We start from the raw sequence: 48,630 nt of genomic DNA, 5'->3' as shown, positions 1-48,630 counted from the left end.
CAGGGCGCACTTTCAGGCACACGCCGCGGCAAGCAGCTGTGTCAGGCCGCTGCGTCAGGAGCCGCGGCCGCGGTGCTTGGGCAGGCCGGAGGAGCGCCAGCCGCCAGGGCCGTGCGAGTAGAAGGGGCGTACCTGCCGGTAGGGGCTGTTCCACTCCGTACGCCGCCGCTTGGCCGGTTCGGCGTCGGACCCGGCGGCCGCCAGGACGGCGACCAGGGCCGCGATCTCCTCCGGCGTGGTGTCGGGGGTGATGACGCGCAGCGTGGGGACGTCCGGCTCGACGGTCACAGCGGGATGTTCCCGTGCTTCTTGGCCGGCAGCACCTCACGCTTGGAGCGGAGCAGCCGCAGCGCCTTGACGATCTCCAGTCGGGTCTCGTGCGGGGAGATCACCGCGTCGACGTACCCGCGCTCGGCGGCGATGTAGGGGTTGGCCAGCGTGTCCTCGTATTCCTGGATCAGCTCGGCACGCTTGGCCTCCACGTCACCACCCTCGCCCTCGACGGCAGCGAGTGTCTTGCGGTGCAGGATGTTCGCCGCGCCCTGGGCGCCCATCACCGCGATCTGGGCGGTGGGCCAGGCGACGTTCATGTCGGCACCGAGGTGCTTGGAACCCATCACGTCGTACGCGCCGCCGTAGGCCTTGCGGGTGATCACCGTGACCAGCGGGACGGTCGCCTCGGCGTAGGCGTAGATCAGCTTCGCGCCCCGGCGGATGATCCCGTCCCACTCCTGGTCGGTGCCCGGCAGGAAGCCGGGTACGTCGACGAACGTGACGACCGGGATGTTGAAGGCGTCGCAGAACCGCACGAACCGGGCCGCCTTCTCCGACGCGTCGATGTCGAGGGTGCCGGCGAATTGCAGCGGCTGGTTGGCGACCACGCCGACCGAGTGCCCCTCGACCCGCCCGAACCCGACCACGATGTTCGGGGCGAACATCGACTGCACCTCGAGGAACTCCTCGTCGTCGAGCACGGCCGTGATCGCGTCGTGCATGTCGTAGGGCTGGTTGGGCGAGTCGGGGATCAGGGTGTCGAGAGTGCGGTCGAGCTCCGTGAACTCGGGCTCCACCGTTTCGTCGTACGTCGGGCCCTCGTCGAGGTTGTTCTGCGGTAGGAACGACAACAGCGCCTTGACGTACTCGATGGCGTCCTCCTCGTCGGAGCCCATGTAGTGGGCGTTGCCCGACTTGGTGTTGTGGGTGCGCGCGCCACCGAGATCCTCCATCGTGACGTCCTCACCGGTCACGGTCTTGATCACGTCGGGACCGGTGATGAACATCGCGGAGGTCTGGTCGACCATGACCGTGAAGTCGGTGACGGCGGGGGAGTAGACGTGACCGCCGGCGCAGTTGCCCATGATCAGGCTGATCTGGGGGATCACGCCGGAGGCGTGGACGTTGCGGCGGAAGATCTCGCCGTAGAGACCCAGCGAGACGACCCCCTCCTGGATCCGGGCGCCGGCGCCCTCGTTGATGCCGATGATCGGGCAGCCGGTCTTGATGGCGAGGTCCATCACCTTGGTTATCTTCTCGCCGTGGACCTCACCCAGGGAGCCGCCGAAGACCGTGAAGTCCTGGGAGAACACGCAGGTCTGGCGGCCGTCGATGGTGCCGTAGCCGGTCACCACGCCGTCGCCGTACGGGCGGTTCGTCTCCAGTCCGAAGGCCGTCGACCGGTGTCGTGCCAGCTCGTCGAGCTCCACGAACGAGCCCTCGTCGAAGAGCAGCTCGATCCGCTCCCGCGCGGTCTTGCGTCCCTTCGCGTGCTGCTTCTCGACCGCCTTGGCCGACCCGGCGTGGATCGCCTCGTCGAGCCGCCGCTCGAGATCCTCCAGCTTCCCCGCGGTGGTATGGATGTCGATGTCGGTCGGGACGTCGGTGCCTTCACCGGGATGTGCGCTCACCCGTGTCAATGTAGTGCCCATGGTGGCTCCCGCGCGCCCGCCCCTCGACTCGACCCGGCTCGCCGAGCACGGGATCGGGGTGCTGCCGGCGACCGGCTCGACCAACGCCGTGGTGGCCGACCTGGCGCGGGACGGCGCGCCCGGCTGGACGGTCGTCGTGACCGAGCACCAGACCGCCGGCCGTGGCCGGCTCGACCGGACCTGGGACACCCCGGACCGGGCGGCACTGACGTTCTCGACGCTGCTCCGCCCGAGTGTCGCTGGTGGTGAGTGGCCGTGGTTGCCCCTGCTCGCGGGCGTCGCCGTCGCCGGCGCGCTCCGGGAGGCCGGGGTGCCGGCCACGCTCAAGTGGCCCAACGACGTGCTGATCGGGGGTCGCAAGACCGCGGGCATCCTCGCCGAGCGGCTCGAGACCCCGACCGGTCCGGCCGCGGTGGTGGGGATCGGCCTCAACGTCCACCAGCGGGTGGACGAGCTGCCGGTGCCGACCGCGACCTCCGTCGAGCACGCGACCGGGGCCGCACCCGACCGCACTGACCTGCTGCTCGACATCCTGTCGCGGCTCCGACGCCAGTACGACGCCTGGTCGGTCGGTGGCGGCGCTGCCGTGCGCCCGGCGTACGTGGCTGCGTGCGAGACGATCGGCCAGGACGTGCGGGTTGCCCTGCCGGGCGACGAGGACCTGACCGGACCGGCCACGGACGTCGACCAGGTGGGGCGGCTCGTGGTCGCGGGACGGCCGATCGCGGCCGGCGACGTGGTGCACGTGCGGCCGACCGAGTGACATGATCGGCTCGTGGCCATCAACCCCAAGCTTCTCAACGAGGGCGAGAACGTCGTCGTGTCCACGCGGACGCACCCGAAGGTGCTGCTTCGGCCGCTGCTCGTGCTGGTGGTGATCCTCGCGGTCGCGGTGGTCCTCAACGGGCTCGGATCCGGTGACGCGGCCGACATCATGCGCCTCGTCGTGTGGATCATCGCGGCGCTGGCGATCCTGTGGTTCGTGGTGCGGCCGGTGGTCACGTGGGCCACCACGACCTACACCTTCACGAACCGGCGTTTCATGAAGCGCTCGGGGTTCATCGCCAAGGAGGGCCGCACGATCCCGCTCAACCGGATCAGCGGCGTCGACTTCGAGATCGGCGTGGTCGACCGGCTCTTCGGGTGCGGCACCCTGGTCGTGACCGACGCCAGTGAGCACGGCCACGTGCTGCTGCACGACATCCCGCGGGTGGAGCAGGTTCAGAAGACGGTCGCCGCCGAGCTCGACCGCTCGGCGGGCCGCGGCCCGGCGCCGCACCGCGCGGACGATGGCACCTGAGGAGGATCCAGAGACCCGCCCCGACCGGGACTCCCTGTCGCGGGCCGTCCTCGGCGAGGAGCCGATCCACAACGCCCTGGAGGTCGCTGACGAGACCGGCGTGACCATCGAGGAGCTGCGCCGGCTGTGGCGGGCGCTGGGGTTCCCGGAGGCCGGGACCGAGGTCGCGTTCACGCGGGCCGACGCGGAGGCGGTCTCGACGCTGACCGACATCGTCGAGACCGGCGCCATCGACTTCGACATGGCGGTGATGCTGACCCGCGCGGTGGGTCAGACCATGGCCCGGCTGGCCGACTGGGAGGTCGCCACGCTGGTCACCCGGGTCGAGGAGCTCGAACGCGGAGACGAGGCCACCGGTTCGCGGACCGGCTCCGCGCTGCGACTTCTCGAGGAGGTCAACACGCCCTTCGAGGAGCTGATGATCTACGCCTGGCGTCGCCACCTGGCGGCGGCCGTGGCGCGGATCCAGGCCCTCGGCGCGAGCGAGTCCGACCTCCACACCACGCAGGTCACGGTGGGCTTCGCCGACATCGTCGGCTTCACCGCCCTTTCCAACGAGGTCTCGCGGTCGCGCCTCGGGGAGATCGTGGAGACATTCGAGTCCCGGTGCGCCGACGTCGTCGCGAGCCGCCGGGGCCGGGTGATCAAGAGCATCGGCGACTCAGTGCTGTTCGTGAACGACGATCCCATCGCGGCGTACGACACGGCCGAGGGGATCATCAACGTGGTCGGCCGCGACCACCGACTACCGGAGGTCAGGGTCGGGCTCGCCAGCGGAGCGGTCGAGATGCGGCTCGGTGACGTGTTCGGCCCGCCGGTCAACATGGCCGCCCGGCTCACCGGGGTGGCGCGGCGCAACCGCATCATCATCGACCAGGAGACCGCCGACCTGCTGCCCGACGACCAGTTCGAGACCCGGCGGCTGCCGGCCCGGCCGGTCCGGGGGTTCGGCCTGGTCGAGCCGCTGACGGTCCGGCGACACTGAGCTCGAGCTCCCGACCTGCAGCGTGTTCATCAACAAAATCCGCGTTTCCGCACGCGCGAGCCCGCGGATTCCTACCGTGTTGACGTGCTGACCGTGCAGAACGTGCGACTGGACCCTGCCGCGCGCCGGGTCTGGGTGGGTCCCCAGGAGGTCGTCTTCTCCCGCAAGGAGTTCGACCTTCTGCACGCCCTCATGTCCCGAGCCGGTCAGCTGGTCACGCGTGACGAGCTGATGCGCGACGTCTGGGACACCACGTTCTGGACCTCCTCGAAGACCATCGACGTCCATCTGGGATGGGTACGCCGCAAGCTCGGTGACGACAGCCGTCGGCCCCGGCTGATCACGACCGTCCGCGGCCAGGGGCTGCGGTTCGAGGCCGAGGACCTCACCGCTCCGGCCCGGCGCAAGGGCATGCCCTAGCCTCTGCTGGGTGTCGCACCCAGGTCAAGCTCCGCTGCTCGCGATCGTCGGCGGCGGCCAGCTCGCCCGGATGCTGGCGGAGCCGGCGGCTGCGCTCGGCCTGCCGTTGCGGCTGCTCGCCGAGGCCGAGGGGATGTCGGCGGCCCAGGTGATCCCCGACCACGTCGTTGGTGACTACCGCGACCTCTCCACCCTCCGGTCGGTGACCGAGGGCTGCCAGGTCGTCACGTTCGACCACGAGCATGTCCCGACCGAGCACCTGCGGGCGCTGGCTGCCGACGGGCTCGCCGTCCGCCCGGGCCCGGACGCGCTGGTGCACGCCCAGGACAAGGCCGTGATGCGGGCGAAGCTGGGCGAGCTCGGGATCCCGTGCCCCCGGAACACGGTCGTCGCGTCCGTCGCCGACGTGGAGGCGTTCGGGTTCCCGTGCGTGCTCAAGACCACCCGCGGCGGGTACGACGGCAAGGGCGTGTGGTTCGTGAGCTCGGCCGAGCAGTGCGCCGAGCCGTTCGACTCCGCCGCGGCGTCCGGGGTCGCACTGCTCGCGGAGGAGCGGGTCGACTTCCGACGTGAGCTCTCGGCGCTGGCGGTCCGTTCGCCGAGCGGCCAGGCGGCGGCGTACCCCGTCGTGAGCTCGACCCAGCGGGACGGGATCTGCCACGAGGTGATCGCCCCGGCCCCGGACCTCGACCCCGACCTCGCCGGCGAGGCGCAACGGATCGCGCTCACGGTCGCCCGCGAGCTCGGCGTCACCGGCGTGCTGGCGGTCGAGCTCTTCGAGACCACCGACGGCCGCGTGCTCGTCAACGAGCTCGCGATGCGTCCGCACAACACCGGTCACTGGACGCAAGACGGCGCGGTCACCTCCCAGTTCGAGAACCACCTCCGCGCGGTCCTCGACCTGCCGCTGGGAGCGCCCCACCCGCGCGCGCGGTGGACGGTGATGGTCAACATCCTCGGCGGCCCCGATGGCGTCGGGCGGTTGTACGACGGCTACCCCCACGCGCTGGCGCGCGACCCGCGGCTGCGGGTGCACCTCTACGGCAAGGAGCTCCGGCCGGGCCGCAAGGTCGGGCACGTGAACGCCTACGGCAATGATCTCGACGACTGCTTGGAGCGGGCGCGGCACGCGGCCGCCTGGTTCCGCGGGGACCTCGGCAACGACAGCGAGTAGCCGGTCGAGTTGCCAGGTTCTGGGACGCTGGTGCCATGGCGCAAACCCTCGCCCGGACCGTGGCCGCACCGCGGCAGCGCGGCGAGCGACTGGTCGGCCTGGACGTCGCCCGCTGCCTCGCGCTGCTGGGCATGGTGTCGACCCACGTGCTGGCCCCGGTCGACGAGCAGGGCGAGATCACATGGACCCAGGACCTCGCCGGCGGCCGCGCGTCCGCGCTGTTCGCGTTGCTCGCCGGGGTGTCGCTCGCGCTGCTCTCGGGACGGCGTACGCCGCCCACCGGCCGGGCTCGCTGGGTAGCGGTCCGAGCGCTCGCCGTTCGCGCCCTGCTGATCGCAGCGATCGGTCTCACGTTGGGGATGCTCGACAGCGGCCTGGCGGTGATCCTCACCTACTACGGCGTGATGTTCCTGCTGGCGCTGCCGTTCATCGGCCTGCGGGCTCGCTCCCTGGCGCTGCTGGCGGCGGCCTGGGTCGTGGTGGTGCCGGTGCTGTCACACCTGGTGCGGCCCTCGTTGCCCGCCCCCCGTGGCGACAACGCCGCGTGGGGACAGCTGAGCGACCCGGTGCCGATGCTGTGGGAGCTGCTGCTCACCGGCTACTACCCGGCGTTGCCCTGGCTGGCCTACCTGTTCGCCGGCATGGCGCTGGGCCGCAGCGACCTGGCGCGGCGCTCGGTCCAAGTGGGGCTGCTGGTGGGCGGCGTCGCTCTTGCGGTGGGCACGACCTGGCTGTCGGACCGGCTGACCGCGGACCGCTTCACTTCGCAGGAGCTCTCGGAGGCTGGGTTCGGCATGTACGGCACGACGCCGGCCGGCGGCAGTGCGGACTACCTGCTGCTGGTGGCACCGCACAGCGCGACGCCGTTCGACCTCGCGCAGACGATCGGCAGCTCGCTGGCGGTGATCGGCGGATGTCTGGTGCTGCTGTCGCTGCTGCCGCCCACGGGCGCGCGGTTCATGGCGGTGCTGTTCGGTGCCGGCACCATGACCCTCAGCCTCTACTCGCTGCACGTCTGGATGAGGACTGACGGCGTGTGGCCGCCGGAGGAGGAGTGGTCGATGTTCTGGTACGTCCTGATCCTCGGCGTGATCGGTGCGGTGTTCGCCGTGGCGCGCGTGCGCGGGCCGCTGGAAGCCGTGGTCGCCCGGATCGCCCGCTAGGTTGATCGGCATGACCGCACGCGTGGGCATCGTGATGGGCTCCGACTCCGACTGGCCGGTGATGCAGGCAGCGGGGGAGGCGCTCTCGGAGTTCGGGATCGAGTTCGAGGCGGACGTCGTCTCTGCCCACCGGATGCCCGAGGAGATGCTCGACTGGGGCAAGGCGGCCGCCGGCCGGGGGATCCAGGTCATCATCGCCGGGGCCGGCGGGGCTGCCCACCTGCCCGGGATGCTCGCGTCCGTGACGCCGCTACCGGTGATCGGCGTTCCGGTGCCGCTGAAGCACCTCGACGGCCTGGACTCGCTGCTGTCGATCGTGCAGATGCCGGCCGGGGTGCCGGTCGCCACCGTCGCGGTCGGCGGTGCCCGCAACGCCGGCCTGCTCGCCGTACGCATCCTCGCGGCGAGCGACCCCGACCTGCAGCAGCAGATGACCGACTTCCAGCAGCAGCTGAAGTCCTCGGCGCAGGCCAAGGGTGCCGTGGTCCGTGGCGAGCGTCGGGTCGGTTTCTAGCGGCGGCGTGCCGAAGGTTTCCCCGCCCAAGCGGGGGAACCAGCGGGCACGGGCGGACGTCGAACCGGCATGATCGGACGCCTCGCAGGCATCGCCCTCCTCCTCATCGTCGTGGCGGCCTGCGGCGACGAGCCGGGAGCCGTTCCGGACGAGAACGCGACGCCGACTCCCGAGCTGCCCGCCGGGGACTACATCGCGACACAGCTGCCCGAGCCGTTCTCGGCCGGAGACCAGCTGCTGTTCTCGTTCACCCAGGACGGCGTCAGCTTCTCGGCCACCTGCAACCGGATGACGGGCAACGCGGAGGTCGTGGACGGCGTCCTGCACGTCTCATCGGTGGGAGGGACGGAGATGGGCTGCCCCGGGGCGGGGCACGAGCAGGACGAGTGGCTGGTCGACTTCTTCACGGGGTCGCCGCAGCTCGAGCACGAGGACGTCGGCTTCACGTTGACGACGGACGACGTCATGCTGCGGTTCCTGGACCCCGACGCGGTCTCCGACGACGTCGAGCTGGAGGGGACTGCCTGGACCCTGGCGGGCATCGAGGAGACCGACGGTGACGCGATCGGGCTGTCGGTGATACCGCCGCCCGTCGACGCCGGCGTCCGCATCGAGGGCGGGAAGCTGTTCGTGCGCACGGGCTGCAACCGCGGCAGCGCGTCGGTCACCGTCGGGGAGCATCGCCTCGAGCTCGGTCCGCTGGCCCTCACCAAGATGGCGTGCGCCGGGGCCGCGGGCGACGCCGAGCGCGGTGTGCTCCAGGTGCTGGATCGCCGCGAGGTGGAGTGGGGCATCACCGGCACCCAGCTGCGCCTGACGTATGGCGACCGCGCCCTCATCTTCGACGCGGAGTGAGCCCGCAGGCGGTCAGTCGGCGGAGCCCCTGACCCGGCCGCGGAGCGCCTTGGTCTCGCCGCGGCGACGCTTTGCCTCCACCCGGCGTCGCCGCGACGCCTTCGACGGCTTGGTCGGCACCCGTGGAGCAGGGGGCGGGGTCAGCGCCTCCCGGATGGTCGCCGCTAGCCGCTGCCGCGCGGCGGCGCGGTTGCGGTGCTGGGAGCGGTGCTCCGACGCGACGATCCGCACCGTGCCCACGCGGGCAGCCTGGGCAGGGGTCAGCACGGTCGACGCGGCCCCGTCGAAGACCAGCTCCACCCGGCTGTCGGTGGTGTTCACCGACTGCCCGCCCGGCCCCGAGGACCGGCTGAAGCGCTCCTCCAGCTCGGCGGCCGGGATCACCAGCCCGTGAGGGAGCCCCGGCCCCGCCGGCACGCGCAGGTCGACCGGCATGTCAGCGTTGTCGGTCCCACTCGATCGCCGGGCAGGTGTCCATCACCATCGGCACCCCCGCGTCCGCCGTACGACGGAACGCGGCGTGGTCGACGACGCCGAGCTGGAACCACACACCGCGCGCGCCGATCTTCACCGCCTGGTCGGCGAACGCTCCCGCGAACTCCGAGCGGCGGAACACGTCGACGACGTCGATCGGGAAGGGCACATCGGCCAGCGTCGCGTACCCCTGCTCACCGTGCACGACCGGTGCGTTCGGGTGGATCGGCACGATCCGCTTGCCCTTCCGCTGCAGCAGCGCGGCGATCCGGAAGGCCGTGCGCGAGGGATTGCCCGAGAGCCCGACCACCGCCCAGGTCTCGGTGTCGTCGAGCAGGAAGCGGATGGTCTCGGGGTCCAACCAGTCGGCCACATCGCCAGTGTGACCCACGTCGTGGGGCGGCGGGAACCCGCGTCCTACACTCCGCTTCATGACCGGCTCGACGAACGACTTCCCGCTCTTCGCGCTCTCCGAGGAGCACCAGGCGATCCGTGAGGCGGTGCGCGCCGTCTGCGACGCGAAGGTGGCGCCGTACGCCGCCGAGGTCGACGAGGAGGCCCGCTACCCGCACGAGGCGGCGGAGGCGTTGCTGGCGGCCGACTTCCACGCGCCGCACGTCCCGGAGGAGTACGGCGGGGCCGGCGCCGACGCGCTGGCGACCTGCCTGGTGATCGAGGAGGTGGCGCGCGCCTGCGTGAGCTCGAGCCTGATCCCCGCGGTCAACAAGCTGGGGTCGCTGCCGCTGCAGCTCGCCGGCTCCGAGGAGCTGAAGAAGACCTACCTGACCAAGCTCGCCGCGGGGGAGGGCGGGTTCTCCTACTGCCTCTCCGAGCCCGACGCCGGCTCCGACGCCGGCGGCATGACGTGCCGCGCGGAGCGCGACGGCGACGGCTGGGTCCTCAACGGCGTGAAGCGGTGGATCACCAACGCCGAGGAGTCGGAGTACTACACGGTGATGGCCGTGACCGACCCCGAGAAGCGCACCCGCGGGGGTATCAGCGCGTTCGTCGTCGAGAAGTCCGACGAGGGCGTCTCCTTCGGGGCGCCGGAGAAGAAGCTCGGCATCAAGGGCAGCCCCACCAAGGAGGTCTACCTCGACAACGTGCGGATCCCTGGTGACCGGCTGATCGGGTCCGAGGGTGAGGGCTTCTCGATCGCGATGCGCACCCTCGACCACACCCGCGTCACGATCGCGGCCCAGGCGGTCGGCGTCGCGCAGGGCGCGCTCGACTACGCACTCGACTACGCCCAGGAGCGGCAGCAGTTCGGGAAGTCGATCGCCGAGTTCCAGGGACTCCAGTTCATGCTCGCCGACATGGGCATGAAGGTGGAGGCCGCGCGACAGCTCACGTACGCCGCGGCCGGTCGGTCCGAGCGCGGTGACCGGGACCTCACGTTCATCGGCGCGGCCGCCAAGTGCTTCGCCTCCGACACCGCGATGGAGGTCACCACCAACGCGGTGCAGATCCTCGGCGGTTACGGCTACACCCGCGACTACCCGGTCGAGCGGATGATGCGCGACGCCAAGATCACCCAGATCTACGAGGGCACCAACCAGGTGCAGCGGATCGTGATGGCACGGCAGCTGCTCGCCGGGATCCAGTCGCAGCTCTGATCCCTGTCAGCTCCGGATCGCGTGGGTGCGCTCGACCTCCTCCACCAGGTCGCTGGCGACGACGCGCACCTTGCGGTTGGCCTCGCTGGCCTGGCGGACGAGATAGGTGAACGCCTCGGCCTGTGTCATGCCGAAGCGTTCCATCGTGATCCCGATCGCGGTGCCGATCAGGGTCCGGGAGCCGATCGCCGTGTGCAGCTGCTCCGCCTTCTGCATGTGGCCGAGGGCGAGGCCGGCATGCACCGCGAAGTGCTCGGCGACACCGATCGAGCCGGCGTCGATCTCCTCGTGGGTGGTGGAGTGCAGGTTGAGGCAGACGAACCCATTCGTGTCGCTGTGAAGGCGAACGCCGAGCTGGGACAGCAGGCCGCGCGTGGCTGCCTTGCCGATGTACCGGGGCCAGCGCTGCTCGTGCGGGGCGTGTCGAACCGCCACGACCTCGTCCTCCTTCGACGCGGTGACACAGGGCCCCTCGCGCGCCTCGGACTGGATCGCGTCGAACTCACGAGCGAGGTCGGTGGTCGCCGCGAGCGTCTCCAGCGTCTGAGATCGGCTGACACGTGAGACGCTGACGTGCTCGAACTCTGGCAGGCACCGCCGCGCCTGCCGGACGATCTCCTCCAAGGCGGCTGTAGCGTCCTCCTGCGTCCCGATGGCGACGGCAGCCTCGGTCACCGCTTCCAGCGCATCCGGCTCACTCACCCGTTCCCCTCCCCTTCGCCTCCGATCCTCACCCTTGAGGGTGAGACAAGGGTTCCAAACCAGGGAAGGGGGTGTCTACACCTAGTTGGGTGGGTACGCCCCAAGAGAGGTCCTCGACCACTCCGGAGTGTTCGGCGACCAGGTCCGGGCGTTCAAGACCAGTGGGCGTCCGGACCGCCTTGCCCGTGAGGGACTCCTGAGCACCTGACCAGTTGGCCACGTCGTATGGACCGATCGGGCCATTTCCGGCGATTCCGACCTGCGGTGGCCCTGCCCTGGCCCAGAGTGGACCCCGAGCACTCGATCGGGGGATCGGGTGAGCGCGCCGAGGGGGCGAGATGGAGACTGGTACCACGGAGCCGACGTGGGACGTGCTGGTCAGGTTGGTCGGCCGTCGCGTCGTCGTCGCGTCCGCCGACGGCCGCGGGGAGGTTCCGCTCACGGTCGCGGACGTCACCGACGCCGTGACCTGCGACGGCTGGACGACGTTCACCGCGACCCTGGTCGGCACCTCTGACGGTCGGCTGGTCGCCCCCGGTCGGTACGACGTCACCGTCGACGACTCACGCTTCGGCATGACCCTCACCTGGATCAGGCGCGGCCGCACCCACCAGCACTACCAGGCCACGTTCATCCAGCCGGTGCCGGAGGCAAACCCCCCAGGTCGCTGCGCCGGTGGGACGACCCGAGCGGTCAGCTGACGCTCGCCCCCCTCGTCCCACCGGGCGCGGCGGACCACCTGCTCAGCCATGGGTCCGTCTCCGGGGAGAGGTCCGATGTCACGGCGTGAAGAGCGCCTTCACCATGCCGTCGGACTTGTCGCGGAACGTCGCGTACGCCTTGGGTGCGTCCTCGAGCGGCAACCGGTGGGTCGCGAAGGACTCCACGCCCAGGACGTCCTCGTCCTGCTCGAGCACGGCGAGGATGTCGCTGCTCCAGCGACGCACGTTCGCCTGCCCCATGCGGAGCTGGATCTGCTTGTCGAACAGCTGCAGCATCGGCATCGGGCTGGCTGCTCCGCCGTAGACCCCCACCACGGAGATGGTTCCGCCGCGCCGGACGCACTCGATCGCGAGGTGCAGGGCGGCCAGGCGGTCGACGCCGGCGGTGGTCATGACGGTTCCCTGCCACTGCTTCGGGAGGAGCCGCAGGGCCTTCTGACCCATCTCGGCCACCGGCGACCCGTGAGCCTCCATACCGACCGCGTCGATCACCGAGTCCGGCCCGCGCCCGTCAGTCAGGGCGCGGACCCGGTCGGGGACCTCGTCGCCGGACTGCAGGATCTCGGCACCGCGACCGGCCACCCGGGCCAGTCGTTCCTGGATCGGGTCGACGGCGATCACCCGGATCCCGCGCGAGAGCGCGATCCGGCACGCCATGTCGCCGATCGGTCCCACCCCGACGACGAGCAGTGTTCCGCCGTCGGGCACGGCGGCGTACTCGACGGCCTGCCACGCCGTGGGCAGTACGTCGGACAGGTAGACGAAGCGCTCGTCCGGCGGCCCCTCCGGTACGACGATCGGCAGGGTGTCGGCGAACGGGACCCGCATCGCCTCCGCCTGACCGCCGGGGACCTGGCCGTACAGGACGCTGTAACCGAACAGGGAGGCACCGGTGCCGTGCTCGCGGTTCTGCGTGGTCTCGCACTGGCTGTGCAGGCCCTGGCTGCACATCCAGCAGGTGCCGCAGCTGACGTTGAACGGGACGACGACCCGGTCGCCGGCCGCGAGGTCACGCACACCCGGTCCGACCTCCTCGACGACGCCCATCGGCTCGTGTCCGACGATGTCGCCGGGGGTCATGAACGGAGTCAGCGGGTCGTAGAGGTGCAGGTCCGAGCCGCAGAGCCCGGTCGTCGTGATCCGGACGATCGCGTCCGTGGGCTCCTCGATCACGGGATCGGGCACGTCCTCGACGCGCATGTCCTTGCGCCCCTGCCAGGTGACTGCTCGCACGATTTCCTGCTTCCCGCGGGCGTCCCGCATGTGAAGGTCGTCGACGCGACAGCGGTACCCAGGTGCCAGGACGCCATGCACACACAGGGCACACAGCGGTGCACCCGGTTCACGCGTCGGCGGCTGCCTCCGACAGCTGCTGGAGCGCGACGTTCAGCATCACGTCGTACTCGTGGCCCAGGTACGCGTCCGCACGGCCCTCCCAGAGCCGGACCGCCTCCCCCAGGACGGCGCGCTGAGGCGCGCTGAGGTAGCCGTTCGAGGGGGCGACGGATGCCTCGACGTGCTGGAGGAAGGCGGCCCGAGCCCGGACCCAGGCCGCGGCGACGTCCGCATCGTCGCCGTCGGCCTCGGCGCCCTCGATTGCTTCCACGATCGGTCGGAGACCGCCCGGGGGGTCGGCGGTCACTGGTCCGACCAGGACGTGCTCGAGGGCTTCGTGAACGGCGAGCCGTCGACGGACGAGCAGGCTGACGTCGAGCCGCGCCGAGCCGGTGAGCGCTGAGATCCGCAGCAGCTCCTCACCCAGCTCGGCGTGCTGTCGACGCACCACGTCCACCACGTCGTCCCACGTGGACGCGCCGTCAGCCAGCTCCTGCTCACGCCACGACTCAGTCATCACGCCGGCTTGTACCCGCTGGGGCAGGCGCGCATGCGCGCGGGCTAGACCGGTTTGTCGGACCCGGCTCAGCCGGTCAGGGCGGCGTCCTCGGGGAACTCGTCGAGGTAGCCGTTGCGGACACCCCACAGGACGGCTTGGGAGCGCGTCGTGACCCCCATCTTGCGGTACGCCGTACGGATGTAGGTCTTGACCGAGTTGATGCTCAGGCAGGACTCCCGCGCAATGCTGAAGTTGTCGAAGCCCTGGGTGATCAACGAGACGACCTCTGCCTCGCGGGGCGTGAGCAGGGTGGACGGAGCGGGACGCCGGCCCCGGTTCGTCCGGGTTCCGCAGTCGACCACGATCCGGCCCCGGTGGATGGCTTCCAGCGCCACCACCAGGTCGCGCGCCGGCAGGCTCTTGGCGAGGCATCCGCCGGCGCCGTCGGCCAGTGCCAGCTGCACGAGGTCCGGCCGGGGGTTCCAGGTGTAGGTGACCACTCGCGCCCCGTCTCCGGAGTGGCGCGCCGCGTCGTGTCGCCGCGCCGTGGTCACCGACGGGGCGAGCGAGTCGAACAGAACGAGGTCCACCTCGGCCGCGGGCCGGCCGTCGGGTCCCGGCGGGATCACGGTGACGCGATGGGCGAAGGGAGCGAGCATGTCGGCGAATCCTCGCGTGACGAGCTCGCACTCATGGACCAGCGCGACACGGACCGGGGTGTGGTGGGACGGTGACTCGTTCATGGCGGCCCTGTACCCCTAGGGGTGGGATCCATGCCTGATCCCGAGCGGCGCCCCGCCCGAGCGGGGGGCCGAGCCGGCTAGCTGGCGGCCATGTGCGGGGGGTCCTCGAGGGCCGTCCGGAGCTCGCCGAGGATGCGGGACAGGATCCGCGAGACCTGCATCTGGGTCACCCCGATGTCCTCGCCGATCTCGCGCTGGGTGCGGTCCTCGAAGAACCGCAGCCGCAGGATGCGACGGTCGCGCTCACCGAGCTGCTGGACGACCGGCGCGAGGACGATCCTCGCCTCCGCCGGGGCATGCCCCTCGTCGGCCCCGGCGAGCAGGTCGCCGAGCGACGTGGCGCGGTCCTCGCCGACGGGACGGTCCAGTGAGGTGGGCACGAAGCACCCCTCGGCACCCAGCGCCTCCTCGACGTCGGCGCGGGACTCGTTCAGCTCCTCCGCCAGCTCGCCGGCGGTGGGCGATCGACCCAGTCGGCTGGTCAGATCCATCTGGACCTCGGCCACCCGTCCCTGCAGCTCTTGGATCCGACGCGGCGGCCGGACCGTCCAGCCGCGGTCGCGGAAGTGCCGGCGGAGCTCGCCGCGCACTGTCGGTACGGCGAACGCGAGGAAGTCGTGACCGCTGTCGGGGTCGAAGCGGTCGACCGCCTTCACCAGGGCGAGGTAGGCCACCTGCTCCAGGTCCTCCAGGTCGAGCCCTCGGTCGCGGTAGCGGTGGGCCAGCGAGCGGGCCACGCACAAGTTGAGCTCCACGATCTCGCCGCGGAGGCGGTGACGTTCGTCGTCGTCGGGGGTATCCCTCAGACGGGCGAAGAGCTGATCGGTGCGCGCGGCTCGATCGGGGGTTTCCGGTGGTGGGGTGAATGAAGCGGTGGCAGTCATGGTGACCTCGTGGTCTGAGCCCGACCCGCAGGTCGGAAGCTGAACTGCCGTCGTCTCCAGCAGCGCATCACTCGAGGGAGCGCCGGTGGCTTCAGCCCGGCCCTCGAAGGCCGGTGCGACGGGACTGCCGTCGTTGGGCTGACCATAACCCCGTTTGTCGCGCTGTGCCAAGTGCATCGGCACGGAATGGGGCTGGTGGGGCTATGCGGGCGCGATCACGTGGTCGAGATGGGCGAGCAGGTCTGCGGGGTCGGCGAACACCCAGGCGGCACCCGCCTCGCGGAGCAGCTGCTCGGGAACGCCCCCGCTCAGGACGCAGATCGTGAGCATCCCGGCGCGGCGGCCGGCCTCGACGTCCCAGACGGAGTCGCCGACGAGGATGCTCGACGATCCGTGCACCCGGTCGATCGCGGCCTCCAGCAGCTCGGGATCCGGCTTGGACTCCTCCGCGTCCTCGGCGGTGGTCGCCGCGTCGACGCTGCGATCCGCGTCGAGCAGCCGGAACGCCCGCTCGGCGTGCCGAGGGATGGCCGAGCTCGCCAGCACCACCCGGAGTCCGCGTTGCCGAAGCGCCTCGATCAGCTCGCGCGACCCGGGCAGCAGGCCCGGTTCGTCCAGCATCTCGTCGTACGCCTTCTCCCAGGCGGAGCGGATCTCGTCACCATGTCGCTGCTCGGCGTCGTCCCCTGCGGCAGCCGCGACCAGCCGGTCGCCGCCCATCCCGATCTGCCGGTGGATCCGGGCGCAGGGCACGTCGTACCCGTTGTGCTTGAAGGCGCGCTGCCAGGCGACGGTGTGGTGGTACGTCGAGTCCAGGAGGGTGCCGTCGATGTCGAGGACGACAGTGTCGACGGTCGCTGGTCGTGCAGTCATGGGCTCCTCCGGTGGGGGTCGAGGGTCGTACCCGGCGGGCCGAAGAGGCATGCGTGAGACGGAGGTGATCGGGTACGCCGGACAACGAGCACGACCCGGACGAGCTCGGAGGTGATAGACGTGCCGCAGCAGGCGTGGAACGAGAAGCGCGAACGGCAGTACGAACACATCAAGGAAGGTCTCGAGGACCGCGGTCGCGGCGAGGACGAAGCTGAGGAGATCGCCGCCCGCACGGTGAACAAGGAGCGGGCGCGCAGTGGGGAGTCGAAGCAGCGCAGCAAGACCTCCACACAGGACATCTCCTCGTCCCGGCGCGGCGGCCTGCGATCCCACCGCGGCAGTGGCGGCCGGACCAAGGCGCAGCTGTACGAGGAGGCCAAGCAGCAGAACATCAAGGGTCGCTCCTCGATGTCCAAGGCCGAGCTGGAGCGCGCGGTCGGCCGCTGACCGCACCGCCGCGATCCGGCATGATCGCGGGCATGACTCCCGAGGAGCTCGCGCGGCGGAGTGCCGACGCGATGTGGGCGGAGGACCGCGCCAGCCAGGCGCTCGGTATGGAGCTGGCCGCGGTCGGTCCGGGCCGGGCGGTGCTGACGATGACCGTGCGCGAGGACATGGTCAACGGTCACGCGATCGGCCACGGCGGCCTGACGTTCGCGCTGGCGGACAGCGCGTTCGCCTTCGCCTGCAACTCCTACAACCGGCGTACCGTCGCGGCGGGCGCGGAGATCCGGTTCCGCCGCCCCACCCGGCTCGGCGACGAGCTGGTCGCCACCGCGACCGAGCGCGCGGTCGACGGCCGTGACGGCGTGTACGACGTGACGGTGACCGTCGGCGACGACGTCGTCGCGGAGTTCGTCGGCCGCTCGCGAGAGATCGGAGGGGCCGTGTGGGAGGACTCGTCGTGAGCGGCGAGGTGCCGCGGCTCGACCGCGGCGAGCTGGAGGCGCTGCAGCTCGAGCGACTCCGGGAGTCCCTCCAGCGGGCGGTGCGGGTGCCTCACTACGCCGCTGCGTTTCGCGAGGCCGGCCTCGATCCTGGAGACGTCACCAGCCTGGCCGACCTGGCGCGGTTCCCCTTCACCACCAAGGCCGACCTGCGCGACAACTACCCGTACGGCATGTTCGCGGTGCCGCGTGAGGAGGTGGCGCGCGTCCACGCCTCCAGCGGCACGACCGGCAAGCCGACCGTCGTCGGCTACACCCGGGAGGACCTCGACACCTGGGCGGAGGTGATGGCCAGGTCGATCCGCGTCGCGGGCGGTCGGCCGGGCGACGTCGTGCACGTCGCCTACGGCTACGGGTTGTTCACCGGCGGCCTCGGCGCCCACTACGGCGCGGAGCGGCTGGGCTGCACGGTGGTGCCGGTCAGCGGGGGCATGACCGAACGACAGGTGCAGCTGATCGTGGACTTCCGGCCGCGCGTGATCATGGTGACGCCGTCGTACTTCCTCGCGATCCTGGACGAGATGGAGGCGCAGGGCGTGGACCCGCGCGACACCGGTCTCGAGATCGGGATCTTCGGTGCGGAGCCCTGGACCGACGAGATGCGGCGGGCGGTCGAGGACCGGTCGGGCATCCGGGCCGTGGACATCTACGGGTTGTCGGAGGTGATGGGCCCCGGGGTCAGTCAGGAGGCGGGCGAGACGCAGGACGGGCTGCACATCTGGGAGGACCACTTCCTGCCGGAGATCGTCGACCCGGTCACGCTCGAGCCGTTGCCGGACGGCGAGGAGGGCGAGCTGGTCTTCACCAGCCTCAGCAAGCAGGCCATGCCCGTGGTGCGCTATCGGACCCGCGACCTCACCACCCTGTTGCCCGGCACCGCCTACCCGGCCTTCCGCCGGATGGCGAAGGTCACCGGCCGCACCGACGACTTGATGATCGTGCGCGGCGTGAACGTGTACCCGAGCCAGGTCGAGGAGCAGATCCTCACGATCGAGGGACTGTCTCCCCACTACCTGTGCGTGCTGACCCGACCCGGGAACCTCGACGAGCTGACGGTGCGCGTGGAGTCCGCCGACCACCTCACGGCCGAGGCCGGCGACGCCCTGGGCGCTCGGCTCGCCGACCGCGTGAAGAACCGGATCGGCGTCTCCGCGCGGGTCGAGGTGGTGCCACCGGGCGCCCTGGAGCGGTCGCTCGGCAAGGCGAAGCGGATCAGCGACCAACGCTGAGCGTCTGGCCCCAGCATGGCCCGCGCAGCCCCGACGACCTGACCCGAACTCAGCGGCGGGGGAACCCGGTCGGCGTGCAGAGCTTCTTGGGGATGCTCGCGGTGTCGTCCTCGCGGATGTAGCTGAACATCTGCTCGGAGCGCTCGGGGTCCCAGTTGACGGCGAAGTCGGCGACGGGGACGCCGCAGGTGAGTCCGCTGTCGCCGTCGACGCGGGTCATCGCCAGTGCCCACTGAGCGAGCGCGAACGGCGAGGTCTCGTCGCTGACCCGGACGGCGCGGGCGCCGGCCATGTTGAGCCGGTAGTAGCGGACCGGGTTGATGATCGACCAGGGCGAGGTGGCCTCGCTGCCGATCGCGGAGACGACCTCACGCTGCCGCGCGGCACGGCCGAGGTCGCCGAACTCGGTGTCTGTCTTGCGGGAGCGCGCGTAGCCGAGAGCGGTCGGTCCGTCGACCTCCTGGCATCCCTTCTTCAGGTTGATGTTGGCTTGCGGGTCCTTCATGGCGAACGGCGGGCAGACCTCGACCCCTCCCACGGCGTCCACGAGGTCGACGAAGCCGCCGAACCCGATCTCGACGAAGTGGTCGATCTTGATCCCGGTCTCGTTCTCGACCGTCTTCACCAGCAGCCGCGGCCCCTCGAACGCGTACGCCGCGTTGATCTTGTTGGGCCCGTAGCCGGGGATGTCGACGATGGAGTCGCGCGGGATCGACATCAGCAGGTTCGGGCCGTCCCCGGTGTGCAGGAGCATGATGGTGTCGGTCCGCTGGCCCGAGGCGTTGCCGGTCCCGAGGTCCTTGCGCTCCTCCTCGGTCAGGTCACCACGGCTGTCCGAACCCACCATCAGGTACGTCGTACCGGGCTGGTCATCCGGGCGACCGGACTGCGGGAACGCGTTGACCTTGTCGACCTTCGACCACGCCCACAGCGGGACGCCGATGAGGAACACCAGCCAGAGCACCAGGACCAGCCACAGCCAGCGCAGCCTCGGGCGGGCTCGCGACCCCCGGTTCGCCGAGGGACCCGAGACCGGCTGCCTCGGCGGCGGCGGGGAGGTCGGAGGCGCCGGCCGCTGGCCGCGGGCGTCGCGGCTCGCGGCGGGCATCACCCGGGTCGCATCCGCCGGGTCTTCCGGCCGCGGCTGTTGCGGCATCGCGCGGGTCTCGTCACCAGAGGGCTGCTGTCCCTGCGACCCATAGAGCCAGTTGTACTCCGGGGAGCCCTTCTCCGGGCCCTGCCCTCCGTCAGCCATGGCGGAGAAACTACCGTGCCCCCATGAGCGAGCAGCGGGCGTCCCTGCCGGCCAGCCACTCCCGGGTCTCGCTGGCGAGCATGATGCACAGCACCGAGGCCAACCTGCTGGGCAACGTCCACGGTGGCGAGATCATGAAGCTCGTGGACTCGACCGCCGGCGCAGTCGCGCACCGGCACAGTGGTGGCCCGGCCGTCACGGCGTTCATGGACGAGATGGCCTTCCTGCACCCGGTGCACGTCGGAGACATCGTGCGCACCCTGGCCCAGGTCAACTGGGTGGGCACGTCGTCGATGGAGATCGGGGTCAGGGTCGAGGCACAGCCGTGGGGGAGTGCGGCTGACGGGCCCCTGCACGTGGCGTCGGCGTACGTCGTGTTCGTCGCGATCGACGAGGACGGCCGACCCCGCCCGGTGCCGGCCCTGGTCCCCGAGAACCGCGACGAGGAGCGGCGGCTGCGCGAGGCCGAGATCCGCCGGCACCACCGGCTCGCCCGCAAGGCCGAGATCGAGTCGGGCCGCTCGGGCGACTGACCGAGGGATTTAGACCGACCGGCCGCGCGTCGTACCGCCTGTGACGCATGTGACTGGTGATACTGAGCGTCACGTTGCTTCCTTCCCCGAGCATCGAGAGGCACCACCCGTATGTCTGGCCACCCGTCTGGCAGCAGGTCCGGCACCGGACATCCGCCGACCCCTCCTGCTGGAGACGCCGTCTTCCGGCGCCGCGCCGCCGACGAGCGCGCCGCCCGGGTCCGGTTCCGCCGGGCCATCGCCCTGATGGTGATGACGCTGCTGATCCCGGGGTCCGCGCAGCTGGTGGCCGGCAACCGCAACGTCGGGCGGATCGCGATGCGGGTCTGGTTCGCGGTCCTGCTCGGTGGCGCGCTGGCGTTCGGGATCGCCCTGGTGCACCACCCGTTCGCTTTCTGGCTGGTGTCCGACACCACGGCACTCGCCGTCCTCCGGTTCGGGCTGATCGCGCTCGCGCTCGGATGGGCCTTCCTGATCGTCGATGCCTGGCGGATCGGGCAGCCGCTCACGCTCAGCCACCAGCACCGTCGCGCAGTCGTCGGTGTCAACGGCGTGCTCTGCTTCGCGGTGGCCGGGGCGCTGCTGTTCGGCGCGCACCTCGTCAACGTGCAGCGCGACCTGCTGGTCACGATGTTCGGCGACGGCGCTGCCTCGGACGCGGCCCACGGGCGCTACAACGTGCTGCTGCTCGGAGGCGACGCCGGGGCCGGCCGATGGGGCCTGCGACCGGACTCCTTGACGATCGCGAGCATCGACGCGGAGACCGGCCGCACCGTGCTGATCTCCTTGCCGCGCAACATGTCCGACTTCCCGTTCCGCGAGGGCTCGGTCATGGACCGCGAGTTCCCCGACGGCTTCGACTGCGACGACTGCTACCTCAACGGCGTGAGCACCTGGGCCGGTGACCACACCGCGCTCTTCGGCAAGAGCGATCACCCCGGGATCGACGCGACGATCATGGCCGTCGAGGGGATCACCGGGTTGGAGGTGAGCTACTGGGCGATGGTGAACCTCCAGGGGTTCAAGGATCTCGTCGACGCCTTCGGCGGGGTGAAGCTCAACGTGCGCGAGCCGATCCCGGTCGGGTTGCCGCACGAGTCGTACTTCCGCTACATCGAGCCCGGCACCCACACCCTCGACGGGATGGAGACGCTCTGGTTCGCTCGGGCGCGGTACGGCTCCGACGACTACTCGCGGATGGCGCGGCAGAAGTGCGTCATGAACGCGATGCTGCACCAGGTCACACCGCAGTCGGCGTTCCGGAACTTCAGCAAGATCGCCAGGGCCAGCTCCGAGATGGTGTCCACGAGCATCCCGACCTCGGAGGTGGACCGCTTCCTCGAGCTGGGCATGAAGGCGCGGTCCCAGCCGGTCTCGACCGTATCGCTGGTACCACCGCAGGTGAACACAGCCGACCCCGACATCGACGCCGTCCACGAGATGGTCGCGCTCGCGATCGACCGGGCCGAGGGCGACGCCGCACGCGCGAAGTCCACGAGGGCGCGGAAGAAGCAGCAGTCGGCCGGCACCACCGGTGGGTCGGTCGGCAGCCTCGCCGAGGGGTACGCCGCCAACCAGGCGAGCGACCTCGGCGCCAGCTGCTGATCGCGACCGCGGATGGGCGCGATCGATGGTGGTTGAGCAGCGACCACGCCTGAGGGACGAAGGCGTGACGGGAGCGTGTCGAAACCCGGTCCCACCCGAGCAATAGGGTGGCGGCCGTGACCGACACCAGCCGCCCGCGCGTCGTGGCGGTGGTCGTGACCTTCAACCGGCTGGGGCTGCTCCAGCGATTGGTCGGGCGGCTGCTGGAGGTCGAACGAGTGGACGAGGTCATCGTGGTCGACAACGCGTCGACCGACGGCACGGGGGAGTGGCTGCGGGTCGCGTCGGCCGCGGCCGGTGAGCCCTCTGTGGTCGCGCTCACCCTCGACCACAACCGCGGTGGCGCGGGCGGCTTCCACGAAGGGCTGCGGCTCGCGGTGGAGCGCGGGGCCGACCTGGCCTGGCTCATGGACGACGACGGTCTGCCGGACCCGGACTGCCTCGACACCCTGCTGTCGTACGACGACCTCGACTTCTGGGGTCCGGTGGTCGTCGACGAGGACGACCCCGGCCGTCTGGTCTTCCCGATCCGACTGCCGGGCGGCACCCGCGTCGTGCACGACATCTCGGCAGTCGAGCGGGCCGCCGCGGACGGGCTGTTGCTCGACGTCGTCATCCCGTTCAACGGGGTGCTGGTGACCCGAGGGCTCGCCGAGCGGATCGGCTACCCGCGCGAGGAGTTCTTCATCTGGGGCGACGACCACGAGTACCGGCTGCGCGCGGAGCGGGCGGGTGCGCGGATCGCCACGGTGGCGGCTGCGCGAGTGCGACACCCGTCCGTCGGCGAGCTCGGCACGTCGATGATGTTCGGCCGCACGACGTACAACCACAGCCCGAGCGACCTCAAGCACTACTGCATGGCGCGCAACAACACCGTCAACCTGCGCGAGTACCGCGGCTGGCCGCACGTCATCATGTTCTGGGCCAAGACCGTGTGGTTCTACACGTTCACCCGGCCCGACCGCGGTCGTCTCGTGCTCAGCGCCCGCGCAGTGCGGGCTGCCCTGCGCGGCGACTTCACCGGACACCGGAAGTTCCTCGCATGACCGGCGAGCGGGTGGCGGTCGTCGTGGTCACCTTCAACCGGGCGGACCTGCTCGGGCGGATGCTCGACGGGTTGAGCGCCCTGACCCGACGACCTGACGCGGTCTTCGTCATCGACAACGCGAGCACCGACCACACCCGCGAGGTGCTCGAGCGGGGCCACGGCCGCGGCCTGCCGCTGCGGGTGACGCACAGCGAGGAGAACCTCGGGGGCGCGGGAGGCTTCCATCTCGGCATGAAGCAGGCCTACGACGAGGGCTTTGACCTGATCTGGCTGGTGGACGACGACGTGGTGCCGGCGCCGGACTGCCTCGCGGTGCTCGTGGCACAGGGGGAGGACTGCCTGATGGCGGTCCGGGAGGACACATCCGGGCGACTGGTCGAGAAGGCGGCGCTGCGGTTCGACCTCACCAACCCGCTGGCGATCAAGCCCAAGACGGCCATGGTGGAGACGACGTACGGCACCAGGTCCGCCATGCCCGAGCGGGTCGAGCTCGAGAACGTCGCGTTCGAGGGTTTCCTCGTGCACCGTCGCGTCGTCGACCGGATCGGGCTGCCCGATCCCTCGTACTTCATCTTCTACGACGACGTGGACTTCGCGGTCCGCGCGCGCCGGGCCGGGTTCCGGATCTGGGGTGTGCGCGACGCCGTGCTGGTGCGGCAGCTCGACTTCGACCAGCAGCACGACCTGTCGTCCTGGAAGGGCTACTACATGTACCGCAACCTGTTCGCGGTGCACTTCCGGTACGGCGAGAACCGGTGGGTGCGACTGAAGCCATGGCTGGTCACCGCCGTCGTGATCGTCTTGAGCCCGGTGCGCGGCGGCAGGGCCGAGGCGCGCAATGTGACGCGCGCCCTACGGGACGCGCGGGGAATGCGGGAGCCGCCCGCACCATCCGTAGACTGACCCATTGCGTCCACCCCCAGAGGAGATCCCTTGACCAGTCCTGATCCAGCACCCCACGAAGTCGCTGGCTCCACGCGCGAGTCCGCGGAGGCCCCGGATCTGGTCGTCGTCGGCTCGGGCTTCTTCGGCCTCACCATCGCCGAGCGGTGTGCCAACGATCTCGGGCTGCGGGTCCTGGTGCTCGAGCGCCGCCACCACCTCGGGGGCAACGCCTACTCGGAACGGGAGCCCACCACCGGCATCGAGGTCCACAAGTACGGCGCGCACCTGTTCCACACGTCCAACGAGAAGGTGTGGGAGTACGTCAACCGGTTCACGTCGTTCACCGACTACAAGCACCGGGTCTTCGGCAAGTACCAGGGGCAGGTCTACTCGTTGCCGATGAACCTCGGCCTGATCAACCAGTTCTTCGGACGGTCGTTCACGCCGGACGAGGCGCGGGCCCTGATCGCGGAGCAGTCCAGCGAGATCGCGACCGAGGACGCCTCGAACCTCGAGGAGAAGGCGATCAGCCTGATCGGCCGCCCGCTCTACGAGGCGTTCATCAAGGGCTACACCGCCAAGCAGTGGCAGACCGACCCCACCAAGCTGAGCGCCGACATCATCACCCGGCTGCCGGTCCGCTACACCTTCGAGAACCGCTGGTTCAGCGACACCTACGAAGGCCTCCCGGTCGACGGCTACACCGCCTGGCTCACCAAGATGGCCGACCACCCGAACATCGAGGTCCGGCTCGAGACCGACTTCTTCGACGTGGCCGACCAGTTCAAGGGCCGGGTCCCGATCGTCTACACCGGCCCGGTCGACGAGTACTTCGGCCACTGCGAGGGTCGGCTGTCCTGGCGGACTGTGGACCTCGAGGAGTCCGTCGAGGACGTCGACGACTTCCAGGGCACGGGCGTCATCAACTACAACGACCAGGACGTGCCGTTCACCCGGATCATCGAGTTCCAGCACTTCCACCCCGAGCGCGTGAAGACCCACCTGCCCGGCAAGACCGTGATCGTGCACGAGTACAGCCGGTTCGCGGAGGACGACGACGAGCCCTACTACCCGATCAACACCGCCGAGGACCGCGAGAAGCTGCTCAAGTACCGCGACCTCGCCCGCCGCGAGGCGATGGTGCTGTTCGGCGGCCGGCTCGGCACCTACAAGTACCTCGACATGCACATGGCGATCGGGTCGGCGCTCTCCATGTTCGAGAACAAGCTGAAGCCGCACTTCTCAGACGGTGCGGAGCTCACCAGCGGAGGAGTGGACGAATGACCGTCACCCACACCCAGACGCAGGCGGAGGCGGAGTCGCACGCGCCGGGCACCAAGCGGGTGCTGCTGATGCGGCAGATCATGCCCGCCAACCGCGACACCGACGTGATCCGGCTCTACGTCGACCCGGACCCGGCCGCGCTCGACGCCGACAAGTTCGAGATCGGTCACACCAAGGCGGCGCAGGAGGCGAACGCGATCGCTACGCGGATGCAGAACGCCGCCCGTGGCATCAAGCCGATCCACCCCGACCAGATCGAGTCGCGCACCGCGTTCCGCGTCGAGCAGGGCGAGACCATCTCGTTCGGCACCTACTTCAACGCGTTCCCGGCGTCGTACTGGCGGCGGCACACGATCGTCGACACGGTCCGGCTGACGGTCCACCTCGAGGGCAAGGGCGCCACGGTCATCGTCTACAAGTCGATGGCCAACGGCCGCTCGCAGCGCGTCGACTCCGCGAGCGTGGAGGAGAAGGCCGGTGACTTCTCGTTCGACCTCCCGCTCAAGCCGTTCGTGGACGGCGGTTGGTACTGGTACGACGTGGTCGCCGCCGACGAGGAGGCACTGGTCACGGATGCGGAGTGGACCGCCGAGGTCCCGACCGATCGCGCGCAGCACGGCACCGTCACCATCGGCATCACGACCATGAACCGGCAGGACTTCTGCGCCAAGCTGCTCGCGCAGCTCGGTGAGTCCGGCACGCTCGACGCCTACCTCGACGAGGTACTGGTCATGGAGCAGGGCAAGGAGAAGGTCGTCGACTCGGCCTACTTCCCCGAGGCGGAGAAGGCACTCGGCGGCCGGCTGCGGATCATCGAGCAGGGCAACATCGGTGGGTCCGGCGGCTTCGCCCGAGCGCAGTACGAAGGCCTCAAGGCCGGCCGCTCGACGTACGTGATGATGCTGGACGACGACGTGGAGTGCGAGCCCGAGGGCATCGTCCGCGCCATCACGTTCGGCGACCTGTGCCGCAAGACGACCATCGTCGGCGGCCACATGTTCAGCATCTTCCAGAAGGCGCAGCTCCACAGCTTCGGCGAGCGGGTCGCCCCGTACACGTTCTGGTGGGGCTCCGCGCCCGGCGTCATCGGCTCCTGGGACCTCGCCACCCGCAACATCCGCTCGACCCGCTGGCTGCACGCCCGGATCGACGTGGACTACAACGGCTGGTTCATGTGCCTGATCCCGACCAAGGTGCTGGCCGAGATCGGGTTGTCGCTGCCGCTCTTCATCAAGTGGGATGACTCGGAGTACGGCCTGCGCGCCAAGGAGGCCGGCTACCACACCGTCAGCCTCCCGGGGGCCGCGGTCTGGCACGTGCCGTGGACCGACAAGAACGACGCCCTCGATTGGCAGGCGTACTTCCACGTCCGCAACCGGTTCATCGCGGCGCTGGTCCACTCGCAGTACCCACGTGGCGGGCGGATGGTGCGCGAGAGCCTCAACCACCAGATCAAGCACCTGGTCTCGATGCAGTACTCCACGGTCGCGCTGCGCCACAAGGCGCTGGAGGACGTGCTCGCCGGACCCGAAGGGCTCCACGACCTGCTGCCGACGACGCTGCCCGAGCTCAAGGAGCTCGTGAAGGGGTACGACGACGCGGCTCTCGAGCCCGACCCGAGCGTGTTCCCCGAGGTGAAGCGGCACAAGCTGCCTCGCAAGGGCAAGGAGCCGTCGCCGGTCATCTCGGGCAGAGAGGCGACCGTGCAGGCGCTCCTCCAGCCGTTGCGTCAGCTGCGCAAGCCGCGCGAGCTCTCCCACATCCACCCGGAGTCCGAGATCCCCGCGCACGACGCGCGGTGGCACAAGATCGCCCGCTACGACTCCGCGATCGTGTCGATGCCTGACGGCACCGCGGCCGCGTTCTACCGCCGGGACCGCGACCGGTTCGTCGACCTGCTCAAGCGGACCCTCGCGATCCACCGCGTCCTGGCCACTGACTGGGACGAGCTGGCCCAGCGCTACCGCGAGGCGATGCCGCACATCACGTCCCCGGAGGCGTGGGAGGAGACCTTCCGGCCCTGGCTGGACGGCGGTCCGGATGAGCAGTAGCCCGGAGGCGGGTCTCCCGCAGCTCGCGCCGCCGAGCAGCAACAGCGGCCTTCTCGAGGTGTTCCGCCGCCGGTACCTGCTGCGGCTGCTGGTCCGCAGCACCGTCGACGCGCGCTACCAGGGCACCTTCCTCGGCTGGTTCTGGAGCTACCTGCAGCCGTTCGTGCGGTTCTTGATGTTCTACTTCATCTTCCAGGTGATGATCGGCCGCGGGGGCGTCCCCGGCAGCCCGCGCTACGTCGAGAACTTCGCCATCCACCTGTTCGCGGGGATGGTGCTGGTCCACTTCTTCACAGAGACGTTCAACGGCGGCACCCGGTCCCTGGTGAGCAACCGCTCGCTGATCGTGAAGCTGTCCATGCCGCGTGAGCTGTTCCCGGTCGCGCACATGCTGGTCGCCCTGTGGCACACCGGCCCGATGGTGGTCATCCTCACCGTCGCGACGACGCTGCTGGGCTGGGTGCCGGACCCGGTGGGCCTGGCAGCGGGCCTGCTGGGCTTCCTCCTGATCGGCGTCCTCGGGCTCGCCCTCGCCCTGATCTTCAGCGTCGCCAACGTGTTCTTCCGCGACTTCGGCAAGGTAGTCCAGACCCTGACGCAGTTCGTCACCTTCAGCGTGCCGATGATCTATCCGTACACCTTCGTCGAGCAGCGGTTCGGCGCGGCCGCCGAGTACTACCTGCTCAATCCGGTCGCGGTGGCCGTGCTGCTGATCCAACGGTGCTTCTGGACCGGATCCACCGACGACCCTGCCGAGACCGCCGCCGTCCACCTGCCGGCCAACCTGTTCCCCCTGGGCGCGATCATGCTGGCCGTCTCCCTCGTGCTCCTCGTCCTCGCCCAGATCTGGTTCAGCCGACTCGAGCGCCGCGTGCCGGAGCGACTCTGATGACGACCTACATCAACGTGGACGGTGCCACCAAGTCCTTCACGATGCAGTACCACCGCTCGATGAAGCAGATCGCCGTCGCCCGGATGCGCGGCCAGAAGACCCACGACCGCTTCAACGCGGTCGACGACGTCTCCTTCACCGTGCAGCAAGGAGAGTCCGTGGGACTCATGGGCCTCAACGGGTCGGGCAAGTCCACCCTGCTCAAGCTGATCAGTGGGGTGATGCGGCCCGACAGCGGCACGGTGCTGACCCGGGGGCGCGTGGCCGGCCTGATCGCCACCGGAGCCGGGTTCCAGCCACAGCTGTCCGGGCGCGACAACCTCTGGCTCAACGCGGCGATCCTCGGCATGAGCGCGGCCGAGACGCGGCGGAAGTTCGACGAGATCGTCGAGTTCGCCGAACTGGGCAAGTTCCTGGACACCCCCGTGACCTACTACTCCTCGGGCATGAAAGCCCGGCTCGGCTTCGCGGTGGCGATCAACGTCGACGCCGACGTGTTCATCGCCGACGAGGCGCTGGCCGTGGGGGACCGGCCGTTCAAGCGCAAGTGCAAGGCGCGGATGCGGGAGATCCGCGAGAACGGCACCACGATATTCTTCGTCAGCCATGCGCCGGGCGCCGTGCGGCAGCTCTGCGACCGGGTCCTGGTGCTCGAGAAGGGCAAGCTCGGCTTCGACGGTCCGGTCGACGACGGCATCCACTACCTGCACTACGACGACGCCGACGACGGCGACGACGACGAGGGCCTCGGCGAGGAGTGATCGACGCGGCTCGCCCGCCCGGACGGGGGGCGGACCCCGCGTGAAGCGGCACGCACGCCCAGCAGGTTCTCGATCCCCTGACACAGTCGGCGGTGCGCCCGTACGCTGTGCGGTGACTTGACTTTCTGGGATTGCCCGGCGTGTCGAGTGGAAATTACAGGTTTGTAGTTACTCGGATTCGGTTGCGGGGACCCCTGTGACTGATGTGAAACTTGCTACTCGTGTGACTCTTCCCCCACACAGGAGTAGCCCCCCATGCGTCCGAGCCAGGCTCATTTCGTCACCTCGTGCCAGCAGCTGCTGGTGCTCGGTGCGGTGCTCGCCGTCCTCACGCCGGCAGCCTCGGTGATCAGCCTCGACGTGGTGGGTCAGGCACCCGTGCCGGCCTCGCCGGGTGGCCACCAGGCCGGCAGCGGCCACGCCATGGAGCTCACGGCGTACACCCGCGAGAGCCGGCGCGAGTCGATCCTGCCGGCCACGCCCGTGGACGCGGAGGTCACCGAGTACGCCCTCACGCCCGCCCCCGGGGTCCGCGGCCGCACCGCCACGCCACGAGCGCGCGCCGTCGCCGGTGAGACCAGGGGCGGCACCGCGATCGTCAGTCGGCCGCAGCCAGCCGAGGGGTACGCCGGCGTCGGCGTGACCTGGGACCCAGCCGCCGAGGCCGACGACGAAGCACTCTCACTGGAGGTCCGGACCCGTTCCCAGGGCGAGTGGTCGGAGTGGACCGAGCTCGAGTACCACGACGACCACGCACCCGACCCCACTTCCGCGGAGGCGCGACAGGCCCGGCCGGGCACCGAGGTGATGTTCGTCGGCCACGTGGACGACGTCCAGGTGCGAGCGGAGAGCACGCAAGCCCCGCCCGCCGGGATGCGGCTGGCCGTGATCGCGCCCGGTGAAGCCGCCGAGAATGAGCGGGAGGCCCCGGCTCTCGACACCGCCGAGCTCCCGAGCGCCAGGACCACGACGACAGCGGCCACGACAGGACCGACCCAGGCGGCGGCGAAGGGGGCGAACGCGACCACGCTCGCGTCGTACACACCGAGGCCCAAGATCTACTCCCGCGCCCAGTGGGGCGCCAACGAGAAGCTGCGCGACAAGGGGTCGCTGCGGTACTTCGAGGTGCACGCCGGCTACGTCCACCACACCGTGAACGCCAACGGCTACACGCGCTCCGAGGTGCCCGGCATCCTGCGCAGCATCTACGCCTACCACACCCAGTCCCGCGGCTGGAGCGACGTCGGCTACAACTTCCTCGTCGACCGGTTCGGCCGGATCTGGGAGGGCCGGTACGGCGGCGTCGACCGACCCGTCGTCGGCGCCCACACCCTCGGCTACAACGACTGGTCCTTCGCGATGTCGGCGATCGGCAACTTCGACATCGCGCGTCCGAGCAGTGCCATGGTCCAGGCCTATGGCGCGCTGTTCGCCTGGAAGCTGTCACTCCACGGGGTCGACGCATCGTCGACCCGCCAGCTGGTGGGCTCCCGGACGTTCAAGGCCATCAACGGCCACCGCGACGCCGGCAGCACGGCGTGCCCCGGCCGCTACCTCTACGCCAAGCTGCCGCGGATCCGGGCGCTGGCCGCGGCCGCGCAGCAGGACTGGTCCGGCCGCGAGCTGCAGTCGAACCTGGCAGGGTCCGCACACCCTGACCTGTTGGTCCGGCGGGCCTCCGACAGCCGCGTCTTCGTCCTGCGCACCGGTGGCCTGAGCAGCCTCGGCAGGGCGGTCGTCAGCAAGGGACTGGCAGCCGACTCCGACGCGGTCGTGACCTCGCCCGACCTGACGGGGGACCGGTTCGGGGACCTGCTCGTCCGCAGGACCGACGGCACCACCCTGGTCCATCCCGGCAACGGCGCCGGAGGGTACGGCGCGTCCGTCCGGACGATCTCCGGCCTGGCCGGCCTCGACCTGCTGACGGCGGTCGGCGACGTCACGGGCGACGGTCGCAACGACCTCGTGGCCCGGAACCCCGGCAACGGGCGGCTGTTCGTCTACCCGGGCAAGGGCAACGGCGGGTTCGGCACCCGCCAGCGCGTTGCCGGGGACTGGAGCGACTTCCGCGCGCTGGCCGCCACCGGCGACCTCGACGGCGACGGCAAGCCGGACCTGCTCGCCCGTGACTCCGGCGGCTCGCTCTGGGCGGTGCCGGGCAGGGGCTCGGCCCGGTTCGGGACCGCGGTCATGGTGGCGGGCTCGTGGGCCGGTTGGGGCTCGATCAGCGGGTTCGGCGACTTCAACCGCGACGGTCTGGCAGACCTGTTCGTGCGCAAGGGCTCCGGCAAGCCGGGCTGGATCGTGCCCTCCAACGGCGACCTGACCTTCGGTACCGCGCTCGGCCCGATCACGCGCCTCGAGGGAGCGGGGACCGTCGTGGGCGCCGCTCAGTTCGCCGCGAACAAGCTGCCCGACGTGGTCTCGCGGCTCGGAGCGGACGTCCGCACCTACCCCAACGTCGGGACGGTCGACCTGCTGCCCGCCATCGACACCGGCCTCGCGCTACCGACCGCCGACGCCCTCTTCAACGCCGGTGACTGGGACCGGGACGGCTTCAGCGACCTGATCCACCGCAACGCCAACGGCGCACTGTTCCTGCGGCGCGGCGACGGGAAGGGCCACTTCGGTACGCGGGTGAAGCTCGCGACCGGGTTCGGCGGTGTCCGGCTGCTCGCCGCCGTGGGCGACATGACGGGCGACGGATGGCCGGACCTGATGGGACAGCCACGCGGCTCCTCGATGCGGGTCTACCCGGGGCGCGGGCTGGCGGGGCTCAAGGCCAGCTTCGTCGCGCACTCCGCCATCTCCGCCGGACGCCAGGTCCCGGTGGGTCGCTGGAACGCCGACGGCGCGCCGGACAGCCTGTTCCGCGTCGGCTCGACGCTGTCGCTCTATCCCGGCAACGGCCCGGGCGGCCTCGTGGGCGGCCAGCGGCTGGAGGCGGACGTCTCGGCGTACGACTGGATCATCGGTGTGAGCGACCTGCAGGTGACCGGGCACGCGGACCTGATCGTCCGCGCTCGTTCGACCGGCCGGCTCTACGCACTGACGGGATCGGTCAAGGGGTTCGGCACCCGCCGCACCCTCGGCGGAGGAATGGGGATCTACGACCTGGCGGGCTGAGCGGGCGGTCAGGCCCGGGCGGTGGCTCGTTCCGCGGCGTAGGTCTGCTCGAGTCGCGCGGGATCCGGATGTGCCACCAGGACCAGCGAACCGCGACGGATGAGCGGCTCGGTGAAGGAGGAGATTCCGGAAGGGGAAGCCGGGTTCGCCTCAGTGAAGAGACGGCCGCCGTCGGCGAGAACACTCCCGGCGGCGGCCGCCTCCCACAGGTCGCGATGGCTGATGCCGGGCAGTGCCGGGTCCTCGGGACCGGGCGGGTCCCAGGGCGTGAAGCCGTCCGGCTGGCTCCACACCTCGGTACCGACGTCGTGCACGCCGGTCGGGAGCGGCTCGTCGAACGGCCGCCCGAGCGGGTGCAGTGCGGTCGCCAGGATGACCGACCTCTCGGCGTACGACGCCCAGCGGCCGACGCCACCAGGTCCGCACACCACTGCGTCGGGCACGGGGTCGGGCACAGCGGCTGACGCGCCGTCCACCCTGACCACGAGCCCGATCGTCCAGGCCGCGCCGAGGAACACCGGCGCCATCCAGTGGGTCGGCAGGTCGACGCGGAGCTCCTGGCCCCGCTCGAGGTCGAGCTCGTCGGCGAGCAGGGACGCGGTCTTCGCGACCCAGTTGGCGTACGTCGTGACCGACAGCTCGGTCCGCTCGCCGGTCGCATGGTCGTAGAACGTGACCAACGGCCGACCCGGATCGTGACGAAGCAGATCGGCCAGAACCGTCGCGAACGTCGTCATCCCCCTAGGGTTCCACCATGCTCCAGGTCGACCACTTCTGGGCCGTGGTTCCCGCCGGCGGTGCGGGCACGCGGCTGTGGCCGCTCTCCAGGTCGAGCTCGCCGAAGTTCCTGCTCGACCTCACCGGCAGCGGCCGGACGCTGATCCAGCAGACCGTCGAGCGGCTGGCCCCGCTCGCGGGCGAGCGGCTGCTGGTCGTCACCGGCTCCGCTCATCGCGACGCGGTCGCCGGACAGCTGCCGTCGCTCGACGTGGACTCGCTCGTGGTCGAGCCCTCCCCGCGCGACTCGATGGCCGCCATCGGGCTGGCCGCCGCCCTCGTCGAGCGCCGGGACCCGGACGCGGTGATCGGATCGTTCGCCGCCGACCACGTGATCGGCGACGACGCCGGGTTCCACGACGCGGTCGGCCGCGCGGTGGCCGCCGCCACGGACGGCTGGCTGGTGACGATCGGCATCACACCGACCTCCCCCGCGACCGGCTTCGGCTATGTCGAGGTGGGAGCGCCGCTGGCCGGTCATGACGGCGTGCACCGGGCGAGCGGGTTCGTGGAGAAGCCGGACGCGGCCCGCGCCAGTGAGTACGTCGCGGGGGGTAGGCATCGCTGGAACGCCGGCATGTTCCTGGCCCGCCCCGGCGTGCTGCTCGACCTGCTGGCGGAGCAGGACGACGGGTTCGCCGCCCGGCTGCGGAGCATCGCTGCCGACCCGGCACGGCTCACCGAGCTCTGGGACGACCTTCCCACCATCGCCATCGACCACGCCGTGGCCGAGCCGGCAGCAGCAGCGGGACGGGTCGCGGTCCTCCCGGCGGACCTGGCCTGGGACGACCTCGGGGACCTCGACTCGCTGGCCAGGGTGCTGGGCGCCGAGGGGACACTGCGGGTGCTGGGCGAGGAGTCGTCGGTCGCCGTCGCCGGTGCGACCGGTCTGGTGGTTCCGGCGTCCGGGCGGGTGGTGGCGGTCGTGGGCCTCGACGACGTCGTGGTCGTCGACACCCCGGACGCACTGCTGGTGACCAGCCGGGCGCAGGCACAGCGCGTGAGAGAGATCGTGGCCGGCCTCGAGGAGGCCGGCCACGACGAGCTCAGGTAGCGCTGCCGTCGGGGATCACATGTCCCCGACGCCCGCCTCCGGTGAGTCCGTGTAGGGGTAGTCGCGCATGAACTGCTCGAGGGCCTCACCGCTCGGCTCGGAGCAGAACTGCGAGATGCCGAACTGCTCGCCGGACGGGTCGCCGTCGCCGCCGACCGACCAGTGCGTGAAGGCGATGTGCTGCCCCTCGGGGAACGGGTCGCCGTCCTCGGAGGTCCACGGAACCGCCTTGAACTTGTTGCGGAAGTTGGAGTCGTCGGTGAACTTCGCCGCGATGCCCCGGATGTCGTCGAGCATCGCCTCGTTGTCGGCGATGGTCTCGTCGTACCACAGGATCGTGTAGCCGTGCTCGAGGTTGTGGACGAGCTCGCCGACATCGGGCCGGTCACCGGAGGTGTAGAACTTCCGCTCGATGTCGGCCCAGATGTTGTAGTGCGTGCCGAACGACGGCGGGGAGGTCTCGTAGGGGATGTCGGTGCCCGGGTCGACGTGGTCGCCGCTGCCGGTGGCGTCCGTCTTCTCGACCTCCTGGCACACCGAGGCGGGAGCGCCGATCGCGGCAAGGTCGAGTCCCTCGAACCCCTCGAGCTCCTGGTTGTCCTTCCAGATGCTGTAGACCGGGAAGGCGATGATCAGCAGGGCCACCACCACCGCCACGCCGAGGATCATCAGGCCGCGCCGGCGCTCGGCGCTCTTCTGCTGCTTCTTGATCGCCTCGATCTTCGCCTGGCGTTCGTTCTTCTTCTGCTTGTTGGCCACGGTCGGCTTTCCTCGTCGATCGGGTCGGGCGGGGGGCAGGTGGTAGGGCAGAGGCAGTCTACGGACTGGTACGACGCGGGCGGAGCCGGACACCCTCACCGGCGTCGGGAACGTCGACCAGCCAGCCGTGGGCGAAGGCCAGTGCCTGCAGCGAGTCCGGGCTGACGTCACCGGAGACGACGACCGCATCGTCGTCGACGCGCGCCGTACCGCCCACCCGCGCCACGACCTCGACGAGCTCGGTCACCTCGGACGGTGCCCCGAACGCCGCGGCGTCGTCCGGGTCACCGAGCAGTGCCCGGAGCACCGCCTCGCGGGCGCCGTAGCCGAACAGGTCCGCGCCGTCGGGACGCACCAGAGCGACCGCCCCCGGCCCGTCGTCCTCGGGCGGCAGGACCAGGTCGGCCCGGCCACGGATCACGGCGAACGGTCGACCACCGAGCTTCCCCTGCGCGAGCTCCGCGGCCCCGGCGAGCTCGTCGGCCACCGCGGGGGCGGTCACGACCAGGTCGTTGCCGTAGTCGTCGCGTCGTCCGGCGAAGTCCTCGAGCACCCGCAGCCCGGCGGCCCCGACCGCCAGGTCGGTCTGCCCCTCGCGCCACGCGCGGCCGGCGGTGTCGGTCACCACGACCGCCACGTTCCGGCCGGTCAGCTCCCGCAGCCGGGAGCGGATCGCGCGGGCCGAGGCGTCGGGGTCGACCGGGAGCAGGACCACGCGCCCCGGTTCGACGTTCGACGCATCGATGCCCGCCGCCGCGAGCGTGAGCCCCTGACGGGTGCGGACGATCCGGGTCGGCCCGCGGCTGGCGACGAGCCGGGCCGTCTCCGCGGGCAGCAGCTCGTCCCGCGTCCCGCGCACGACTCGACCCTCGGCCTTGCTCACCACCTTGCTCGTCACCAGGACGACGTCCCCGTCGGCCAGCCCGTCGGCCAGCCCGTCGGCCAGCCCATCGGCCGGCCCGTCCGTCAGTCCTTCGGCCAGCCGATCGACCAGCAGCGCGGCCAGGTCGTCGCCCGTTCGCACCTCACCGATCCCGTCGGGCGCGACGACCCGCAGCTCGGTCACGGGTCAGCCCCCGACGAGAGCGACCGCAGCGGCGGCGATGGCGGCGGTCGCGTCGTCGTCTGTCATCAGGAGCGGCACGGCGGCGGCCGCCAGCCCCGCCGAGTGGAGCGCGCCGAGGTGGTCGTCGTCGGACTCGTCGACCAGCCAGCCGTCGAGGACGCCCCCGTCGGCACGCGAGCCGTAGTGGCGTCCCACGGCGCCGGCGGTCACGTCGACGCCGATCGCGGGCAGCAGCTGCTCGGCCATGCCGTGGACGTGGTGCCCGCCGATGATGGGGGAGACGCCGACGACCGGGGCCCCGGTCGCCTGCAGCGCCTCGCGCACCCGGGGGACGCCGAGGATCGTGCCGACCGAGACCACCGGGTTGGACGGCGGCAGGATCACCAGGTCCGCGTCGACGATGGCGTCGATCACGCCGGGCGCGGGGGAGCAGTCCTCCAGACCGACCACCACCACCGTCTCGGCGGGGACCTGGGCCCGCAGCCGTACCCAGTACTCCTGGAAGTGCACGACCCGCCGACCGCTCGGTGACTCGGGGTCCGCGATCGCGATGTGGGTCTCGACCCGGTCGTCGGTCATCGGCAGCAGCCGCACCCTGGGGCCCGTGCCCGGCTCGAGCCAGCGTCGACAGAGCGCTTCGGTCACCTGTGAGAGCGGGAAGCCCGCGTCCATCATCTGGGTGCGTACGAGATGGGTCGCCAGGTCGCGGTCGCCCAGCCCGAACCAGGTGCGCTCGACGCCGTACGCCGCGAGCTCCTCGTTCGCGTGCCAGGTCTCGCCGCGGCGTCCCCAGCCCCGCTCGGTGTCGATCCCGCCGCCCAGCGTGTACATCACGGTGTCGAGGTCCGGGCACACCTTGAGGCCGTGCAGCCACCAGTCGTCCCCCGTGTTGGCGACCACGGTGACCTCGGCGTCCTCGGCGAGACCCGGTAGGTTGCGCGAGTCGATGCCGTGCAGCAGCCCGCGCACGAAGCGGGCACCGCCGACGCCACCGGAGAGCACTGTGATCCGTCGGGCGGGCGATGACATAGCCGTAGCCTGCCGCATCGCCGATCGGTCATCAGAAATGGCCCACTCGGACTATGGACTCCCATACCAGACTCAGGCTTGACTTCCAGGGATGACAGGCATGTAATTCCCATAGTGTTGTTCTGTCTCGCAGCGGAGTCGGGTATCCGGTGAGAGACCGAGGACACGGGGGAAGCAGACAGAAAGCACATCCGGGGACATCCCGGGGCCGAGAAGCCCCGGATGTCCGGGTCGAAAGGGCGAGTACCGTGCGAGAACTACTTCTCCTCGACGGAGACGCCGAGGAAGCGGGTTGGCAGGAGCGCGCACTGTGCGCTCAGACCGACCCGGAAGCGTTCTTCCCCGAGAAGGGCGGATCCACGCGGGAGGCCAAGAAGGTCTGCCTGACGTGTGAGGTCCGCAACGACTGCCTCGAGTACGCGCTGATGAACGACGAGCGCTTCGGTATCTGGGGCGGCTTGTCGGAGCGTGAGCGACGCAAGCTGAAGAAGAAGGCGGTCTGAGCGCAGTCGACGCCACGAGCGGAGCGAGTGGCGTCGACGTCGCGCGAAGAGGTTGAGGGACCGCGTCAGGCCTGAGCGCAGCGAAGGGCTGGCGACCGGTCGTCTCGAAACCAGGAGAGTCGTGCTCGGGACTGACCGACCCCGCGAGTTCGTGACCCCGACCAGGTGACAGTTATGGTCATCGGTCGTGTCCGCCACCGTCGTCGCCCTCCTCGTCAGCCATGACGGTGCCCGGTGGCTGCCGACGGTCATCGACGGGATCCGATCGCAACGGCGCCCGGTCGACCGGGTCGTGGCGGTCGACACGACGAGCCGCGACGCCAGCCCGGAGCTGCTGAGCGAGGCGTTCGGTCCGGTCATCACCGCGCACGGCAGCACGTCCTACCCGGCGGCGGTGCGGATCGGGCTCGAACACGTCGGCGACGCCGACTGGGTCTGGCTGCTCCACGACGACTCCACGCCCGACCCGGGTGCGCTCGAAGCGCTGCTGGCTGCCGCCGACGCCGATCTCGGGGCCGACATCCTCGGCCCCAAGCTGCGCGAGTGGCCCTCGCTGCGCCGGCTGCTCGAGCTCGGTGTGACCATCTCGGGCACCGGCCGCCGCGAGACCGGGCTCGAGCGGGGTGAGTACGACCAGGGCCAGCACGACGACGTGCGGTCGGTGCTCGCGGTCAACACCGCCGGCATGCTGGTCCGCCGCTCGGTGCTGGAGGAGCTCGGCGGGCTCGACGAGCAGATGCCGATCTTCGGCAACGACATCGACTTCGGCTGGCGGGCCGCCGCGGCCGGCCACCGCACCCTGGTCGTCCCACAGGCAGTGGTCTTCCACGTCGAGGCCGCTCACCGCGGCGTACGACGCACCCCCCTCACCGGCCGACACATCCACTACCAGGAGCGGCGGGCCGCGCTCTACACGCTGCTCGCCAACGCGTCGACCCGGTCGCTGCCGTGGCGGGTGGTGCGGCTCGCGCTCGGGACGCTGGTCCGGATGCTCGGCTTGCTGGCGGTGCGTCAGGTGGGCCAGGCGCTCGATGAGCTGGCGGCCCTCGTGTCGCTCTACGGCAGTCCGCGGCTGGTGCTGCGGGCGCGCAAGGAGCGCCGGCAGCGGCAGCGCCGCGAGCCGGTCGACACCCAGCCGCTGCTGGCGCCGTGGTGGCTTCCCTACCGGCACGGCCTCGACTTCCTCGGCGATCTCGCGGCCGCCGCCACCAACCAGGCCGCCGACGTCGCCGAGCGCAGACGGATCGCCACCGGCCGCCCGGTCCGCACCTTCGACGATGAGGACCCGTGGGCCGAGGAGCAAGGAGCCCTCGCGCGGTTCTTCACGAACCCGGTCGCGATCGCCGGCATGGTCTTCGTGTTGCTGGCCCTGGTCGGCGCCCGTGAGGCGTTCGGCACCGTCGTCGGGGGCGCGCTCTCACCGGCACCGAGCACCGCCGGCCAGTGGTGGCAGCTGTACGCCGAGTCACACCATGCGCTCGGCCAGGGGACCGACGTCCCCGCGCCGGCGTACGTGCTGCCCTTGGCGCTGCTCGGCTCGCTGGTCGGGCCGACCAGTGCGATCAGCCTGCTGCTCGTGCTGGCCGTGCCGTTGGCCTTCTGGGGCGTCTGGCGCTTTCTCCGCGTGGTCGGGAGGTTGCTCGACGAGGAGGGCCCACCCGCCTGGCTGTTGTTCGTCGGCTCTGCGGCGTACGCCCTGATCCCGGCCTCCTCGGGCGCCTGGGGTCTGGGCCGGCTCGGGGTCGTGGTGGTCGCGACCCTGCTGCCGTGGTTGGCCCACACCGCGCTGGGGTTCGCCGACCCCGACCCCGACCGCCGGTGGCGCGCGGGCTGGCGGACCGGGCTGCTGCTCACGGTCGCAGCCGCGTTCGCTCCTGTCGCCTATGCGTTCGCGCTCGTGCTGGCCGCTCTGGTGATCGGTGCCGGCTTCTGGATCAGTCCCCGCGCCATGAAGGACCGCTCCGTCTGGGGGCCACCGGCCGCCACGCTGGTGACGCCGGTGGTGCTGCTCGTGCCGTGGTGGCTGCCGCTGCTGTGGACCGGGTCGGCCACCGGTCTGGCGCTGGACATCGGTCGGCTGCCGATGGCCACGGTGACGTTCACCGACCTGGTCACCGGCCACCTCGGTGACGCCGGTGCTCCGGCGTTCCTCGGGCTCGCGCTGCTCGCCGTGGCGGTCCTGGCGCTGGTGCCGGCTGCCACCCGGGTCCCGGTCCTCGTCTGCTGGATCGTCGCGCTCGCTGCCGCCGTGGTGGCCCTCGCGCTGGGACTGGTGACGTTCGACCTGCCGGCGGTGACCACCAAGGCCGGCCTCGGCTTCCTCGTGCTGGTCATCCAGGCCGCGTTCGTGGTCGCTGCCGTGATCGCCGCACAGGGTGCGTGGCGCCGACCGTCGCGGTCGGGCTGGTGGCGCCGGGGCCTCGTCGCGCTGGTCGCGGTCGCCTCGGTGGCGCCGCTGGTCGGCCTCGGCTGGTTCGTGGTCAACGGCCCCGGCGAGCTCGAGGACGTGCGCGACAGCGGCATCCCGGCGTACATGCACCAGAGCGCAGGGCTCGGACCCTCACACGGCATCCTCGTGATCGAGGGCGACGTCGACACCGGCCTGAGCTGGACCGTGCAGCGTGAGGACGGGCTGACTGTCGGCGAGGACGAGATCGTCGGGCTGATGACGCCCGACGCCGACCTGGACCGCGACGTGAAGACGCTGGTCTCCGCGCCGGAGGAGGACGCCGCCGCCACCCTGCCCGGTCACGGGATCGCCTTCATCGTCCTGTCGGACCCGGTCGACGGCAACGTCGCGTCGGTCCTCGACGCCACCACCGGGCTCGAGGGCGCAAGCGCCGACGACCGCTCGACCCGGGCATGGCGGGTGACCGACGGTGTCGAGCGCGGAGCCGTCGAGGCGGAGACGGCCTGGTGGCGGATCGTGATGCTCGTGATGCAGGGGCTGCTGATCCTCGTGGTCCTGGTGCTCTGCGTGCCGAGCCACATACGAGGGGAGCGGACATGACCGATCCCACACCGAGGCCCGCCCGAGCCGGGCGGCGCAGCGACACCCGCCGCCGGGTCAGCCCGACCGCGGTGCTCGCGGTGGTCCTGCCCGTCCTGACCGTGGGAGCGCTCGCGCTGGTGCAGCCGGCGGAGGTCGACTCCCCGGGCCGTGCCGCCGAGCAGGTGCCACCCACCCGGGTGGACCTGGTCTGCCCGGAGGGTGTCGAGGACTCCGTGCTCGCGTTCACCGGTGGCAGCCAGACCGACGACGGTGCCGTGCTGAACCCCCTCGGCGGGTCCGACCCCACACCGCTGGAGCTGAAGCCCAACGCCGTCCCCGAGTCCGACGAGCAGGGACCCGCGTGGGCCCGCGGCAGCGGGCCGGTGGCCGCCGAGCTGATCGGCTCCCGGTACGTCGAGCGGGGCCTCGCATCGGCACCGTGCGTGCAGCCTCGGCCGGAGTACTGGTTCACCGGCGTCGGCGCCGGAGCGGAGCACTCCTCCACCCTCGCGCTGACCAACCCGGACCCGGGGCCTGCCGTCGCCGACGTCACCGTGTGGGCCGGCACGGGTCCGATCGACGTCCCCGGGCTGCGGGGCATCTCGCTGCCCGGCGGCGAGACCCAGCGGCTCGAGCTGGGCTCGGTGGTCCCGCGTCGGGGCGAGCTCCTCCTGCACGTGGTCGTGTCGCGCGGACGGCTGGGCGCCGCCCTCGCCGACGAGATCCCGTCGATCGGCGCCCGGGAGGCGACGTCTGCCTGGCTGCCCGCGTCACCCGAGCCCGCCACCGAGTCGCTGCTCCTGGGCCTGGTCCCCTCCGCGGACCGCGCCGACGAACCGAGCGACCGGCTCGTCATCGGCAACCCCGGCACCAGCGAGGTCCGCGCCGAGCTCCGGATGGTGACCGAGGACGCCGTCTTCGTGCCGGAGGGCCTGGAGGAGGTGCGGATCGCCCCGGAGTCGATCGAGAACGTCACGTTGACCGAGACGCTGCGGAGGCAGATCGAGGAGGGCGCGCTCGGGGTGCTGGTGACGGCCAGCGACCCCGTGACGGCGACGCTGCGCTCGGTGGTCGACGGTGACCTCGTGCACTCCCCGGTCGCCACGGGTGGCGATGCTGCACTCACCGCACTGGTGCCGCCGGGGGCCGCCCGGCTGGTGCTCGCGCGGGCCGGTGGCGCCGGGGTTGCGGTCGTGACGTCGTACGACGAGAACGGTCGGCAGCTCCAGGAGAAGCGGGTCGAGCTGAGTGACGGCAGCGGTGGGGAGCTGAAGCTCCCCGGCGACACCCGCCTGGTGCGGGTCACCCCGCGCCGGACCGACGTGACCGCGGCGGTGGTCGTGCGTGCGGAGGCGCGGCGCACGTCCGGGACGACCGTGGTGCCGCTGGAGCAGCTGGTCCGCTACGCGCTGATCCCCGACGTCCGCCCGGGCCTTCCGCGGTAGCGGCCGCCGCGACCCTCAGTCTCGCGGGCGGTAGCGCGGGTCGACCAGCTCGGCGTCGATGCCGAGCAGCTCCGCGACCTGCTCGACCAGCACCGTGAGCACCAGCGCCTCCAGGTCCGAGCGGGTCTCGGCGCGGTGCTCGATCGGCCGGCGGAACAGCACCAACCGGGTGGGCGCACCCCGCGCGCCGCGCACCAAGGACGACAGCGGGATCGTCTCCGGGTGCCAGTCGTCGGGGATCTGCGGTGCGTCCTCGACGGCGTACTCCACCAGGCCGAGCCGGTCCGCCCACCGTTCCTCCAGGTCCGCGACCACCTCCAGCACGAGGGTGTCGAACCGCTCGCCGGCGGTCGGGACGACCGGTTCCCCGGGAGTGGGAGACAGCACGCCGGGACCGCGCATGCCTCGGTCGCGGCGGTCACGACGCCGCGTGCGGGGCGGTCGGGTTTCCGGTGCGTCCACAGCCGCGAGCCTAATCGGCGCGCCGCGGCCCAGTAGGTACCGTCGGCCGCGTGAGTGGATCTCGTCGGTGCTCGAGGACGGCGTGCGCCCGCACTGCGGTGAACACGTTGACCTACGTGTACGCCGACCAGACCGCCGTCCTCGGTCCGCTCGCCACCTTTGCCGAGCCACACGCCTACGACCTGTGCGAGATCCACAGCGACCGACTCTCCGCCCCGCGGGGCTGGGAGGTGCTGCGGCTGGCGCCCGACCCGGCCGCCCAGGGCCCCAGCGACGACGACCTGCTCGCGCTGGCTGACGCGGTCCGCGAGGCCGGCCGGCCGGCACCGCCTCCGCCGGCGGTCTCCTCGCTGGCGGACGAGACCGGCCGTGAGGTGACCCGGCGCGGGCACCTGCGGGTCCTCACCACCGACTGACGGCAGAGCCGTCGCGCGGCCGCCCGGTCCACCCCCGGATAGGCTCCGGAGTCATGGCCCCGACCGCTGACGTCGCGACGCTCGACGCGATCTTCAAGGCGTACGACGTGCGCGGTCTGGTTCCCGAGCAGCTCGACGCCGACCTGGCTCAACGCATCGGTGCCGCCTTCGTCGCTGTCACCGGTGCTCCACGCGTCGTCGTCGGCCACGACATGCGTCCGACGTCACCGCAGCTGGCCGCGGCGTTCGCGACCGGCGCGAGTGGTGCCGGTTCGGACGTCGTCTCGATCGGGCTGGCAGCCACCGACCAGCTCTACTTCGCCTCCGGCCACCTCGACATTCCTGGGGCGATGGTCACCGCCAGCCACAACCCGGCCGGCTACAACGGCATCAAGCTCTGCCGGGCGGGTGCGCGACCGATCGCCCACGACACCGGCCTTGCGGACATCCGCGACCTCGTCGCGGCCGGATCCGTGCCGGTCGCAGCGGCGCAGGGCACGGTCACGGAGCGCGACGTCCTCGCGGGGTACGCCTCGCGCCTGGTCGGTCTTGCCCCCGTCCGGGGCCGGAGGCTCCGGGTCGTGGTCGACGCCGGCAACGGGATGGCCGGTCTCACCGTGCCCGCTGTTGCGGCGCTGCTCGGCCCCGAACAGCTCGACATCGACCCGCTCTACTTCGAGCTCGACGGGACGTTCCCCCACCACGAGGCGAACCCCATCGACCCCGACACACTCGTCGACCTGCAGGCGCGGGTCGTGGCGACCGGTGCCGACGCCGGCCTGGCGTTCGACGGCGACGCCGACCGGTGCTTCCTCGTCGACGAGCAGGGCGGGCTGGTCCCGCCGTCCAGCCTCACGGCCCTGATCGCCCAGCGCGAGCTCGCCAGGGACCCCGGTGCCACCGTGATCCATAACCTGATCACGAGCCGGGCGGTCCCGGAGATGGTCGCCGAGCTGGGCGGGACGGCGGTCCGTACCCGGGTCGGCCACAGCTACATCAAGGCGACGATGGCCGAGACCGGCGCCGTGTTCGGAGGCGAGCACAGCGGCCACTTCTACTTCCGTGACTTCTGGCGCGCAGACTCCGGCCTGCTGGCGGCACTGCACGTGCTGGCGGCGCTCGCCGAGTCCGACCGGCCGCTGTCGGCGCTGCTCGCCCGCTACCAGCGCTACGTGCAGAGCGGCGAGATCAACACGGTCGTCGTGGACCAGGCGGGCGTCCTGGACGACCTGCGCGCGACCTACGACGGGCGGGACGGTGTCACGGTGGACGAGCTGGACGGGCTGACCGTCAGCCACCGCGACTGGTGGTTCAACGTCCGCCCCTCCAACACCGAGCCCCTCCTGCGGCTGAACGCCGAGGGAGCCGACGCGGCCACACTGGCCGCGGTCCGCGACGACGTACTCACTCGGATCAGGAGCCACCGATGAACCTCGACCCCGGCCTGCTCGCCATCATCGTCTGCCCGGACTGCCGTGGAGACCTGGAACCGGTCGAGGAGGAGCTGGTGTGCCAGTCGTGCGGCCTGGCGTACCCCGTCCGCGACGACATCCCCGTGCTGCTCGTCGACGAGGCCCGGCGGCCCGACTGACCTGAGGACGACATGACGTTCTGGTTCGACGAGTCACGACTCGACGACGAGTCGGTGTGGCAGAGCGCCGACGGTCGGTTCCGCACGCTCGCCGAGTCGGGGGCGCGGGTACGCCGGGAGGCGTCCGAGGCCGCGGAGGCGATCGCTGTGGGCGTGGCCCGCGCGGCCGGGCAGCAACGTCCGCGCGCGGTCGTGGCGGCCGGCCCCGACAGTCGGCTGCTCCGGGCCGTCCTCGAGCCGTGGTGCCCGGTCCCGTTCGTCGCGTGGCCCCACCCGTCCCTGCCGGGCTGGGCCGGCGGCCTGGACCTGGTCGTGGTGCTGGCGCCCGACGGTGGTCTCGGTTCGGCCGCTGCCGTCGCCGAGGCGGTCCGCCGCGGCTGCCAGGTCGTCGTGGCGTGCCCGCCCGGGTCGACCGTCGCAGAGCACGCGGCGGGGAGGTGGAGCACGATCCTGCCCACGCCCGGCCGCGACCCGCTCGCGACGGCGGTGGTGATGCTCGAGTACCTCGAGCAGGTCCAGCTCGGTCCTCGCGCCGACGCCGAGAGCGTCGCCACCGCGCTCGACGAGGTCGCGATCGCGTGCTCACCCCACCGCGACCTCGCCGTCAACCCGGCGAAGATGCTGGCTATTGCCATGGCCGACACGGTCCCCGTGGTGTGGGGTGGCAGCGTGCTCGCGGCTCGCGCCGCCCGGCGGATCGCGGAGTCACTGCGCCGGGTGAGCGGGCGCAGCGCTCTCGCGGGCGACGCGGAGCACCTCCTCCCCGTGCTGGAGGCGGCCCGGCCACGTGACGTCTTCGACGACCCGTTCGCGGACAGTGGCGGCGACCTGCGGCCCATGCTCCTGGTGCTCGACGACGGCAACGAGGAGCCGGTGGTGCGGGAGTCCCGCGGCCGGCTCCAGGCCGCCGCGAGCTCCCGCGGAGTGAGGGTCGAGACCCGCACCACCGACGCCCCGACCGAGGTGGCCCGCTACGCGTCGCTGTTCCTCAGCGGCAGCTACGCGGTCGAGTACCTCGGTCTGGGCCTGGTGGAGTGACTCCCCTCGGCCTTCGGGGTCAGCGGCGTCGGGCGGTGACCAGCAGGTACTCCCAGTGGGAGACCCCGCCGTCGATGAAGCGGTCGCCCACCTCGGCGAGCGCCGCGTCGAGAGCGGCCACGCGCTCCGCGTCGTCGCCGATGAACGTGTAGACCGCACGGGTCGGCCCGTAGCGCTCCTTGAAGTAGTCGCGGAACTCGGCGCCGGTGGCGAAGAGCTCGACCCGGAGGCTCCCTGTCGACGCCTGGACGTCGGTCACCCGGTCACCGAGCAGCTCCCGAACGTGGCCCTCGTCGCCCCACCGGGGCGGCGGCTGGGCGCCGGGCGGCGGCGGCGGTGCGTACGGCTTGAGCGCCGCGAACAGCTGCCCCACCAGACCTGGTGGCGTCCAGCTGAGCAGGCCGATCGTGCCGTCCGGCCGGGTGACCCGAACCAGCTCGTCGGCGGCCTCCTGGTGGTGCGGCGCGAACATGACGCCGATGCACGACATCACGACGTCGAACGACGCGTCGTCGAACGGCAGGTGCTCGGCGTCGGCCTCGCGCCAGTCGAGCCGGACACCGCGCGCGTCGGCCTCGCGACGGCCGGCATCGAACAGCTCGGGTGTCAGGTCGCTGGCGACGACGTCGCCTCCCGCGACGGCCGCGGCGATCGCGGCGTTGCCGGTGCCGGCCGCGACGTCGAGCACGCGGTCGCCGGAGCCGACGCCAGCAGCCTCGACGAGCACGGTGCCCAGCGGGGTGAGGAAGTCGGTCACCATCCCCGGGTAGTCGCCGGACGCCCACATGGTGCGGTGCTTGGCCTTGAGCTCGGCATCGGCCGGAGCGTTGGTCTCGGTGGTCATGGGTGTTTCCCCTCCTGTTTCGGAACGGGTCAAGCGTCCGCCGGGAGGCGGGCCACTGACCAGTGGTGGGTGTGTCTCGTCGCAGTACAGATACAGAACTAGACCGGGTGGCACTCAGGCGGACGAGACGGTTCACTGAGAACGGAGAGGGAGGACATCGATGGGGGCTGGGTACGGGCAGTTCTGTCCTGTCGCGAAGGCGATGGAGATCCTCGACGAGCGATGGACGCTGCTCGTCATCCGGGAGCTGCTGGCCGGCAGCGCCCACTTCAACGAGATCCGTCGTGGCGTGCCCAAGATGTCGCCCGCACTGCTGGCCAAGCGGCTGCGCAACCTCGAGCGGGTCGGGATCGTCGAGCGCACCACGACCGGTCGCGGCACGTCGTACACGCTGACCGCGAGCGGGCAGGAGCTGCGGCCGGTGGTCGAGGGACTCGGTGCGTGGGGCGTCCGGTGGGTGGGCGATCTCGGCGAGCAGGACTACGACCCGCACCTGCTCTTCTGGGACGTACGCCGCACCCTGCCCGTGACCGCCTGGCCGCCCGGCCGCACCGTGCTGGCCATCGAGCTGGACGACGTGGCCTCGAAGGTCTCGCGCTGGTGGGTCGTGGTCGCGGGTCGCGAGGTCGACGTGTGTGACTACGACCCCGGCTACGACGTGGTCGGCCGGCTCTCCACCTCGCTGCGGGTGCTGACCGCGGTCTGGCGCGGCGACCGCTCCTGGCCCTCCGCCCTCCGCGCCGGCGACGTGGTCGTCCACGCCCCGGCCGAGGTGGAGCGGCAGATTCCGGGGTGGCTGGGGCAGTCGTCGATCGCGCAGGCGGTGGCCGGGGTTCGGTGATACGTCGATGCGGCGACCTGTGGAGAGCATCCTCAGCGGTCGAGCAGATGTGCCACGCTCCCGTCGTGGGAATCTTCCGAAGACGTACCGGCCACCAGTCGCACCTGACGCTCCCGAGCACGGGACACGCCGGTGATGACGCGCTGCTCGCTCAGATCGCGGCCCACACGGACCTCGAGGCACCGCGTCACTGGGTGCACTACCTGTACTTCGAGGACGAGCTCCAGGCCCGAGGCGCTGCTGAGGTCATCGGGTCCGCTGGCTGGCAGATCCAGCGTGTGGACGTGTCAGCCAGCGGTGGCCCGGACTGGGTCGTCATCATCGAGACCCACGCCGCCACGACGCCGAACGCCGTACGAGAAGCTCGGCTGTTCTTCGAGGGCGTTGCGGCCACGCATGCCGGTGGTGACTACGACGGCTGGGAAGCGAGCCTCTAGTCCCGATCTCGGGCGCCACGGCGTCCATCGCTACGGCTGAACCGCGCCGCCACCTCGTCCGACAAAGCGGCGTCGATGCGTTCGCGCAAGACCTGCTTCATCGATGGGATCCGATCGTGGCGGAACCACCCGACTTCGGTGCACTCGTCGTCGCACGGCCGGGCGTCGCCCGAGAGCCACGTGCAGGCAAACGCAAGATCCAGGTAGGCGGCCCGGTCGCCGTTCGCGTGGACGACGTCTCGCATCACCGATGTGGACGCCAGTCGGTCGACCTGGATCTCGACTCCGGCTTCCTCACGGGCCTCGCGCGCCGCGCACACTGCGGGCTCCTCACCGGGGTCCACGATCCCGGTGACCGGCGCCCATGCCCCGTTGTCCGAACGCCGAACGAGCAGCACCTCGTCATCTCGGCGGATCACCGCCGTCACACCGGGCATCCACAGCTCGGCCCGGCCTACGTGCTTCCTGAGTTCCACGACGAAGTCAGGGGTTGGCATGCCGTGCAGGTTAGTCCGAGGAGCCCGCGCGATGGGCCCACCGCCACTCGATCATCGGCACCCTGAACATGCCGACAGCCGTTCGATGGTGAACGTGTCAGCGGTAGGGCCCGGGGGTTTCGAGGCTCGTCGCTGGCGCTCCTCGCACCTCAACCACCGGGCGGTGTGGCCTGGCGGCCCTCCTCAACCAACGGCGGTGACGATCGGCTCGAAGGCGAGTGACCGGCGCCGGCCCTCCTCAACCGCCGGGCGATGTGGGCGAGGCGTCGCGAGACAGGCATCGCGGCCCTCCGCAAGCACCGGGCCTGTGGTCAGGGCACCCCTGGATAGGCTGAACCCCGACGACCGAGACTCCCGAGAGGTGCCCATGGCCGGCGGACTGTTCGCGCTGCTCGACGACGTGGCCGCGCTCGCCAAGCTCGCCGCGGCGTCGGTGGACGACGTGGGAGCGGCGGCGGGTCGCGCCAGCGCCAAGGCGGCGGGGGTCGTGGTCGACGACACGGCGGTGACGCCGCAGTACCTCGAAGGCTCGGCGGCGGCGCGGGAGCTCCCGATCATCAAGCAGATCACGATCGGCTCGCTGCGAAACAAGCTGGTCTTCATCCTGCCGATCGCGCTGCTGCTGAGTCAGTTCTGGCCCCAGGGCCTGCCGATGCTGTTGATCGTCGGCGGAACCTACCTCGCGTATGAGGGCGCCGAGAAGGTGTGGGAGCGGATCGCCGGGCACCACCTGGAGGAGCCGTCGGCCGAGCTGGAGGGGCAGGGCGAGTTCACGGCAGAGCACGAGAAGCGCACCATCGCCGGCGCCATCCGCACCGACTTCATCCTCTCCGCCGAGATCATGGTGATCGCGCTCAACGAGGTGGTCGACTCCCAACCCGACGCGGGTTTCCTGATGCGCGCCTCGATCCTGGCTGTCGTCGCCGTCCTCATCACCGTGCTGGTGTACGGCGTGGTGGCGCTGATCGTGAAGATGGACGACATCGGCCTGCGCCTGGCCATGCGCGACTCCGAGCGCTCGCAGAAGGTCGGGCGCGGACTGGTGGCGGCGATGCCCCGGCTGCTCGCCGCGATCTCCG

Annotated in this window: 51 protein-coding genes; 33 read left to right on the top strand and 18 right to left on the bottom strand. The window is 71.0% G+C overall.

What is annotated here, in order from left to right:
* Window positions 1–54: 54 nt before the first annotated feature.
* A complete protein-coding gene (locus VFZ39_RS06595; protein ID WP_330864939.1) occupies window positions 55–288 on the bottom strand; it encodes an acyl-CoA carboxylase epsilon subunit in 234 nt (77 codons plus the stop codon).
* Window positions 285–1,925 carry an acyl-CoA carboxylase subunit beta gene (locus VFZ39_RS06590; protein WP_330864938.1) on the bottom strand — a complete coding sequence of 547 codons (1,641 nt, stop codon included), beginning with the start codon at window positions 1,923–1,925 and terminating at the stop codon, window positions 285–287. The genes VFZ39_RS06595 and VFZ39_RS06590 overlap by 4 nt, the downstream gene beginning before the upstream one ends.
* On the opposite strand from VFZ39_RS06590, the gene VFZ39_RS06585 reads away from it, so the two are divergent.
* The 8 genes from VFZ39_RS06585 (at window position 1,924) to VFZ39_RS06550 (ending at window position 8,336) form a co-directional block, all read left to right on the top strand.
* Entirely contained in the window at window positions 1,924–2,688 is a 765-nt protein-coding gene (locus VFZ39_RS06585) for a biotin--[acetyl-CoA-carboxylase] ligase (protein WP_330864937.1), read from the top strand. The two genes, VFZ39_RS06590 and VFZ39_RS06585, sit on opposite strands and share 2 nt — an antisense overlap.
* Window positions 2,689–2,700: 12 nt before the next feature.
* Window positions 2,701–3,225: a PH domain-containing protein gene (locus VFZ39_RS06580; protein ID WP_330864936.1), complete on the top strand. Its 525-nt coding sequence runs from the start codon at window positions 2,701–2,703 to the stop codon at window positions 3,223–3,225.
* Window positions 3,215–4,210, top strand: coding sequence for an adenylate/guanylate cyclase domain-containing protein (locus VFZ39_RS06575; RefSeq protein WP_330864935.1), 996 nt, complete (start codon window positions 3,215–3,217; stop codon window positions 4,208–4,210). The genes VFZ39_RS06580 and VFZ39_RS06575 overlap by 11 nt, the downstream gene beginning before the upstream one ends.
* Window positions 4,211–4,294: 84 nt before the next feature.
* A complete protein-coding gene (locus VFZ39_RS06570) occupies window positions 4,295–4,630 on the top strand; it encodes a winged helix-turn-helix domain-containing protein (RefSeq protein WP_330864934.1) in 336 nt (111 codons plus the stop codon).
* Window positions 4,631–4,700: 70 nt separating this feature from the next.
* Entirely contained in the window at window positions 4,701–5,804 is a 1,104-nt protein-coding gene (locus tag VFZ39_RS06565) for a 5-(carboxyamino)imidazole ribonucleotide synthase (protein WP_414690266.1), read from the top strand.
* Between the two features lie 35 nt (window positions 5,805–5,839).
* Window positions 5,840–6,967 (top strand): heparan-alpha-glucosaminide N-acetyltransferase domain-containing protein, encoded by a 1,128-nt coding sequence (locus VFZ39_RS06560; RefSeq protein ID WP_330864932.1) that lies wholly within the window; start codon window positions 5,840–5,842, stop codon window positions 6,965–6,967.
* Between the two features lie 10 nt (window positions 6,968–6,977).
* Window positions 6,978–7,481, top strand: coding sequence for a 5-(carboxyamino)imidazole ribonucleotide mutase (gene purE, locus VFZ39_RS06555; protein ID WP_330864931.1), 504 nt, complete (start codon window positions 6,978–6,980; stop codon window positions 7,479–7,481).
* Between the two features lie 69 nt (window positions 7,482–7,550).
* Complete coding sequence (locus tag VFZ39_RS06550; protein WP_330864930.1) at window positions 7,551–8,336, top strand: META domain-containing protein; 786 nt, start codon at window positions 7,551–7,553, stop codon at window positions 8,334–8,336.
* Between the two features lie 12 nt (window positions 8,337–8,348).
* Here VFZ39_RS06550 and arfB read toward each other — a convergent pair whose 3' ends face one another.
* Window positions 8,349–8,771 (bottom strand): alternative ribosome rescue aminoacyl-tRNA hydrolase ArfB, encoded by a 423-nt coding sequence (gene arfB, locus VFZ39_RS06545; RefSeq protein ID WP_330864929.1) that lies wholly within the window; start codon window positions 8,769–8,771, stop codon window positions 8,349–8,351.
* Between the two features lies 1 nt (window position 8,772).
* A complete protein-coding gene (locus tag VFZ39_RS06540) occupies window positions 8,773–9,183 on the bottom strand; it encodes a CoA-binding protein (RefSeq protein WP_330864928.1) in 411 nt (136 codons plus the stop codon).
* A 58-nt stretch (window positions 9,184–9,241) separates the two neighbouring features.
* Between VFZ39_RS06540 and VFZ39_RS06535 the strand changes: the two genes are divergently transcribed.
* Window positions 9,242–10,426 (top strand): acyl-CoA dehydrogenase family protein, encoded by a 1,185-nt coding sequence (locus VFZ39_RS06535; RefSeq protein ID WP_330864927.1) that lies wholly within the window; start codon window positions 9,242–9,244, stop codon window positions 10,424–10,426.
* 6 nt (window positions 10,427–10,432) lie between these two features.
* On the opposite strand, the gene VFZ39_RS06530 is transcribed toward VFZ39_RS06535, so the two are convergent.
* Entirely contained in the window at window positions 10,433–11,128 is a 696-nt protein-coding gene (locus VFZ39_RS06530; RefSeq protein ID WP_330864926.1) for a GAF and ANTAR domain-containing protein, read from the bottom strand.
* Window positions 11,129–11,466: 338 nt separating this feature from the next.
* Here VFZ39_RS06530 and VFZ39_RS06525 point away from each other — a divergent pair, with 338 nt between their 5' ends.
* Window positions 11,467–11,829 (top strand): DUF6916 family protein, encoded by a 363-nt coding sequence (locus VFZ39_RS06525; protein ID WP_330864925.1) that lies wholly within the window; start codon window positions 11,467–11,469, stop codon window positions 11,827–11,829.
* 78 nt (window positions 11,830–11,907) lie between these two features.
* Here the strand turns inward: VFZ39_RS06525 and VFZ39_RS06520 are convergent, their stop codons facing one another.
* The 5 genes from VFZ39_RS06520 to VFZ39_RS06500 all read right to left on the bottom strand — a co-directional run bounded on the left by VFZ39_RS06520 (window position 11,908) and on the right by VFZ39_RS06500 (window position 16,184).
* Window positions 11,908–13,083: an alcohol dehydrogenase catalytic domain-containing protein gene (locus VFZ39_RS06520; RefSeq protein ID WP_330864924.1), complete on the bottom strand. Its 1,176-nt coding sequence runs from the start codon at window positions 13,081–13,083 to the stop codon at window positions 11,908–11,910.
* 109 nt (window positions 13,084–13,192) lie between these two features.
* Complete coding sequence (locus VFZ39_RS06515; RefSeq protein ID WP_330864923.1) at window positions 13,193–13,702, bottom strand: hypothetical protein; 510 nt, start codon at window positions 13,700–13,702, stop codon at window positions 13,193–13,195.
* Window positions 13,703–13,770: 68 nt separating this feature from the next.
* Window positions 13,771–14,427 (bottom strand): response regulator transcription factor, encoded by a 657-nt coding sequence (locus VFZ39_RS06510; protein WP_330864922.1) that lies wholly within the window; start codon window positions 14,425–14,427, stop codon window positions 13,771–13,773.
* Window positions 14,428–14,504: 77 nt separating this feature from the next.
* On the bottom strand, window positions 14,505–15,311 hold the full coding sequence (locus VFZ39_RS06505; protein WP_330864921.1) for a SigB/SigF/SigG family RNA polymerase sigma factor: 807 nt from the start codon (window positions 15,309–15,311) through the stop codon (window positions 14,505–14,507).
* A gap of 201 nt (window positions 15,312–15,512) precedes the next feature.
* Window positions 15,513–16,184, bottom strand: a complete 672-nt coding sequence (locus VFZ39_RS06500; protein WP_330864920.1) for an HAD family hydrolase — start codon at window positions 16,182–16,184, stop codon at window positions 15,513–15,515.
* Window positions 16,185–16,295: 111 nt separating this feature from the next.
* On the opposite strand from VFZ39_RS06500, the gene VFZ39_RS06495 reads away from it, so the two are divergent.
* Genes VFZ39_RS06495 through paaK form a run of 3 tightly spaced genes read left to right on the top strand, consistent with a single transcriptional unit; the run spans window position 16,296 to window position 18,360 of the window.
* The gene (locus VFZ39_RS06495; RefSeq protein WP_330864919.1) at window positions 16,296–16,631 is read left to right on the top strand and encodes a plasmid stabilization protein; all 336 of its coding nucleotides are present in this window, start codon (window positions 16,296–16,298) and stop codon (window positions 16,629–16,631) included.
* Window positions 16,632–16,663: 32 nt separating this feature from the next.
* Window positions 16,664–17,092 carry a hydroxyphenylacetyl-CoA thioesterase PaaI gene (gene paaI / locus VFZ39_RS06490; protein ID WP_330864918.1) on the top strand — a complete coding sequence of 143 codons (429 nt, stop codon included), beginning with the start codon at window positions 16,664–16,666 and terminating at the stop codon, window positions 17,090–17,092.
* Complete coding sequence (gene paaK / locus VFZ39_RS06485; RefSeq protein WP_330864916.1) at window positions 17,089–18,360, top strand: phenylacetate--CoA ligase PaaK; 1,272 nt, start codon at window positions 17,089–17,091, stop codon at window positions 18,358–18,360. Before paaI ends, paaK begins: the two co-directional genes overlap by 4 nt.
* Before the next feature lie 49 nt (window positions 18,361–18,409).
* Here the strand turns inward: paaK and VFZ39_RS06480 are convergent, their stop codons facing one another.
* The gene (locus VFZ39_RS06480) at window positions 18,410–19,615 is read right to left on the bottom strand and encodes an LCP family protein (RefSeq protein ID WP_330864915.1); all 1,206 of its coding nucleotides are present in this window, start codon (window positions 19,613–19,615) and stop codon (window positions 18,410–18,412) included.
* 23 nt (window positions 19,616–19,638) lie between these two features.
* Between VFZ39_RS06480 and VFZ39_RS06475 the strand changes: the two genes are divergently transcribed.
* The 9 genes from VFZ39_RS06475 (at window position 19,639) to VFZ39_RS06435 (ending at window position 31,800) form a co-directional block, all read left to right on the top strand.
* Window positions 19,639–20,148, top strand: a complete 510-nt coding sequence (locus VFZ39_RS06475; protein WP_330864914.1) for an acyl-CoA thioesterase — start codon at window positions 19,639–19,641, stop codon at window positions 20,146–20,148.
* Between the two features lie 111 nt (window positions 20,149–20,259).
* Window positions 20,260–21,753 carry an LCP family protein gene (locus VFZ39_RS06470; protein ID WP_330864913.1) on the top strand — a complete coding sequence of 498 codons (1,494 nt, stop codon included), beginning with the start codon at window positions 20,260–20,262 and terminating at the stop codon, window positions 21,751–21,753.
* A 116-nt stretch (window positions 21,754–21,869) separates the two neighbouring features.
* On the top strand, window positions 21,870–22,799 hold the full coding sequence (locus VFZ39_RS06465) for a glycosyltransferase family 2 protein (protein ID WP_330864912.1): 930 nt from the start codon (window positions 21,870–21,872) through the stop codon (window positions 22,797–22,799).
* Window positions 22,796–23,704 (top strand): glycosyltransferase family 2 protein, encoded by a 909-nt coding sequence (locus VFZ39_RS06460; protein ID WP_330864911.1) that lies wholly within the window; start codon window positions 22,796–22,798, stop codon window positions 23,702–23,704. Before VFZ39_RS06465 ends, VFZ39_RS06460 begins: the two co-directional genes overlap by 4 nt.
* A 30-nt stretch (window positions 23,705–23,734) precedes the next feature.
* Complete coding sequence (glf, locus tag VFZ39_RS06455) at window positions 23,735–24,970, top strand: UDP-galactopyranose mutase (RefSeq protein WP_414690265.1); 1,236 nt, start codon at window positions 23,735–23,737, stop codon at window positions 24,968–24,970.
* Window positions 24,967–27,021, top strand: a complete 2,055-nt coding sequence (locus tag VFZ39_RS06450) for a glycosyltransferase (protein ID WP_330864910.1) — start codon at window positions 24,967–24,969, stop codon at window positions 27,019–27,021. Before glf ends, VFZ39_RS06450 begins: the two co-directional genes overlap by 4 nt.
* Window positions 27,011–27,910: an ABC transporter permease gene (locus tag VFZ39_RS06445; protein ID WP_330864909.1), complete on the top strand. Its 900-nt coding sequence runs from the start codon at window positions 27,011–27,013 to the stop codon at window positions 27,908–27,910. The genes VFZ39_RS06450 and VFZ39_RS06445 overlap by 11 nt, the downstream gene beginning before the upstream one ends.
* Window positions 27,910–28,674 (top strand): ABC transporter ATP-binding protein, encoded by a 765-nt coding sequence (locus VFZ39_RS06440; RefSeq protein ID WP_330864908.1) that lies wholly within the window; start codon window positions 27,910–27,912, stop codon window positions 28,672–28,674. Before VFZ39_RS06445 ends, VFZ39_RS06440 begins: the two co-directional genes overlap by 1 nt.
* Window positions 28,675–28,929: 255 nt before the next feature.
* Entirely contained in the window at window positions 28,930–31,800 is a 2,871-nt protein-coding gene (locus VFZ39_RS06435; protein ID WP_330864907.1) for an FG-GAP-like repeat-containing protein, read from the top strand.
* An 8-nt stretch (window positions 31,801–31,808) separates the two neighbouring features.
* On the opposite strand, the gene VFZ39_RS06430 is transcribed toward VFZ39_RS06435, so the two are convergent.
* Window positions 31,809–32,537: a TIGR03089 family protein gene (locus tag VFZ39_RS06430; protein ID WP_330864906.1), complete on the bottom strand. Its 729-nt coding sequence runs from the start codon at window positions 32,535–32,537 to the stop codon at window positions 31,809–31,811.
* Window positions 32,538–32,554: 17 nt separating this feature from the next.
* On the opposite strand from VFZ39_RS06430, the gene VFZ39_RS06425 reads away from it, so the two are divergent.
* Entirely contained in the window at window positions 32,555–33,631 is a 1,077-nt protein-coding gene (locus tag VFZ39_RS06425) for a mannose-1-phosphate guanylyltransferase (protein ID WP_330864905.1), read from the top strand.
* A 15-nt stretch (window positions 33,632–33,646) separates the two neighbouring features.
* Here the strand turns inward: VFZ39_RS06425 and VFZ39_RS06420 are convergent, their stop codons facing one another.
* Genes VFZ39_RS06420 through cofD form a run of 3 tightly spaced genes read right to left on the bottom strand, consistent with a single transcriptional unit; the run spans window position 33,647 to window position 36,485 of the window.
* On the bottom strand, window positions 33,647–34,390 hold the full coding sequence (locus VFZ39_RS06420) for a DUF3105 domain-containing protein (RefSeq protein ID WP_330864904.1): 744 nt from the start codon (window positions 34,388–34,390) through the stop codon (window positions 33,647–33,649).
* A gap of 58 nt (window positions 34,391–34,448) precedes the next feature.
* Window positions 34,449–35,456 (bottom strand): coenzyme F420-0:L-glutamate ligase, encoded by a 1,008-nt coding sequence (gene cofE / locus VFZ39_RS06415; protein ID WP_330864903.1) that lies wholly within the window; start codon window positions 35,454–35,456, stop codon window positions 34,449–34,451.
* A gap of 3 nt (window positions 35,457–35,459) precedes the next feature.
* Window positions 35,460–36,485, bottom strand: coding sequence for a 2-phospho-L-lactate transferase (cofD, locus tag VFZ39_RS06410; RefSeq protein ID WP_330864902.1), 1,026 nt, complete (start codon window positions 36,483–36,485; stop codon window positions 35,460–35,462).
* Between the two features lie 248 nt (window positions 36,486–36,733).
* On the opposite strand from cofD, the gene VFZ39_RS06405 reads away from it, so the two are divergent.
* From VFZ39_RS06405 to VFZ39_RS06395, 3 genes are all read left to right on the top strand, one after another.
* A complete protein-coding gene (locus VFZ39_RS06405) occupies window positions 36,734–36,988 on the top strand; it encodes a WhiB family transcriptional regulator (protein WP_330864901.1) in 255 nt (84 codons plus the stop codon).
* 187 nt (window positions 36,989–37,175) lie between these two features.
* Window positions 37,176–39,998: a glycosyltransferase family 2 protein gene (locus tag VFZ39_RS06400; RefSeq protein ID WP_330864900.1), complete on the top strand. Its 2,823-nt coding sequence runs from the start codon at window positions 37,176–37,178 to the stop codon at window positions 39,996–39,998.
* On the top strand, window positions 39,995–41,425 hold the full coding sequence (locus tag VFZ39_RS06395) for a DUF5719 family protein (protein ID WP_330864899.1): 1,431 nt from the start codon (window positions 39,995–39,997) through the stop codon (window positions 41,423–41,425). Before VFZ39_RS06400 ends, VFZ39_RS06395 begins: the two co-directional genes overlap by 4 nt.
* Window positions 41,426–41,440: 15 nt before the next feature.
* Here VFZ39_RS06395 and VFZ39_RS06390 read toward each other — a convergent pair whose 3' ends face one another.
* Window positions 41,441–41,887, bottom strand: a complete 447-nt coding sequence (locus tag VFZ39_RS06390) for a metallopeptidase family protein (RefSeq protein WP_330864898.1) — start codon at window positions 41,885–41,887, stop codon at window positions 41,441–41,443.
* Window positions 41,888–41,937: 50 nt separating this feature from the next.
* On the opposite strand from VFZ39_RS06390, the gene VFZ39_RS06385 reads away from it, so the two are divergent.
* From VFZ39_RS06385 to VFZ39_RS06370, 4 genes are read left to right on the top strand one after another with little or no spacing between them, the layout of a single operon-like run.
* Window positions 41,938–42,303 carry a DUF3499 domain-containing protein gene (locus VFZ39_RS06385; protein ID WP_330864897.1) on the top strand — a complete coding sequence of 122 codons (366 nt, stop codon included), beginning with the start codon at window positions 41,938–41,940 and terminating at the stop codon, window positions 42,301–42,303.
* A 53-nt stretch (window positions 42,304–42,356) separates the two neighbouring features.
* Window positions 42,357–43,733 carry a phosphomannomutase/phosphoglucomutase gene (locus tag VFZ39_RS06380; RefSeq protein ID WP_330864896.1) on the top strand — a complete coding sequence of 459 codons (1,377 nt, stop codon included), beginning with the start codon at window positions 42,357–42,359 and terminating at the stop codon, window positions 43,731–43,733.
* Window positions 43,730–43,894: a Trm112 family protein gene (locus VFZ39_RS06375; protein WP_330864895.1), complete on the top strand. Its 165-nt coding sequence runs from the start codon at window positions 43,730–43,732 to the stop codon at window positions 43,892–43,894. Before VFZ39_RS06380 ends, VFZ39_RS06375 begins: the two co-directional genes overlap by 4 nt.
* Window positions 43,895–43,906: 12 nt before the next feature.
* Window positions 43,907–44,932: an SIS domain-containing protein gene (locus tag VFZ39_RS06370; RefSeq protein WP_330864894.1), complete on the top strand. Its 1,026-nt coding sequence runs from the start codon at window positions 43,907–43,909 to the stop codon at window positions 44,930–44,932.
* 19 nt (window positions 44,933–44,951) lie between these two features.
* Here VFZ39_RS06370 and VFZ39_RS06365 read toward each other — a convergent pair whose 3' ends face one another.
* Entirely contained in the window at window positions 44,952–45,776 is an 825-nt protein-coding gene (locus VFZ39_RS06365; protein ID WP_330864893.1) for a class I SAM-dependent methyltransferase, read from the bottom strand.
* Window positions 45,777–45,936: 160 nt separating this feature from the next.
* Between VFZ39_RS06365 and VFZ39_RS06360 the strand changes: the two genes are divergently transcribed.
* Together VFZ39_RS06360 and VFZ39_RS06355 are read left to right on the top strand one after the other, a co-directional pair.
* Window positions 45,937–46,617 carry a winged helix-turn-helix transcriptional regulator gene (locus tag VFZ39_RS06360; protein ID WP_330864892.1) on the top strand — a complete coding sequence of 227 codons (681 nt, stop codon included), beginning with the start codon at window positions 45,937–45,939 and terminating at the stop codon, window positions 46,615–46,617.
* A 65-nt stretch (window positions 46,618–46,682) separates the two neighbouring features.
* Window positions 46,683–47,054 (top strand): ribonuclease E inhibitor RraB, encoded by a 372-nt coding sequence (locus tag VFZ39_RS06355; RefSeq protein WP_330864891.1) that lies wholly within the window; start codon window positions 46,683–46,685, stop codon window positions 47,052–47,054.
* On the opposite strand, the gene VFZ39_RS06350 is transcribed toward VFZ39_RS06355, so the two are convergent.
* Window positions 47,051–47,551, bottom strand: coding sequence for an NUDIX hydrolase (locus VFZ39_RS06350; RefSeq protein ID WP_330864890.1), 501 nt, complete (start codon window positions 47,549–47,551; stop codon window positions 47,051–47,053). The two genes, VFZ39_RS06355 and VFZ39_RS06350, sit on opposite strands and share 4 nt — an antisense overlap.
* A gap of 367 nt (window positions 47,552–47,918) precedes the next feature.
* Between VFZ39_RS06350 and VFZ39_RS06345 the strand changes: the two genes are divergently transcribed.
* The coding region (locus VFZ39_RS06345; protein WP_330864889.1) for a DUF808 domain-containing protein at window positions 47,919–48,630 on the top strand (712 nt) is incomplete at its 3' end.

Origin of the sequence: Nocardioides sp. (assembly GCF_036374615.1) — a bacterium.
Taxonomy (GTDB): Bacteria; Actinomycetota; Actinomycetes; order Propionibacteriales; family Nocardioidaceae; genus Nocardioides.
Note: the sequence above shows the minus strand (reverse complement) of the source record. Positions and strands in the feature narration are given on the sequence as shown.

What these genes read in the sequence shown, in the direction of transcription:
- VFZ39_RS06360 (WP_330864892.1), top strand. Translation starts at nt 45,937, where the DNA reads ATGGGGGCTGGGTACGGGCAGTTCTGTCCTGTCGCGAAGGCGATGGAG.
- VFZ39_RS06440 (WP_330864908.1), top strand. Translation starts at nt 27,910, where the DNA reads ATGACGACCTACATCAACGTGGACGGTGCCACCAAGTCCTTCACGATG.
- VFZ39_RS06460 (WP_330864911.1), top strand. Translation starts at nt 22,796, where the DNA reads ATGACCGGCGAGCGGGTGGCGGTCGTCGTGGTCACCTTCAACCGGGCG.
- VFZ39_RS06470 (WP_330864913.1), top strand. Translation starts at nt 20,260, where the DNA reads ATGTCTGGCCACCCGTCTGGCAGCAGGTCCGGCACCGGACATCCGCCG.
- VFZ39_RS06480 (WP_330864915.1), bottom strand. Translation starts at nt 19,615, where the DNA reads ATGGCTGACGGAGGGCAGGGCCCGGAGAAGGGCTCCCCGGAGTACAAC.
- VFZ39_RS06535 (WP_330864927.1), top strand. Translation starts at nt 9,242, where the DNA reads ATGACCGGCTCGACGAACGACTTCCCGCTCTTCGCGCTCTCCGAGGAG.
- VFZ39_RS06590 (WP_330864938.1), bottom strand. Translation starts at nt 1,925, where the DNA reads ATGGGCACTACATTGACACGGGTGAGCGCACATCCCGGTGAAGGCACC.
- paaI (WP_330864918.1), top strand. Translation starts at nt 16,664, where the DNA reads ATGACTCCCGAGGAGCTCGCGCGGCGGAGTGCCGACGCGATGTGGGCG.
- VFZ39_RS06370 (WP_330864894.1), top strand. Translation starts at nt 43,907, where the DNA reads ATGACGTTCTGGTTCGACGAGTCACGACTCGACGACGAGTCGGTGTGG.
- VFZ39_RS06365 (WP_330864893.1), bottom strand. Translation starts at nt 45,776, where the DNA reads ATGACCACCGAGACCAACGCTCCGGCCGATGCCGAGCTCAAGGCCAAG.
- arfB (WP_330864929.1), bottom strand. Translation starts at nt 8,771, where the DNA reads ATGCCGGTCGACCTGCGCGTGCCGGCGGGGCCGGGGCTCCCTCACGGG.
- VFZ39_RS06425 (WP_330864905.1), top strand. Translation starts at nt 32,555, where the DNA reads ATGCTCCAGGTCGACCACTTCTGGGCCGTGGTTCCCGCCGGCGGTGCG.
- VFZ39_RS06575 (WP_330864935.1), top strand. Translation starts at nt 3,215, where the DNA reads ATGGCACCTGAGGAGGATCCAGAGACCCGCCCCGACCGGGACTCCCTG.
- VFZ39_RS06435 (WP_330864907.1), top strand. Translation starts at nt 28,930, where the DNA reads ATGCGTCCGAGCCAGGCTCATTTCGTCACCTCGTGCCAGCAGCTGCTG.
- VFZ39_RS06585 (WP_330864937.1), top strand. Translation starts at nt 1,924, where the DNA reads ATGGTGGCTCCCGCGCGCCCGCCCCTCGACTCGACCCGGCTCGCCGAG.
- VFZ39_RS06500 (WP_330864920.1), bottom strand. Translation starts at nt 16,184, where the DNA reads ATGACTGCACGACCAGCGACCGTCGACACTGTCGTCCTCGACATCGAC.
- VFZ39_RS06375 (WP_330864895.1), top strand. Translation starts at nt 43,730, where the DNA reads ATGAACCTCGACCCCGGCCTGCTCGCCATCATCGTCTGCCCGGACTGC.
- VFZ39_RS06550 (WP_330864930.1), top strand. Translation starts at nt 7,551, where the DNA reads ATGATCGGACGCCTCGCAGGCATCGCCCTCCTCCTCATCGTCGTGGCG.
- VFZ39_RS06565 (WP_414690266.1), top strand. Translation starts at nt 4,701, where the DNA reads ATGCTGGCGGAGCCGGCGGCTGCGCTCGGCCTGCCGTTGCGGCTGCTC.
- purE (WP_330864931.1), top strand. Translation starts at nt 6,978, where the DNA reads ATGACCGCACGCGTGGGCATCGTGATGGGCTCCGACTCCGACTGGCCG.
- VFZ39_RS06430 (WP_330864906.1), bottom strand. Translation starts at nt 32,537, where the DNA reads ATGACGACGTTCGCGACGGTTCTGGCCGATCTGCTTCGTCACGATCCG.
- VFZ39_RS06450 (WP_330864910.1), top strand. Translation starts at nt 24,967, where the DNA reads ATGACCGTCACCCACACCCAGACGCAGGCGGAGGCGGAGTCGCACGCG.
- cofD (WP_330864902.1), bottom strand. Translation starts at nt 36,485, where the DNA reads ATGTCATCGCCCGCCCGACGGATCACAGTGCTCTCCGGTGGCGTCGGC.
- VFZ39_RS06505 (WP_330864921.1), bottom strand. Translation starts at nt 15,311, where the DNA reads ATGACTGCCACCGCTTCATTCACCCCACCACCGGAAACCCCCGATCGA.
- VFZ39_RS06560 (WP_330864932.1), top strand. Translation starts at nt 5,840, where the DNA reads ATGGCGCAAACCCTCGCCCGGACCGTGGCCGCACCGCGGCAGCGCGGC.
- VFZ39_RS06395 (WP_330864899.1), top strand. Translation starts at nt 39,995, where the DNA reads ATGACCGATCCCACACCGAGGCCCGCCCGAGCCGGGCGGCGCAGCGAC.
- VFZ39_RS06445 (WP_330864909.1), top strand. Translation starts at nt 27,011, where the DNA reads ATGAGCAGTAGCCCGGAGGCGGGTCTCCCGCAGCTCGCGCCGCCGAGC.
- VFZ39_RS06515 (WP_330864923.1), bottom strand. Translation starts at nt 13,702, where the DNA reads ATGACTGAGTCGTGGCGTGAGCAGGAGCTGGCTGACGGCGCGTCCACG.
- VFZ39_RS06350 (WP_330864890.1), bottom strand. Translation starts at nt 47,551, where the DNA reads ATGCCAACCCCTGACTTCGTCGTGGAACTCAGGAAGCACGTAGGCCGG.
- VFZ39_RS06525 (WP_330864925.1), top strand. Translation starts at nt 11,467, where the DNA reads ATGGAGACTGGTACCACGGAGCCGACGTGGGACGTGCTGGTCAGGTTG.
- VFZ39_RS06510 (WP_330864922.1), bottom strand. Translation starts at nt 14,427, where the DNA reads ATGAACGAGTCACCGTCCCACCACACCCCGGTCCGTGTCGCGCTGGTC.
- VFZ39_RS06380 (WP_330864896.1), top strand. Translation starts at nt 42,357, where the DNA reads ATGGCCCCGACCGCTGACGTCGCGACGCTCGACGCGATCTTCAAGGCG.
- VFZ39_RS06475 (WP_330864914.1), top strand. Translation starts at nt 19,639, where the DNA reads ATGAGCGAGCAGCGGGCGTCCCTGCCGGCCAGCCACTCCCGGGTCTCG.